This is a genomic window from Streptomyces sp. NPDC002888 (assembly GCF_042888465.1).
In the GTDB taxonomy this organism is placed as follows: domain Bacteria; phylum Actinomycetota; class Actinomycetes; order Streptomycetales; family Streptomycetaceae; genus Streptomyces.
In genome coordinates, this window is the sequence record NZ_JBIAPU010000026.1 from 113,783 (window position 1) to 162,460 (window position 48,678).

Annotated in this window: 37 protein-coding genes and 2 pseudogenes (1 of these 39 running past the window's edge); 15 read left to right on the plus strand and 24 right to left on the minus strand. The window is 72.3% G+C overall.

Features of this window, described 5'->3' with window-relative positions; all coding sequences use genetic code 11:
- The 5 genes from fxsT to ACFYWX_RS34685 all read right to left on the minus strand — a co-directional run.
- Positions 1-3,905, minus strand: partial view of an FxSxx-COOH system tetratricopeptide repeat protein gene (fxsT, locus tag ACFYWX_RS34665; protein ID WP_389428796.1) — the 5' portion only. It extends 682 nt beyond the left edge of the window; only the first 3,905 of its 4,587 coding nucleotides appear in the window; it begins with the start codon at positions 3,903-3,905; its stop codon lies off the left edge, out of view.
- Positions 3,902-4,972 (minus strand): AAA family ATPase, encoded by a 1,071-nt coding sequence (locus ACFYWX_RS34670; protein WP_389428797.1) that lies wholly within the window; start codon positions 4,970-4,972, stop codon positions 3,902-3,904. The genes fxsT and ACFYWX_RS34670 overlap by 4 nt, the downstream gene beginning before the upstream one ends.
- Positions 4,969-6,483: a hypothetical protein gene (locus ACFYWX_RS34675; protein WP_389428798.1), complete on the minus strand. Its 1,515-nt coding sequence runs from the start codon at positions 6,481-6,483 to the stop codon at positions 4,969-4,971. The genes ACFYWX_RS34670 and ACFYWX_RS34675 overlap by 4 nt, the downstream gene beginning before the upstream one ends.
- Positions 6,480-7,442, minus strand: coding sequence for a trypsin-like peptidase domain-containing protein (locus ACFYWX_RS34680; RefSeq protein ID WP_389428799.1), 963 nt, complete (start codon positions 7,440-7,442; stop codon positions 6,480-6,482). The genes ACFYWX_RS34675 and ACFYWX_RS34680 overlap by 4 nt, the downstream gene beginning before the upstream one ends.
- A 492-nt stretch (positions 7,443-7,934) precedes the next feature.
- Positions 7,935-9,380, minus strand: a complete 1,446-nt coding sequence (locus ACFYWX_RS34685) for an amidase (protein ID WP_389428800.1) — start codon at positions 9,378-9,380, stop codon at positions 7,935-7,937.
- 267 nt (positions 9,381-9,647) lie between these two features.
- On the opposite strand from ACFYWX_RS34685, the gene ACFYWX_RS34690 reads away from it, so the two are divergent.
- Positions 9,648-11,036: a glycoside hydrolase family 43 protein gene (locus ACFYWX_RS34690; protein ID WP_389428801.1), complete on the plus strand. Its 1,389-nt coding sequence runs from the start codon at positions 9,648-9,650 to the stop codon at positions 11,034-11,036.
- A 110-nt stretch (positions 11,037-11,146) separates the two neighbouring features.
- On the opposite strand, the gene ACFYWX_RS34695 is transcribed toward ACFYWX_RS34690, so the two are convergent.
- Complete coding sequence (locus tag ACFYWX_RS34695; RefSeq protein ID WP_389428802.1) at positions 11,147-12,391, minus strand: cytochrome P450; 1,245 nt, start codon at positions 12,389-12,391, stop codon at positions 11,147-11,149.
- A 197-nt stretch (positions 12,392-12,588) separates the two neighbouring features.
- Between ACFYWX_RS34695 and ACFYWX_RS34700 the strand changes: the two genes are divergently transcribed.
- Entirely contained in the window at positions 12,589-13,116 is a 528-nt protein-coding gene (locus ACFYWX_RS34700) for a MarR family winged helix-turn-helix transcriptional regulator (RefSeq protein ID WP_389428803.1), read from the plus strand.
- A 1-nt stretch (position 13,117) separates the two neighbouring features.
- Here the strand turns inward: ACFYWX_RS34700 and ACFYWX_RS34705 are convergent, their stop codons facing one another.
- On the minus strand, positions 13,118-14,416 hold the full coding sequence (locus tag ACFYWX_RS34705) for a helix-turn-helix domain-containing protein (protein WP_389428804.1): 1,299 nt from the start codon (positions 14,414-14,416) through the stop codon (positions 13,118-13,120).
- A 203-nt stretch (positions 14,417-14,619) separates the two neighbouring features.
- The gene (locus tag ACFYWX_RS34710) at positions 14,620-15,594 is read right to left on the minus strand and encodes an alpha/beta hydrolase (protein ID WP_389428805.1); all 975 of its coding nucleotides are present in this window, start codon (positions 15,592-15,594) and stop codon (positions 14,620-14,622) included.
- Between the two features lie 258 nt (positions 15,595-15,852).
- Between ACFYWX_RS34710 and ACFYWX_RS34715 the strand changes: the two genes are divergently transcribed.
- Complete coding sequence (locus ACFYWX_RS34715) at positions 15,853-16,830, plus strand: TerC/Alx family metal homeostasis membrane protein (RefSeq protein ID WP_389428806.1); 978 nt, start codon at positions 15,853-15,855, stop codon at positions 16,828-16,830.
- A gap of 15 nt (positions 16,831-16,845) precedes the next feature.
- Here the strand turns inward: ACFYWX_RS34715 and ACFYWX_RS34720 are convergent, their stop codons facing one another.
- Together ACFYWX_RS34720 and ACFYWX_RS34725 are read right to left on the minus strand one after the other, a co-directional pair.
- A complete protein-coding gene (locus ACFYWX_RS34720; protein WP_389428807.1) occupies positions 16,846-17,775 on the minus strand; it encodes an FkbM family methyltransferase in 930 nt (309 codons plus the stop codon).
- 245 nt (positions 17,776-18,020) lie between these two features.
- Entirely contained in the window at positions 18,021-18,584 is a 564-nt protein-coding gene (locus ACFYWX_RS34725; protein WP_389428808.1) for an NAD(P)H-dependent oxidoreductase, read from the minus strand.
- A 120-nt stretch (positions 18,585-18,704) separates the two neighbouring features.
- Between ACFYWX_RS34725 and ACFYWX_RS34730 the strand changes: the two genes are divergently transcribed.
- From ACFYWX_RS34730 to ACFYWX_RS34740, 3 genes are all read left to right on the plus strand, one after another.
- A complete protein-coding gene (locus tag ACFYWX_RS34730) occupies positions 18,705-19,358 on the plus strand; it encodes a TetR/AcrR family transcriptional regulator (protein WP_389428809.1) in 654 nt (217 codons plus the stop codon).
- A gap of 81 nt (positions 19,359-19,439) precedes the next feature.
- On the plus strand, positions 19,440-20,489 hold the full coding sequence (locus tag ACFYWX_RS34735) for a LacI family DNA-binding transcriptional regulator (protein ID WP_389428810.1): 1,050 nt from the start codon (positions 19,440-19,442) through the stop codon (positions 20,487-20,489).
- 104 nt (positions 20,490-20,593) lie between these two features.
- Complete coding sequence (locus tag ACFYWX_RS34740) at positions 20,594-22,030, plus strand: benzaldehyde dehydrogenase (RefSeq protein ID WP_389428811.1); 1,437 nt, start codon at positions 20,594-20,596, stop codon at positions 22,028-22,030.
- A 23-nt stretch (positions 22,031-22,053) separates the two neighbouring features.
- Here the strand turns inward: ACFYWX_RS34740 and trxA are convergent, their stop codons facing one another.
- Positions 22,054-22,434: a thioredoxin gene (gene trxA / locus ACFYWX_RS34745; RefSeq protein ID WP_389428812.1), complete on the minus strand. Its 381-nt coding sequence runs from the start codon at positions 22,432-22,434 to the stop codon at positions 22,054-22,056.
- A gap of 133 nt (positions 22,435-22,567) precedes the next feature.
- Between trxA and ACFYWX_RS34750 the strand changes: the two genes are divergently transcribed.
- Positions 22,568-23,998 (plus strand): dihydrolipoyl dehydrogenase family protein, encoded by a 1,431-nt coding sequence (locus ACFYWX_RS34750; RefSeq protein WP_389428813.1) that lies wholly within the window; start codon positions 22,568-22,570, stop codon positions 23,996-23,998.
- A 318-nt stretch (positions 23,999-24,316) separates the two neighbouring features.
- Here ACFYWX_RS34750 and ACFYWX_RS34755 read toward each other — a convergent pair whose 3' ends face one another.
- Positions 24,317-24,964: a peptide deformylase gene (locus tag ACFYWX_RS34755; RefSeq protein ID WP_389428814.1), complete on the minus strand. Its 648-nt coding sequence runs from the start codon at positions 24,962-24,964 to the stop codon at positions 24,317-24,319.
- Positions 24,965-25,112: 148 nt separating this feature from the next.
- On the opposite strand from ACFYWX_RS34755, the gene ACFYWX_RS34760 reads away from it, so the two are divergent.
- Entirely contained in the window at positions 25,113-26,549 is a 1,437-nt protein-coding gene (locus tag ACFYWX_RS34760) for a PepSY-associated TM helix domain-containing protein (RefSeq protein ID WP_389428815.1), read from the plus strand.
- Between the two features lie 80 nt (positions 26,550-26,629).
- Here ACFYWX_RS34760 and ACFYWX_RS34765 read toward each other — a convergent pair whose 3' ends face one another.
- The 8 genes from ACFYWX_RS34765 to ACFYWX_RS34800 all read right to left on the minus strand — a co-directional run bounded on the left by ACFYWX_RS34765 (position 26,630) and on the right by ACFYWX_RS34800 (position 33,877).
- On the minus strand, positions 26,630-26,977 hold the full coding sequence (locus tag ACFYWX_RS34765) for a tetratricopeptide repeat protein (protein ID WP_389428816.1): 348 nt from the start codon (positions 26,975-26,977) through the stop codon (positions 26,630-26,632).
- A 306-nt stretch (positions 26,978-27,283) separates the two neighbouring features.
- On the minus strand, positions 27,284-28,249 hold the full coding sequence (locus ACFYWX_RS34770; RefSeq protein ID WP_389428817.1) for a pirin family protein: 966 nt from the start codon (positions 28,247-28,249) through the stop codon (positions 27,284-27,286).
- Positions 28,246-28,530 carry a hypothetical protein gene (locus tag ACFYWX_RS34775; RefSeq protein WP_389428818.1) on the minus strand — a complete coding sequence of 95 codons (285 nt, stop codon included), beginning with the start codon at positions 28,528-28,530 and terminating at the stop codon, positions 28,246-28,248. Before ACFYWX_RS34775 ends, ACFYWX_RS34770 begins: the two co-directional genes overlap by 4 nt.
- A complete protein-coding gene (locus tag ACFYWX_RS34780) occupies positions 28,506-29,435 on the minus strand; it encodes an RNA polymerase sigma-70 factor (RefSeq protein ID WP_389428819.1) in 930 nt (309 codons plus the stop codon). The genes ACFYWX_RS34775 and ACFYWX_RS34780 overlap by 25 nt, the downstream gene beginning before the upstream one ends.
- Positions 29,432-29,767 (minus strand): hypothetical protein, encoded by a 336-nt coding sequence (locus tag ACFYWX_RS34785; protein ID WP_389428820.1) that lies wholly within the window; start codon positions 29,765-29,767, stop codon positions 29,432-29,434. The genes ACFYWX_RS34780 and ACFYWX_RS34785 overlap by 4 nt, the downstream gene beginning before the upstream one ends.
- A 205-nt stretch (positions 29,768-29,972) precedes the next feature.
- A complete protein-coding gene (gene rox, locus ACFYWX_RS34790) occupies positions 29,973-31,403 on the minus strand; it encodes a rifampin monooxygenase (protein WP_389428821.1) in 1,431 nt (476 codons plus the stop codon).
- A gap of 711 nt (positions 31,404-32,114) precedes the next feature.
- Positions 32,115-32,492 (minus strand): nuclear transport factor 2 family protein, encoded by a 378-nt coding sequence (locus ACFYWX_RS34795; protein ID WP_389428822.1) that lies wholly within the window; start codon positions 32,490-32,492, stop codon positions 32,115-32,117.
- 266 nt (positions 32,493-32,758) lie between these two features.
- On the minus strand, positions 32,759-33,877 hold the full coding sequence (locus ACFYWX_RS34800; protein WP_389428823.1) for a tetratricopeptide repeat protein: 1,119 nt from the start codon (positions 33,875-33,877) through the stop codon (positions 32,759-32,761).
- Positions 33,878-33,910: 33 nt separating this feature from the next.
- On the opposite strand from ACFYWX_RS34800, the gene ACFYWX_RS34805 reads away from it, so the two are divergent.
- Positions 33,911-34,186, plus strand: a complete 276-nt coding sequence (locus tag ACFYWX_RS34805; RefSeq protein ID WP_389428824.1) for a substrate-binding domain-containing protein — start codon at positions 33,911-33,913, stop codon at positions 34,184-34,186.
- Between the two features lie 43 nt (positions 34,187-34,229).
- Here ACFYWX_RS34805 and ACFYWX_RS34810 read toward each other — a convergent pair.
- Together ACFYWX_RS34810 and ACFYWX_RS34815 are read right to left on the minus strand one after the other, a co-directional pair.
- Positions 34,230-34,482, minus strand: a pseudogene (locus tag ACFYWX_RS34810) (IS110 family transposase); the annotation flags it as partial.
- Between the two features lie 36 nt (positions 34,483-34,518).
- A complete protein-coding gene (locus ACFYWX_RS34815) occupies positions 34,519-36,630 on the minus strand; it encodes an acyltransferase family protein (RefSeq protein WP_389428825.1) in 2,112 nt (703 codons plus the stop codon).
- Positions 36,631-37,064: 434 nt separating this feature from the next.
- Between ACFYWX_RS34815 and ACFYWX_RS34820 the strand changes: the two genes are divergently transcribed.
- The 3 genes and pseudogenes from ACFYWX_RS34820 (at position 37,065) to ACFYWX_RS34830 (ending at position 40,203) form a co-directional block, all read left to right on the plus strand.
- Complete coding sequence (locus ACFYWX_RS34820; RefSeq protein ID WP_389428826.1) at positions 37,065-38,549, plus strand: alpha/beta hydrolase; 1,485 nt, start codon at positions 37,065-37,067, stop codon at positions 38,547-38,549.
- Positions 38,550-38,601: 52 nt separating this feature from the next.
- Positions 38,602-38,754: pseudogene (locus tag ACFYWX_RS34825) on the plus strand (transposase); the annotation flags it as partial.
- Between the two features lie 1,089 nt (positions 38,755-39,843).
- Positions 39,844-40,203, plus strand: coding sequence for a hypothetical protein (locus ACFYWX_RS34830; RefSeq protein WP_389428827.1), 360 nt, complete (start codon positions 39,844-39,846; stop codon positions 40,201-40,203).
- A gap of 83 nt (positions 40,204-40,286) precedes the next feature.
- Here the strand turns inward: ACFYWX_RS34830 and ACFYWX_RS34835 are convergent, their stop codons facing one another.
- Complete coding sequence (locus tag ACFYWX_RS34835) at positions 40,287-40,826, minus strand: helix-turn-helix domain-containing protein (RefSeq protein WP_389428828.1); 540 nt, start codon at positions 40,824-40,826, stop codon at positions 40,287-40,289.
- 160 nt (positions 40,827-40,986) lie between these two features.
- On the opposite strand from ACFYWX_RS34835, the gene ACFYWX_RS34840 reads away from it, so the two are divergent.
- A complete protein-coding gene (locus tag ACFYWX_RS34840) occupies positions 40,987-41,841 on the plus strand; it encodes an alpha/beta fold hydrolase (RefSeq protein ID WP_389428829.1) in 855 nt (284 codons plus the stop codon).
- Between the two features lie 128 nt (positions 41,842-41,969).
- Positions 41,970-44,360, plus strand: a complete 2,391-nt coding sequence (locus ACFYWX_RS34845; protein WP_389428830.1) for a SpoIIE family protein phosphatase — start codon at positions 41,970-41,972, stop codon at positions 44,358-44,360.
- Between the two features lie 50 nt (positions 44,361-44,410).
- Here ACFYWX_RS34845 and ACFYWX_RS34850 read toward each other — a convergent pair whose 3' ends face one another.
- Complete coding sequence (locus tag ACFYWX_RS34850; protein WP_389428836.1) at positions 44,411-45,640, minus strand: PP2C family protein-serine/threonine phosphatase; 1,230 nt, start codon at positions 45,638-45,640, stop codon at positions 44,411-44,413.
- A 661-nt stretch (positions 45,641-46,301) separates the two neighbouring features.
- Here ACFYWX_RS34850 and ACFYWX_RS34855 point away from each other — a divergent pair.
- On the plus strand, positions 46,302-48,530 hold the full coding sequence (locus ACFYWX_RS34855; RefSeq protein ID WP_389428831.1) for a trypsin-like peptidase domain-containing protein: 2,229 nt from the start codon (positions 46,302-46,304) through the stop codon (positions 48,528-48,530).
- Positions 48,531-48,678: the final 148 nt, after the last annotated feature.

Consider the following 48,678-nt stretch of genomic DNA (forward strand, 5'->3'; position numbering starts at 1 on the left):
CGCATGGTGGCCGGATGCCGGTCGCCGTACTTCTCGCGGTACCGGGCCAGGGTGCTGGTCTGCAACACCAGCGCGTCCACGTACCGACCGCACTCGCGCAGGTCGCGGGCCACGTTGTTGATGGAGAAGAGGGTGGAGCGCGCCGAGGGGCCCAGAATGTCCAGGCGGGCCTCGTGGATGCTCTCGTCCATGGCGAGAGCCTCCTCGTACAGGCCGTTGACGCGCAGGCTCACCCCGTAGTTGTGGCCGATGGTCAGCGCCTTCGGGGACCGCGTGCCGTGCAGCCGCACACTGCGTTCGTAGGCGTCGCGGTCGAGGGCCAGCGCCTGAGTGAACCGGCCCGCCGCGCGCAGGTCGGCGGCGGTGGCGCCGGCCACCGTGAGGGTGTACTCGTGGTCGTCGCCCACGGTGGCGCGCAGCCGCCCGAGCACCTCCTCGTTGATCCGCCGGGAGTCGTCGAATTCGGCCAGCTGCCAGTGCGCGCTGGCCTGTTGACGCCGAGCCCACAGGGTCTGGAGGTGGTCGGGGCCCAGCGTGGTGGTCCAGATGTCGGAGACCTGCCGGGCCAGTCTCGCCGCACCGGGGAAGTCGCCGCCGGCGATGACGTAGCCGAGGATGTTCAGCGCGGTGCCGCGCACGCCCTCGTCGCCGCAGCGCAGCAGGCCCGTGGGCTCGAGGTGGGGCAGGATGTCGGTGTAGTTGCGCCAGTTCTCCGGCCGTTGGGAGTCACCGGGGTCGTGCGCGGCGATGATCCGGTGGACCAGGTGGCGCAGTCGGACGCGCTCGTCCTCGGGCACCTCGTCCTGCAACACGCCGGCCAGCAGGCGGTGCACCTGGAGCGTGCCGCTCGCGGCGTTGACGGTCAGCAGCGAGAACTGGTTGATGGCCCGGATCGCCCGCCCGCGGGCGAGCTCGTCGCGGGCCACGGGGGCGAGGGAGTCGGGCAGCTGAAGCAGCCGCGCGTCCCGCAGGAAGGACTGGGCGATCGGCTCGGGGCCGAAGAAGGCCAGCAGCCGCAGAAGTTCGAGTGCCTGCGGGTTGCGCGCGCCCAGCAGGTCCACCGAGGCGCGCCAGGTGGCCGCGACGGGCTGGATACCGGACGCGGAGGGTTCGGCCAGGACCTCCTGACGGCGGTGCTCCAGCAGGTCCAGATAGGCGCCGGTGCGGATGCCGGACTGGGCCTGCGCGGCCACCGAGTGCTCCAGGGCCAGCGGCAGGTCGCCCAGCGACTCGGCGAGCCGCTCCGCCTCCTCCCGGGACGCCCAGGGCGTGCGGTGGCGCAGGAACCCGATGCTCTCCTCCCGGCTGAACACGTCCACGCGCAGCGCGTTGACGCGCTCGGCCCAGCCGGAGTGCCGCGACGTCACCAGCACATGACCGGCGCCGCCCGGCACCCCGAGCAGGGCGGGAATGTAGGGGACGACGTCCTCGGGCGCTCCCGCGTTGTCCATCACCAGCAGCCAGCGCGTGAACGGGGTCCCGGTCGACATCGCCGCGAGCACCCGGTCCACCGGGTCCCCGGACCCTTCGGCGGCAGCCCCGAAGTCCGAGGCGAGCGAGGCGAGTTGCTGCCGGATCACGGCGGGCTGCTCGGCGTCGATCCACCAGATCCGCTCGTACTCGGTGTGGTGGCGGTGCACGTACTCCACGGCCAGCCGGGTCTTGCCGACCCCGCCCAACCCATAGAGGGCGTACGGCAGGACGGCCGCCCGGTCCCCGGAGTTCAGCAGCTCGCGCAGCCGGTCGAGCTCCTCCTCCCGGCCGGTGAAGTACGACGCCTGGGGCAGGGGCATGGTGCGCGGCAGCCGCGCCGGCCTGCGGGGCCGCGCCGGGGCGCCCGGGGCGCTCGGGGCGGACCGGGGCCGCTCGGTGCCGGGGGCCGGGTCCGTCGCTTCCGGTGCATCTGTCGTATCCGGTGTATCCGGCGTATCCGTCGTATCCGTCGTAGGGGAAGGGGCGGGATCCATCGACACGACCTCCGTGGGCTGAGCCGGGTCCGTGGGCCGAGGAGCAGGGGCGGACACGGGGTCCGCGGGGGGTGGGCCCGGCTGACGCCCGCTGTTCTCCCCACCACCGACCGGGCTCAAAGGTGTGTGCTCCCGTGCGCGGGCCAGCGCGCCTCCGTAGGCCGGGCCGAGCGCGGCCAGCGCGGGCACCGCCGCCGACAGCAGCTCCTGCTCCGCGGCGCCGAGCGGGACGTCGTCCAGCTCCGCGGGCGCCGCCACCAGGGTGCCCAGCAGCCCGGCTCTGGCACCCATCGCCCGTCCGGCGACCCCCGCCACCTCCTGGAGCGTGCGCAGGGTCTCGGTGCGCCCGAGGCCGCGCAGCAGCCGGTCGCGTACGCCGTCCAGGAACTCGTAGCGCGGGCCGTCACCGTCCCCGGCCGGATCCGTGCGAACCGACAGCAGGCCGCCGAGGAGGATCTCCGCGAGCGGGAGCGGTCCGGTCGTGCGGTCCAGCGGACGCTGCACCGCGCCGACCACCTCGGGCCGCAGCGGCACCATGGCCAGCCGGGCCGCGAGCCGCCGTGCCTGCGGTGAGGCGTGCCGCAGGAAGAGGCGCACCGCATGGTCGGCGGAGACCGGGCGGGAGCGGTGGTCCGGGGCGAGCGGCGGCAGGCACTGCGGCGCCAGGCCCTGCTCGTCCACCAGGAGGGCCGCCAGGTCGCTGTGCGACGCGGCCTCACCCGTGACCATGCGGGCCCAGCCCGCGAACCAGGCGGCCTCCAGTTCGAGCACCGGCACGGGTGTCACGCCGGGGCGCGCCCAGCGCCCGCCGTGGCGCAGGAGGAGATGTGCGTTCGGCAGTCCGGGCGCGTCGGCTCGCACCCGCACATCGCGGGGCACCGCTTCGCACAGGTCCCACAGCCGGCTGGGCAGCGGCTGGAGGACGGCGACGGGCGCCCGGCGCGCCCAGCGGTGGAGCAGCCGGGGCACGGTGCCGGCCGCCCAGGCGTCGCCCACGCAGTCGCTCATCAGCAGGATCAGCCGTCGGCCCCGCGGGTGGAAGAGCTCCTCCGGGGCGCGCGGGGGACCACTGTGCTCCGGCCGCAGCTGAGCCGCCTTGCCGCCCCGGGTGTCCAGCCGCCAGGTCCGTACGTCGGCGAAGGCGCCCTGTCTGCGCAGAAGTTCGGCGAATTCCGCGGCGACGCCCCGCCACACCGCCATCGACACGCTCTGCTCGACGACGAGCGCGACCTCGAACCACCGGCCCGGCTCGTCCACGAGGACGGGGCTCCACCGGCCGAGCTCCGCCGACCTGGCCGCCGTCTCCTCGTCGTCCAGGACCTGCCGGTGCGGCGAGCGGATCCGCCGGTTGAAGGGGCGCAGGGTGCGGGCGAGCCGGAGGGGGTCGCGCAGGACGCCGGGGCGGGTGTCGGGGTCGATGAGAGGCGGGGAGGGGAGCGGAGCCCGTGCGGCGGGGGCGGGTGTGGGCGTGGGGCGCTCGGGGGTGTCGTCTTCGGACGCGGGTGAGTTCGGGTCGGCCGGGGACACCGGGCCGGGGGACGGTGGGCCGGCCTCGGGATGCCGTCCCCCACCCGACGACGGGCCCTTCTCGCCGAACGGCACCTGCGACCGCGGGACGTTGTCGTCATCCGGCAGCGCCGACCGTGGGCTGTTCCCGTCACCTGTCGACGCGGACCACGGACCGTCGTCGTCGCCCTGCCGTACGGGGGTCGACGCATCGGCCGCGGCCCCGGGCCGCCCCTCGCGTCGGGAACCTGTACCTGTCTCCGGCCGGGCGGCGGACCCGTCCGGCCCCCTGGGCAGCGGTCCCTCGGGCTGCGCCCGCCGCTGCTGCGGGAGGTCCCGTAACGCCTCGTCGGCCGCTCCGATGCGTTCCGCCAGCCAGAGGGCCTCCGCCCACTCCCGCGCGGTCGGCGCCCAGCCCGCCGAGCCGGTCATGGCGAGGCGTCCGTCGCCAGGCTCCGCCAGAGCGCGGCTTTGAGTCGCGTCCAGGACACCTCGTCGACGTCGGCGCCGCCGTTGGTGAGCAAGTGCACGGTGTTCAGGAGCTGGTCGGCGGCGAGGGTGCCCTCCCCGCGCTCCTCCAGGAAGGAACGGATCAGCTCCCTGGCCCGCGGATCCGTCTGCGGACCGAAGTGCGACTCGACCATCGCGGCGAGCCGCGCCTCGTCCGGCGCGGGCAGCTCCACATCGAGGCACCGGCGGCGGAAGGCGGGCGAGAAGGCCCGCTCCCCGTTGCTGGTGATGACGACCACCGGGAACTCGGAGCAGCGCACCCTGCCGTCGCGCACCACCACCGGAGACCCGTGGTCGGCGGTGCCGACGCTCGCCTCGCGCCGTGACCGCCCGAGCCGCTCCAGTTCGCGGACGCGGAACTCGCCCTCCTCGAAGATGTGCAGCAGGTCGTTGGGCAGGTCGACGTCGCTCTTGTCCAGCTCGTCGATGAGCAGCACCCGGGGTCGCTTCCACGGCAGCAGGGCCGTGCCGAGCGGTCCGAGCGTCAGATAGCGGCCGACATCGGGCAGCGGGCCACGCTCGCCGCGTGGGCCCGGGCCCACGGGGGCGTCCTGCAGTCGGCCGATGGCGTCGTAGTCGTACAGGCCGTCGCGCAGTGTGGTGCGGCTGACCACCGGCCACCACAGCACACGGCCCAGGCCCAACTCCGCGGCGATCTGGTGGGCGAGGCTGGACTTTCCGGTGCCGGGCCGGCCGCTGACCAGCAGCGGGCGGCGGAGCTGGATCGCGGCGTTGATCACTTCGACGACCGCGCGGTCCAGGGTGCCCGCCCGGCGCGAGCCCAGCTTGCGCTCGACGTCCGAGACGTCGTCCGGTGCGGGGATGTCGAGCGGCGGGCTGTCGGTGTCGGGCCGAAAGCGCCGCCAGGGCGGCGCGGCGGGCAGTGGGGGCAGCGGGTCGGAGGGTGTGTGATGGGCACCGCTGTCCCGGAACACCCACCAGGAGGGGGGTTGGGGACGTGGTGCCTGGTCAGTCGTCTCCCCGCTCATGGATGGCCACCCCCGGTCCGCGGATGCCCCAACGCGGCCTCCGCCCCCTCCAGTCCGTCTCGGCTGTCCCACACTAGGGTGACGTGACGACGGAGGTCCAGCCTCGCCGAGGGATCATCGCAGTGCGGGACGGTGCCGCCCCGCATTTGTCGTACCCGGTCGGGCAGCGCGTCCAACCGGCCGGCGAGTACTTTCCCCAACTCCGGTCGTGCCCGGTCGTGTCGGCCGTGCCTGCCGCGCAGTGCAACGATGGCGGGGATACCGACCTCCAGCAGGACGTAGACGGGATCTGCCTGCAAGTCGCCCTCGTACTGCGGCGGTTCGAGCAGCACGAAGCAGAACGGCGTTTCCGTTCCCCGGAGTTGACTGAGCAGGTCGTACGGATCCGGTGTGGCGCCGGGGATGACGTACCGCACCGCCGGCACCTCGAAGAGCCTGTCGGGATGCGCCTCCAGCCAGGCGAGGCGGCGATGCAGCGCGGGCCACCAGGGCCGGTGGCCGAACCGGTCGCGGCTGCGTACGAGGACGGTGTGGTCCGCGCCGATCGGGCGGGCCACCGAGCCGGCCGGCCGGACCGGGAACTGGTCGACGTCGAGCCAAAGCAGCGGCCGGGGCAGCAGGAACTCGACGCTCAGCCCGGCGCTCAGTTCGCCGAGGTGGTCCAGGACGCTCTGGTGCAGCCCGGCCACCGTCGCCTCCAGCGCGCGCCGCGAGGACACCCGGCAGTCGGCGAGCAGGGAACGCGGGCCCTCGCCCGGGGCCAGCAGCCAGCCGCGCAGATGGTAGTCGTCGGGGGCGGCCGGGTGCGCCACGATCTCCACGAGCAGCCGGGACGGCTCGAAGGGGCGCCCCAACCGGGCCGCCTCCCGGGCCCGCACGCTCCGCAGCAGGTCCGGCGCGCACCCGAGCCGGTGCGCCACCTTGTCGTTCCAGGCCCGCAACTCACCCTCCAGCGGCCCTGGTTGATGGACGGCGACGGCCTCGACGAAGGACAGCAGCGGATGCGCCTCGTCCGGCAGGACGAGCGCGTCCTCCAGGGCGTCGAGGAGGTCCGCCGTCCTGTCCGTGTCCTCCTGCGCGGGCCGGCCGACGGCGGGCGGCGGCAGGAACGGCAGGAAGCGCAGCGCGATCGGCCCGAGGGGCGGGCCGGGGGGCCGGGACGTCAGCAGCGCGCACAGCGCGTCGCGCTCGCCCGCGGTGAGCAGCCGCTCCGGGTACAACCGCAGGTACATGCGCTCCACGGCCGCCCAGGCCAGGGTGCCGGTGCGGCCGCTGCCGAGCGTGTCGAGGTAGAAACGCAGCCCGTTCGGATACGCGTCGCACTGCCGCAGCGTGGCGTAGAGGTCCTCCTTGAGCATCCCGGAGTGCTCGACCTCCAGCGGGCCGACGTGCTCGGCGAACGCCTCGGCGGCGCGCCGCAGCGGCAGCCGGTGGTCGAGGCCGGGGATGCGCGCGATCAGGCCCGCCAGCTCCCAGAACAGGCCCGTGCGGGGCACACCGGCGCCCGTCACGGCGTCGGCCTCGACACGCCGCGCAGCCGGTCCACGACCCGCTCGAACTCCTGCATGGGCAGGGAGCCCCGCTCGTACCAGCGCAGGGCCTCGACGAGCCGGTCGATGCCGTCCGCGTACTGCAGGCACAGTTCCACGACCCCGCGCACGTCCTCGATCAGCACCGACGACCGCTCGGCCAGGTCGAAGATCTCGTCGCCCGTGTCGCGCAGCACGCTGTCCCGGCGCTGCCGGTCACGCATGCTCGGCACCCGGGCGAGCGCGGTGGCCAGTTCGCGGTCGGCGCCGCGCGGCCAGGCCGGCGGCGGGGTGGGCGAGACGGGCAGGGAGCCGTCGTCCACGGCGTCACCGAGCAGCGGGCAGTGCCGCACCGCGGCCTCGACCGGGATCATCCAGGCGGAGGCGCCCTGGGACCGCAGCGCCGCGACGACCACGCCGATGACGTCACCCCGCTCGTCGACGACGCCCGCTCCGCTGTAGCCGGGACGCACCCGGGAGCCCGCCGCGTCCTGGCAGTCCAGCTGGATCCAGTCCGGGCCCGTCGCGCCGGCCAGCCGGGCGGCGATCCATATGCCGGGCGGAGCGGCCGTGGCCTGGCCGAAGACCCGGACCGTACGGCCACGGGTGGCGCCGCACGGCCGTAACCGGGCCGGCGCGCAGTCCACCGGCGCCGGACCGGTCAGCCGCAGGACCGCCACGTCCCCCCGCTCACCGTCGGGCGGCGCCCAACCACCCGGCAGCACCGAGGCGTACGACGTCCCGCCCGCCCCGGAGCCGGGATGGTCGACCGCGATCCGATGCCCCAGCGGGCTCTCGCCGGTCTTCAACTTCAGTGCGTACTGCACCACATGAGCACACGTCAGCACCCGCCCCCCGCTCACCAGAACACCCGCTCCCACCGGTGTGTTGTCCGCGCCGAGAATCCGTACCCGCCATGAGTCCTCGATCGACTGCGACACCCCGCGCCCCGTTCGCTCCGTCTTGACACGATGTTGGCAGACAATGGCTGCCGGTAACAGCTATGTGCCGCAATCCCAGGGCCACGCTGCCGGCACGGGCGGGCGGGGGCCGGAGCCGGTGGGCGCGCCGGGCTCACGCCAGCGGGGGCGCGCCGGGCTCACGCCAGCGGGCGTGCGTCTGGCTCACGCCTGCGGACGTGCGCCCGACCCACACCCTGTGGGTGTGCGCCGCGTGTACACCGCGGGGGCGCCCCGCTCGGGCCCCCGGAGGCTCGCCGTGCGTGCACGGCTGAGGGTGCCGCGCTCACGCCTGCTCGGCGCGCCGCGTCTACACCGCCGGGGGTTTCACTCAGGCCCCGGAGGCTCGCCGCGCGTGCACGGCTGGGGGTTGCCGCGCTCACGCCTGCGGGGCGCGCTGCGTCTGCACCGCCGGGGGCGACGCGCTCACACAGCCGGAGGTTCGCCCCGCTCACACCGCCGGGGGCGCCCCGCTCACACCGCCGGGGAGGAGTCCGTGAGCGCGGTGTGCGGCGGCCACAGCTCGTGCCAGCGCAGCTCCGCCTCCAGCTGTGCGGCCAGTGACACCAGCAGCGGCTCGCTGTGCGCCGGGCCGAGGAGCTGCGCCCCGACCGGCAGACCGCCGGGCGCGAAGCCCGCGGGGACGTTGACGCCGGGCCAGCCCAGGACGTTCCACGGCCAGGCGTACGGGCAGGCGGCGATCATGGCGCGGTCGGTGGCGAACCCGCTCAGGTTCAGCATGGCCCCGATGCGGGGCGGGGGAGCGGCCGTCGTCGGCGCGAGGACCACGTCGTACGTCTCGAAGAAGGCGCCGATACGGCGGTGCAGCACCGCTTCCGCTCGCCGCGCCGCCCGCAGCGGTGCGCCGCCCAGCAGTCGGCCCAGCCGGGCGGACTCGCGGGTGCGCGGGTCGAGGAGCGCCGGGAAGGGTGCCTCGGCCACCCACTCGGCGATCCCCGCGGTCGCCCGGGGGATGAAGGTCAGCCCGATCTGCCCGTAGGGCGGGTCGGCCTCCTCGACGGTGTGCCCCAACGCGGCCAGTTTCTCCGCGAGTTCGACGACCCGGGCGCGCACCTCGGGGAGCAGGCGGGCGGGTAGCGCGGTGAACGGCGGCTTGAGCGCGAGCGCGACGCGCAGCCGGCCGGGGTCGCGGCCCACCGCGGCCGAGGCGTCGACGGCGGGCGGCCGGTGCGGGTCGTGGTCGTGGTTGCCGCTCGCCGCGTCCAGGAGCAGGGCGCCGTCAGCCACGGTCCGGGTGAGTGTGCCGTTGACCGTGATGCCCTGGAAGGACTCGCCGCGCGGCCAGGTCGAGATGCGGCCGCGCTGCGGCTTGATGCCGATCAGATGGGTCCAGGAGGCCGGGATGCGGACCGAACCCGCCCCGTCGGAGCCGAGGGCGGCCGGCACCAGGCCTGCGGCGACGGCGGCCGCCGAACCGCCCGACGAACCACCCGGGGTGTGTTCGGCGCTCCACGGATTGCGGGTCGCGCCGAACGCCGGCCCCTCGGTGAAGGGCCACTGCCCCAGCTCGCAGGTGTTGGTCTTCCCGACGATCACGGCTCCGGCCGCGCGCAGCCGCCGTACCGCCTCGCCGTCCTCGGCCACCGGCGGGTGCTCGCCCTGACAGCCGAACGCGGTCGGCTCGCCCGCCACGTCCATGTCGTCCTTGACGGCGACGGGGACCCCGAGGAGCGGGCGGCGCGCCCCGCCGGCCAGCTCCCGGTCGGCCGCCTCGGCCTCGGCGAGCGCCGCCTCGGCCCGGACGACGCGGAAGGCGTTGAGGGTGCCCTGCGCCGCCTCGATCCGGGCGAGCGTGCGCTCGACCAGTTCGCGGGCCGACACCTCCCCGTCGGCGAGCGCACGGGCGGTCTCCGCCAGGCCTGCGGCACGGTCGGCAGGTTCGGCAGCGTCGAGCGTCATGCGGGTACCTCCGGGCACTCCGGGACGACCTTGTCCTACCGAACGGTAACGTGTGGCGGCGCGGTCACGGAACGCCACGCGCGGGAGAGGTGGCTCGGCTTACGACCGCCCCTGCCGCCACAGGTTCCCCACAGGGCCGTTTTCGTCCTGCGCAACCCATTGACGCGCCTGGGCCCCACCCCTACCTTTCGATCGATCTTCCGAACCTCGTTCGTGATCTCGAACGATGAGTCCCAGGGAGACTCCTTCAGCCCCAGGGAGCCGCACGTGACCAGACGTCCCCCCACCCCGTCCCGCCGTACCCTGCTGCGCGGGCTGGTTGCCCTGCCTGCCTCGGCGCTCGTGCTGGGCGAGGCGCCCGGCCTGCTCGGCACGGCCCTCGCCGCCGCACCGCCCAGCGGCTCGGCCACCCGCTACACCATCGTCCCGTTCCTCAACAGCAACGACGGCACGGTCAACGTCTACCAGTCCGACGACGCCACCGACTTCCGTCTCGTGAAGTCCTCGGCCTACACCCCGCCCAGCAACCGCATCCGCGACGCCAGCGTCTTCAAGCACACCGACGGCTTCTACTACATCACCTACACCACGCACACCTGGCAGGACGTCAGCACCACCATCGGCTTCGCGCGCAGCAGCGACCGGGTCAACTGGACCTTCCTGTACGACTACACGGTCCCGATCGCGAGCCTCTCCCGGGCCTGGGCGCCGGAGTGGTTCGTCGACAGCGACGGCAGCGTCAACGTGATCGTGTCCTGCTCGACCACCAACGACGAGTGGATCTTCACCCCGTACCTGCTCAAGGCCACCAACTCCGCCCTCACCGCGTGGAGTTCGCCGGTCGCCCTGTCCGGCATCGGCAGCAACCACATCGACACGTTCATCGTGCGGATCGGCTCGATCTACCACGCCTTCACGAAGAACGAGACGACCAAGTACATCGAGTACGCCACCGCCTCGCGCCTCACCGGCCCCTACACGATCTCGAAGACCGGTGACTGGGCCGGCTGGGGCAGCTACCGCGAGGGCCCCGCGCTGGTGCAGCTCGACAACGGCGGCTGGCGGATCTTCTTCGACGGCTACGGCGACGGCAAGTACTACTACAGCGACAGCTACGACACCTTCGCCACCTGGAGCGCGCCCAAGGCACTGCCCGCCGTCTCCGGCACGGCGCGCCACTTCACCGTCATCAAGGAGACGGTGTCCGGCGGGGTGAGCCTCGCGAAGAACGTCACCCGTTCCTTCCAGTCGGCGAACTTCTCCACCCGGTACTGGCAGGAGCAGTCCGCGCTCCTCAACCTCCCCGTGGTGAGCGGCTCCAGCAGCAGCGCGGAGCAGCAGGCGTCCACCTTCACCGTCGTCGCCGGTCTCGCCGACGCGAACGGTTACTCCTTCCGGGACGCAGCGGGCAACTACCTTCGCCACTACGGGTTCCGGGGCCGCTTCGACCCCAACGACGGCACCTCGACGTTCGCCAGGGACGCCACGTTCATCGCCCGGACGGGCACCGCGAGCGGCTCGGTGCGCTGGGAGTCGTACAACTACCCCGGCTACTACCTGCGCCACTACAACTACCAGCTCCGCGTCGACCCCTCGGACGGTACGGACCTGTTCCGGCAGGACAGCTCGTTCGTGCCGGTGACGGCCTGGGCGTAGCGGGGAGGAGGGATCCATGGTGTGGCGGGCTGCACCATGGATCCGGGAGGCATCGACACGATCGACAACAACCTGGAGAAGATCGACAAGAGCACGGGCGCGACTCACCGCTACCAGGTCACCGGCAGCTCGTAGACGCCGTAGACGACGCCGTCGTCCTTGAACGGGATCCTCTCCAGCTCGGCGGCCCGGCGCAGGGTGGGGACGCGGCGGAGAAGGGTGCTGTAGACGACCTGGAGTTCCAGGCGGGCCAGGGGCTGGCCGAGGCACTGGTGGACGCCGAAGCCGAAGGCCATGTGGCGGCGGGCGTTGCGGCGGACGTCGAGCCGGTCCGGCTCGGGGAAGACGTCGGCCTCCCAGTTTCCGGTGGCGCCGGGGATGATGACGCCCTCGCCGGCGCGGATGACCTGCCCGCCGACCTCGACGTCCGCGAGGGCGAGGCGGCGCTGGCCGTTGTGGACGACCGTCAGATAGCGCAGCATCTCCTCCACCGCGCCCGCGACGACGCGCGGATCGTCCGTGTCGCGGACGACGGCGAGCTGGTCGGGGTGCTCCAGGAAAGCCAGGACGCCGAGGGCGATCATGTTGGCGGTGGTCTCGTGCCCGGCGCCGAGCAGCAGCAGGCCCAGCATGGCGGCCTCGTGGCGGGTGAGGTCGCCTGCCCGCATCCGGGCGGCCAGCTCGGAGAGCAGGTCGTCGGCCGGGTGGGCGAGCTTGGCCTGAAGCTGCTCGTCCAGATACGTCAGCAGTGCGCCGGAGGCGGCCCGGGACTCCTGGGGCGAGGCGTCCCGGCGCACGCCCACCTTGCTCTTGCTCTGGAAGAACTCGTGGTCGTCGTACGGGACGCCGAGCAGTTCGCAGATCACCAGCGACGGCAGCGGCAGCGCCAGGGCCTCCACCAGGTCGACGGGCTTGGGACCGGCCAGCATCGCGTCGATGAAGTCGTCGGTCATCCGCTGGACGGCGGGCCGCATGGCCTCGATGCGTTTGATGGCGAAGGGGGCGGTGACCATGCGGCGGATGCGGGCGTGCTCGGGGTCGTCCATGTTCAGGAAGGACGGCGGGTTGCTGGTGAAGGCGTCCTGGAAGGCCGCGCTCGCGTGGGGGAAGCCCGGCAGGGTCGGATCGACGCTGAGGCGGCTGTCGCCGTACAGGGCCTTCTGGTCCGCGTGGCGGGTGACGAGCCAGGGGGTGCTGCCGTCCCACAACCGGACCCTGGAGACCGGCTTCTCGGCGTGCAGCCGCATCATCTCCGGGGGCGGCGCGAACGGACACCCGGTGGCCCGGGGCATCGGGAACGCCGGTACCGCGTCGCCCGTCTCCTCGTTCTCGGCATGCGTCAGCGTGTCGGACACGGCACTCCTCACGGTGGGGGGAAGGGGGCCGGGGCCATGCAATCCGAAGACCCTGACAACTCGCCGCCAAGAAGCTGACACGGAGCGGATGTGGGGCAGATCACAGAGAGTCGAGCAGCCTGAAGTGCCTTGCCGTCAAGGATTGCCGGACGGTCGGATTACTTAAGTCAAGCAAGCTTTTCGGTTATCGTGGTCGTATGTACGAATCCTCGCCCGCGCCGACCGGGGTTCAGGCGGACGTCGCCGAGATAGAGCGCGTCCTCACGCGTGTCACGTATCTGGCAGGCCGCGCCCGGCAGCACGAGCGGCTGATGGCCCTGGCCGGACTGCCGCTCGACCGGGCAGCCGTGACGGTCCTCCGGCACGTCGCCGAGAGCGAGCCCCTGCGCCCCGGCGTACTGGCCGTCCGGCTCTCCGTGGAGGCTTCCCACATCACCCGCCAGCTCAGGCAGCTGGAGCGGGCCGGGTACGCCCTCCGCGTTCCGGACCCCGACGACCGCCGCGCCCAACGCGTGCAGCTCACCGAGTCCGGCCTGGCCGCGGTCGACCGCATTCGCTCGGCCGGTATCCGCGGCATGGAGATGGCCCTCACGGACTGGTCCCCCGAGGACCTCCACCACCTCGCCGCCCTCTTCCGCCGCCTCGTCGACGACTTCGTCACCCACGCGGAGGACCCGTTCGAGGGCGCCGGGCCCCCGGACGGCCTCGGCGCGGCCCACTCCTGACCTACGGCCGTGCCAACCGCCGCATCTCCAGGGCCAGTTGCAGCCTGAGTCGACCCTGTGGGGTGCGCACCGGCCAGCCGAGAAGGTGCTCGGCGTGCGTCAACCGGTCCTGGAGCGTGGAGTGGTGCACGTTCGCCTCGGCGGCGGCCGACCGGAGGCTCGCCGTCGTCGCTACCGCGTGCAGTGTGACCAGCAGCCAGGGCGCGTCCGCGGCCGCCGCGTCCAGGGCCTGCACGTCGGGCGGCGGCTCGGCCCCCGGCGCGACGAGGTCGGCCAGCAGCGCGAGACCACCGAGCTCGTCCGCGTACACGACCCGCGGGCCGGGATCCTGCGCGGTGCCGTCAGCGGTGAACCGCAACGCGGTCCGCGCGGCGGCCCAGGAGCGGGGCAACTCGGTCAGGGGGACGGCAGGCCCGACACCGATCCGTCCGACGGCTGCTTCGGCCGCCCCGGCACGCAGGGAGCCGGGCGGCCCCGAGCGGGGACGGTCGGCGGTTGTTTCGGGTGCCCTGGTGCGCAGGGAGACGGGTGAGCCATGCCCGGGACGGCCGCCTGTCGTTTCGGACGCCCCGGTGCGCACGGAGCCGGGTGGGCCTGAGTGAAGACGGCGTTCGAGAGCTTCGGTCGCTCCGGTGGGCAAGGGGCTGACCGGGCCTGAACCGAGACGGCCGATGGGCGCTTCGGCCGGCGCGGTGGACAGGGAGACGGTGCCGGTGCGCACGACGGGCGTTTCGGTCGGCGTGGCCTGGCCGATCCGGGCGTCCGCAGGGAGGACCCGTGGCCGTCCGCCGAGCGGGGCGAGCGCGCGGGCGGGCGCGCCCGGGTCCAGCCCGAGGCGGCGGGCGGCGTGCAGTCGGGCCGCTTCGGGGGCCGTGGCGTCGAGGACGGTCTCGACCAGGGCGGGGTCGTCGACCGGAACCCGTCCGCGCGTACGGTCGAGGACGAGCCGTACGGCGCCCGCGGCCCGCTCCAGGATCACCGCGTCCACCACACTGGGCGCGGCCCCGGCGCGTTCCAGCCACAGCGCCGGAGTACCGCCCGGCGTCAGCGCGGCGGACGGCCACTCCGGTGCCGGCGGCAGGTCGGTGTCGCGGCGCGTACCGTCCGCCTCGACCCGGATCCGCACCAGCCGGTCCGCGTCGACGAGCCGCGCCGGCACCCCGGCGAGCACGGCGGCGCCCCGCACCAGCGCCTCCATCCCCGCCCGGGACTCGGCCAGTCGATCGAAGTACGCGATCACCTGTACGGCGGCCCCGGCATCCGGGTCCAACGCGCTCAACCGCCCGGCCAGCTCTTTCATAGGCCCATCATGCGCCAAGGCCCCGCCCCCGAACAGCGCCTGTCCCGCGGGGACGGCACGCTGCCGCTCCGGGTCGCGCTCGAGGCACCCCGAATCGGGGCCGGCGCAGGTCGCAGGCCTCGCCCCCGATGTCGGTCGATGTTCGGGCCGGGCCCGGCGTCCGGTGTACGGCCTTAGGGGTCCTTGCGCTATGCAAGGACCCCTTACTCCGCCAGCAGCCTGCGCAGCCAGTTCAGCTGGGCCTCGCGGGCCGAGCGGGAGAGGGCGGCCTGGGGGGCGAAGCCGTCGAAGCCGTGGAAGCCGCCGGGCCAGACGTGGAGCTCGGCGACGCCGCCGGCCTGCCAGATGCGGGAGGCGTAGGTGACGACCTCGTCGCGGAAGGTCTCCGCGGAGCCGACGTCGAGGAAGGCCGGGGGCAGGCCGGAGAGGTCCTCGGCGCGGGCGGGCGCCGCGTAGGGGGAGACCTCGGGGCCGCCGCGCAGCTCGCCGAGCAGCGCCGTCCACCCCGTCTCGTTGGCCGTACGGTCCCATATGCCGAGGCCCGCCATCTGGTGGGCCGACGCCGTGTCGTTGCGGTCGTCCAGCATCGGGCACATCAGCAGCTGACCGATCGGCTGCGGGCCCTCGCGGTCCCGCAGGAGCAGAGTGAGCGCCGCGCCGAGGCCGCCGCCCGCGCTGGCACCGGCGATCACGATCCGCTCCGGGTCGGCGCCCAGCTCCTTGGCGTTCTCCACCGTCCACGTCAGCCCGGCGTACACGTCCTCGATCTGCGCCGGGTACGGGTTCTCCGGCGCGAGCCGGTACTCCACGGACACCACCACGGCGTCCAGCTCCTTCGCCCAGGCGAGCGGCCCGTCCACCCCCGCCCGGTTGTTGCCGAGGATCAGGCCTCCACCGTGGACGTGGTAGATGACGGGGCGCGGCCCGGTGGCGGCCGCGGCCTTGGGACGGCAGATCAGCAGCGAGATGTCGGGCGCGCCCTCGGGGCCCGGAACCTCCCGGTCCTCCGCCTCGAAGACGCCGTCCAACGTGAGGTCCAGATTGGCCAGCAGCTCGATGCCGGGCCCCCGGCGGGCGTCGTCGATCTCCTCCAGGGTGATGCTCGGCGAGATCATGTCCTTGATCAGTTCCAGGGCGGCGGCGAGTTCGGGGTCGAACGGGGGCGGGGTCGAGGTCATGGGTTACTCCTCATGCGGAACGCGGCGGCTCGTGCGGCTCCTGCTGCTCGTGCGGCCATGATGAGCGCACGCCCGGCCCCCGGACCGCCGCCGTCCGGCGGAACCTGCCCGCCGTTCGGCGGGTGGCCGCCCCCGGCTGACCTCTTCCTTACCAGGACATGACCTGTTGTTCACTTCTCGGAGGTGGAAGGGTTTCAGCCAGCCGACAACGATGTTCATTCCCCCACAGGACCCCCGCAGGCCCCAGGAGCACCTCCCGTGAATGTCTCCCTCACTGTCTGGCTGGTGACCGTCGTGGCCTTGTGCGCGCTGGTCGCCGTCGACTTCTTCATAGGCCGCAAGCCCCACGATGTGTCGCTCAGGGAGGCGGGGACCTGGACGATCGTCTGGGTCGTGCTGGCGTGTCTTTTCGGCCTCGGTGTGTTCCTCGTCGGCGGCGGCGGGCCGACCGGCGAGTTCTTCGCCGGCTACATCACCGAGAAGTCGCTGAGCGTCGACAACCTCTTCGTCTTCGTCCTGATCATGGGCAAGTTCGCGGTGCCGACCCAGTACCAGCAGCGGGTGCTGATGGTCGGCGTCATCGTGGCGCTCGTACTGCGCGCCGGGTTCATCGCCGCGGGCGCCGCGATCATCTCCGCCTTCTCCTGGGTGTTCTACCTGTTCGGAGCCTTCCTGATCTGGACCGCGTGGAAGCTGGTCCAGGACGCCCGCAAGGAGGAGCACGAGGAGGAGTATCAGGAGAACAAGCTGCTCAAGGCCGTCGAACGCCGTTTCGGTGTCGCCGACCGCTACCACGGCACCAAGCTGTTCATCACCGAGAACGGCAAGCGGGTCATGACCCCGATGCTGGTCGTGATGCTCGCGATCGGCTCCACCGACGTGCTCTTCGCGCTCGACTCGATCCCCGCGATCTACGGGCTGACCCAGGACCCGTACATCGTGTTCACCGCCAACGCCTTCGCGCTGATGGGCCTCAGGCAGCTGTACTTCCTCATCGGCGGCCTGCTGAAGAAGCTGGTCCACCTGTCGTACGGCCTGTCGATCATCCTGGGCTTCATCGGCGTCAAGCTGGTGCTGCACGCGCTGCACGAGTCCGGGGTCCACGTCCCGGAGATCAGCATCCCGTTCTCGCTCGGCTTCATCGTGCTCGTCCTCGCGGTCACGACGTTCACCAGCCTCAGGGCCTCCAGGAAGCAGGAGCAGCAGGCCGAGGCCGAGGCGAGCGGGACGCTGTAGCGGGGGCGGCCGGGGTCAGTCCGTCGCGGGAGCCGCGTCCGCGCGCATCATCACGCAGTCGAACTCGATCACCCGTCCCGTGTTCGCCTCCCGCGTCACGGGATACATCCCGGTGATCCCGAAGCCGCCCGCCTCGTACGCGGCGATCGCCTCGCTCATGCCCGGGCTGCCCTCGTACAGCCGCAGCACGGCGACCTCCGACTGCAGGCCCACGAACTCCCCGACGCGCTCGCCGGCGCCGGCGAACACCTCCAGGTCGTAGCCCTGGGTGTCCATCTTCAGGAAGGGGCGCGGGTCGGTGATGCCGTCGAGGGCCTTCTCCATCATGCCGTCGAGGCGGCGGATCTGGATCTCCTCCGTCTCGGACTTCGCGAACCGCAGATAGCGGTCCTTGCCGTAGTCGCTGGGTGGCAGGACGGAGTTCATGCTGTTCCAGCCCGTGTGGATGGTGCTCGCCGTGTCCTCGCGGCCGAGGCCGTAGTGGTACACCCACCAGTCCGGATCGTCGGCGGCGGCCTTCTGGAGCTTGGCGAAGGTCCCGGCGGTGGGCTCGAAGGACACGATCCGTCCGGTGTAGCCGTGGCGGCGCAGCCGGCGGGCGTACTGGCCGGCGTTGGCGCCCACGTCGAACACGCAGTTCACGTCGTAGAACTCCAGCATGGCGGCCACGTGCTGGTGACACAGGTACTCGGCCGCCGCCAGCTGCAGCTTGCGTTCGTCCCGCAGGGCAGCGGGGTCGAGCAGGAGCTGCGCCCCGCTGTCGCCGAGCCTGACACTCGTCGCGTCCGTGCCGCTCTGCTCACGTTCCGCGCGGGTCTTTCGGCGCCGTACCACCCAGGTGTCCTCGCCTGCGCCCGCCACCGTCCAGCGGCCGTTGTCCCGCGCCACCACGTCCGCGCCCTGGGCCAGGGGGATTCTGCGGCGCCGGGCACGCCGGGAGACCACAGCCGCTCCTGGGCCGAGGTCGGTCACGTGCATACCAAGTCGAGGCATAAGCGTCAGCAGTCGTCGATAAAGGGTCTGCATCCGCACACCCTTTCAGACACTGAGGGCAGTGGTCGCGGGCTTGAACGATTTTCCAGCACCTTGACCTCGAAAACGCTTGCAGCTTGCTCGACCTTTGACAGGGCGGACCAAGGCATGAAAAGGGGACCGGAAGACTCCGGCCCCCTCCGGGCGTCAGGCGTGGATCACGCGGCGGCGGGCTCGCTCGCGTGGCCGTGCAGGCGCGCGACGACCTCGGTCAGCTGGGCGGCGACCTCGGCGTCGTCGGACGGGTGGGTCTCGGCGAAGCGGGTCAGGGAACCGGGGATGGAGAGCTTGAGGTCCTCGATCACCTTGCCGCCCGCAATGGCCACGGACTTGCGGGTCTCGTCCTGCGCCCACACACCGCCGTACTGACCGAACGCGGTGCCGACCACGGCGACCGGCTTGCCGCCGAAGGCACCGGCACCGTACGGGCGGGACAGCCAGTCGATGGCGTTCTTCAGGACCGCCGGGATGGTGCCGTTGTACTCGGGCGAGAAGAAGAGGAAGGCGTCGGCGGCCTGCGCGGCCTCACGCAGCTTGGCGGCGGCGGCCGGGACGCCGCCCTCGACGTCGAGGTCCTCGTTGTAGAACGGGATCTCCGCCAGGCCCTCGAACAGCTCGACCTCCGCACCCTCGGGAGCGAACTTGACGGCCGCCTCGGCGAGCTGGCGGTTGTGCGAACCGGCGCGAAGGCTGCCGACGAGCGCAAGAATGCGAACGGACATGCGAACTCCCAGACGTGTGAAACAGTGCCGTTACCAATCCGGACCGAGGTCCGTTTTTAGTTTGTATCACCCTAAGCGGACCGCGGTCCAGTTTTGTTCCCGGTGCTTTACGCTGTTTTCATGTCCGCCCCCCTGCCGCCCTTCCCGAAGCCGCAGCAGCCGCTCGCCGAGCCCGAGCTGCTGCAGCTCGGAGCCGTCGAGGACGAGCCGTGCCTGCGGGCCGACGCCGCCCGCAACCGGGCCAGGCTGCTGGAGGCGGCCGCGCGACTGGTGGCGGAGCACGGCGCGGCCGGCGTCACGATGGAGGCGGTGGCCGCCGCGGCCAACGTCGGCAAGGGCACGGTCTTCCGCCGCTTCGGTGACCGCACCGGCCTGCTGACGGCGCTGCTCGACCACTCGGAGAAGCAGTTCCAGGCCGCCTTCCTGACCGGCCCCCCGCCGCTGGGACCCGAAGCGCCGCCCGTGGAGCGACTGCGGGCCTTCGGCTGCGCCCTGCTGCGCCGCTCCGTCGACGAACTCGACCTCCAACTGGCGGCCGAGCCGAGCCCCGAGCGCCGGTTCTCCGTCCCGGTCCGCCGCGTGCACCACCACCATGTAGCCCTGCTGCTGCGGCAGACGGTGCCGGACGCGGACAGCGAGATCCTCGCCCACACGCTCATGAGCTCCCTCAACCCCGTCCTCATCCACCACCTCACCCGCCAGTGCGGGCTGCCGCCCGAGCGCCTGGAGGCGGCGTGGTGCGATCTGGTCGCCCGGGTGACGCGCACCGACTGAACGGGCCCCGGGCGGTGGCGCGTTCGTAGAAACCCGGACGAAGTTCCCCCGCCCGGACCCCGGGGCCGCGCTTCTGCCAAGATGCCGTACGTCATGGTGCAGATACCGAAAACGCCCGCGCCCCTGTCGCCCCCCGCACCGCGCCCGGTACCCACGAGCGCCGATGTGGCCCGCCTGGCCGGCGTCTCGCGCGCGACCGTCTCCTACGTCCTGAACAACACCAGCGCCGTACGGATCAGCGAGCCCACGCGCCGCCGGGTCCGCGAGGCCGCGAAGGAACTCGGGTACGTACCGCACGCGGCGGCCCGCAGCCTGCGCGCCGGACACAGCCGGATGGTGCTGATGCCCGCCCCGCCCGTCCCGGCCGGCCCGCTGTACAGCCGGTTCGTGCACGACTTCCAGCGGGCGCTCAGCCGTCTCGACTACACCGTCGTCCAGTACGGCGTCAGCGGCCTGCGCGGCGACGAGGCCGCCCGCGCCTGGGCCGAGCTGCGGCCGGTCGCCGTGCTGGTGCCGGGACCCGGCATCGGCCCGGACGGGGTGGCCGTCCTCAAGCGGTCCGGAGCCCGGGCCGTGGTGACCCTCGGCGCCGAGCCCGTCGAGGGCGCGCACGCGCTGCTGATGGACCACGCGGGCGTCGGCAAAAGCGCGGCCGAGCACCTTTACGCCCGCGGCCGCCGTCGTATCGGCGTCGTCGTCCCCGAGGAGCGGGGCATGGAGATGTTCTCCCGGCCCCGTCTGGACGGCGCCCGCGCCGCCCTGCGCGGCACCGACGCCACCGTGACCGAGCTGCCGCTCGCCCACACGGAGGAGTCCGCGGCCGCCCTCGCCGCCCGCTGGCGCGACCTGGGCCTGGACGCCGTGTTCACGTACAACGACGAGTACGCGATGCTGCTGATGCGCGCCCTGCAGGACGAGGGAGTGCGCATCCCGGAGGACACGGCCGTGATCGGCGCGGACGACCTCATGCTCGGCCGGCTGCTGCGGCCCCGGCTCAGCACCGTCCGCATCGAACTGCCCTCCGGCCGCGACCTCGCCGGACTCGTCGACCGGGCGGTGCGCAATCCGGGCGGCGAGCCGGAAGTGCGGGAGACGTACGGCGCGACGGTGGTGCACCGCGACTCCAGCTGAACCGCGGGGGCGCAGGGTGCTCACCCGTCACTTGCGCCACTACGCTGTTGAGCGCTCAACAAAGCGTAGGCGTTTGACCACCGCATGCTGATCGGAGAGCCGTCATGCCGTTGCTCGACCCCACGTCCTGGCAGTCCGACCCCCTGTCAGGACCCGAGTACGCCGTCACCGAGCCCGCCACCGGCGACCGGCTCGCCGCGGTCACCCTCGCCGCCGCCGAGGACGTCCGCCCGGCCGTCGAGGCCGCCCGTGCCGCCCAGACCGAATGGGCCCGCGTCCCCCACTTCGTCCGCGCCGGGGTGCTGCGCAAGGCCGGCGACCTGTTCGCGGCGCACGCCGAGGAACTGCGCGAATGGCTCGTGCGGGAGTCCGGTTCGATACCCGGCAAGGCGGACTTCGAACTGCACGTCGCCGCCCAGGAGTGCTACGAGGCCGCCGCCCTCGCCTCCCACCCGGCCGGACAGGTGCTGCCCAGCGAGGCCCCGCGTCTGTCGTACACCCGGCGCGTCCCGGTGGGCGTCACGGGCGTGATCGCGCCGTTCAACGCCCCGCTGATCCTCTCCATCCGCTCCGTCGCCCCCGCCCTCGCGCTGGGCAACGCGGTCGTGCTGAAGCCGGACCCGCGCACCGCGGTATGCGGTGGGCTCTCCCTCGCGGCGGTCTTCGCCGAGGCGGGCCTGCCCGAGGGGCTGCTGCACGTCCTGCCCGGCGGCCCCGACGTGGGTCAGGCACTGGTCGCGGACCCGCAGGTACCGGTGATCTCCTTCACCGGCTCCACCGCGGCCGGACGCGCCGTCGGCGAGGCGGCGGGCCGCCACCTCAAGCGCGCCCACCTCGAACTCGGCGGCAACTCCGCCCTGGTCGTCCTGGAGGACGCCGACCTCGACGCCGTGATCTCCACGGCCGCCTGGGGCTCGTTCTTCCACCAGGGCCAGATCTGCATGACGACCGGCCGCCACCTCGTGCACCGGTCCCTCTACGAGGAGTACGTCGAGCGGCTCGCCGCCAAGGCCGACTCCCTCGCCGTCGGCGACCCGCACCGTGCGCAGGTCCACCTCGGCCCCCTCATCGACGGCACCCAGCTCGCCAAGGTGCACGCACTCGTCGAGGCAAGCACCGGCGGGGGCGCCAAACTGGCCGCGGGCGGCACCCACGACCAGCTCTTCTACCGGCCGACCGTCCTGGCGGGCGTCGACGACCACACCCCCGCCTACGCCGAGGAGGTGTTCGGACCGGTCGCGCCCGTACGGCCCTTCGACACCGCCGACGAGGCGGCGGCCCTGGCCGCGCAGAGCCCGTACGGCCTCTCCCTGGGCATCGTCACCCGCGACACCGCACGCGGACTCGACCTCGCCGAGCGCATCCCCACCGGCATCGTCCACATCAACGACCAGACCGTGAACGACGAGGCCGTGGCACCCTTCGGCGGCATCGCCGCCTCCGGCACCGGCGCCCGCTTCGGCGGCGAGGCCAACCTGGAAGCCTTCACGGAGGTGCGCTGGACGACGGTGCGGGGGGACGTGGCGCCGTACCCGTTCTAGGACCCGGGCGCCCGGGCCGGGGATTACTCGGCCTGGGCGTTGGCCTGCTGCTCGGCGACCGACTTGCGGACCTCGTCCATGTCGAGCTTGCGGGCCTGCCCGATGACGTCCGTCAGTGCGGCCTCGGGCAGGGCGCCCGGCTGCGCGAACACGGCAACCTGGTCACGGACGATCATCAGCGTCGGAATCGACTGGATCCCGAAGGCCGCGGCCAGCTCCGGCTGCGCCTCGGTGTCCACCTTGCCGAACACCAGGTCGGGGTTCTCCTCGGCCGCCTTGTCGTAGACCGGCGCGAACTGACGACACGGCCCGCACCAGGACGCCCAGAAGTCGATCAGGACGAACTCGTTGTCCGTGACCATCTGGTCGAAGTTCTCCTTGGTGAGCTCCACGGTGCTGCTCATGGCGTGAATCCCTCTTCCTGGTGTCGGGGGCGAAGCCGTCGGCACAACACGGCCGGACGACCACCTATTCCGCATGGTGTCCGGCGCGCATACCCGTGTGGCCACGTCGCACACCACCCACCAGACTGACCCCATGACGGAAACGGAAACCATCGCGTACGACGTCGTGGTGCTCGGGGCCGGGCCCGTGGGGGAGAACGTCGCCGACCGCGCCCGCGCGGCCGGCCTCACCACCGCGGTCGTGGAGAACGAGCTCGTCGGCGGCGAGTGTTCGTACTGGGCCTGCATGCCCAGCAAGGCCCTGCTGCGCCCGGTCATCGCCCGCGCGGACGCCCGCCGCGTACCCGGCCTCAGCCAGTCCGTGCAGGGCCCCCTCGACGCGGCCGCGGTCCTCGCACACCGCAACTACTACACCTCCGACTGGAAGGACGACGGCCAGGCCCAGTGGCTGGAGAGCGTCGGCGCCGACCTCCACCGCGGCCGAGGCCGCCTCACCGGAGAGCGCACGGTGACGGTCACCGGCCCCGACGGCGAGCGGCGCGTCCTCACCGCCCGGCACGCCGTCGCGGTCTGCACCGGCAGCCGCGCCCAGCTGCCCGACCTGCCGGGCCTCGCCGACATCAAGCCCTGGACCAGCCGGGAGGCGACGAGCGCGCAGACCGTCCCCGGCCGCCTGGTGGTGGTCGGCGGGGGAGTGGTGGCCACCGAGATGGCCACCGTCTGGCAGGCCCTCGGCTCGAAGGTCACCGTCCTCGTCCGCGGCAAGGGCCTGCTGAACCGCATGGAGCCCTTCGCCGGCGAACTGGTCGCCGAGGCCCTCACCGAGGCCGGTGCGGACGTCCGTACCGGTACGTCGGTGGAGTCGGTGGCCCGCGAGAACGGCGGCGTCGTGGTCGTCACCGACGGCGGCGACCGCATCGAGACCGACGAGATCCTGTTCGCCACCGGCCGCGCCCCGCGCACCGACGACATCGGCCTGGACACGGTCGGCCTGGAGCCGGGCAGCTGGCTCTCGGTCGACGACAGCCTGCGGGTGACCGGCACCGACTGGCTCTACGCGGTCGGCGACGTCAACCACCGGGCGCTGCTCACCCACCAGGGCAAGTACCAGGCCCGCATCGCCGGCGCCGCCATCGCCGCCCGCGCCTCCGGTGCGCCGATCCCCGAGTCGGAGCCGTGGGGCGCCCACGCCGCGACCGCCGACCACGCCGCCGTCCCGCAGGTCGTCTTCACCGACCCGGAAGCAGCTGCCGTGGGCCTCTCCCTCGCGGAGGCCGAGCAGGCCGGCCACCGGGTCCGCGCCGTGGACGTCGACCTCTCCTCCGTGGCCGGCGCCGGCCTCTACGCCGACGGCTACCGCGGGCGGGCCCGCATGGTCGTCGACCTGGAGGCGGAGATCCTGCGCGGCGTCACCTTCGTCGGACCCGGCGTGGGCGAGCTCATCCACTCGGCGACGATCGCCGTCGCCGGCCAGGTACCGATCAGCAGGCTGTGGCACGCGGTGCCGTCGTACCCGACGGTCAGCGAGGTGTGGCTGCGGTTGCTGGAGGCTTACCGGGGGTGAGGCCGGGCGGCCGACGAGCGGGGCGAGGGCGGCCCGGTTTGCCCGGGGCGGTGCGGCACGGCCCCGGCGGTCCGCGCCCCCTGTCCCAGCTCACGCCCCGCGAGGTCGGTCCTGCCGACGCCGGGCGTGATCGGCGGTTTCGCCGTCCGCCTCGGCCCGCGGCGCCGGCTCGCACGGGCGGATCGGGCCCGCGGAGGCCCAGGGGGTGTCGTTTGGACGGTACGCGAGTCATGCTCCGCCTTGCGATGCACCGCACCACGCGCCGCGGCCTGATCCAGGGTGATCCGGGCTGATCCAAACGACACCCCTGGCAGGCCCTCACTCCGGCAGCGTGAACCCCAGGGCCGCCGCTGCCCGTTCCGCTGTCGTCTGCGTCCAGTACTCCGCCGCCGCCTGGTGCGAGGAGAGGGAGCGCAGCTCGGCTCGGTCCAGGTAGAGGACGCCGTCGAGGTGGTCCGTCTCGTGCTGCACGATCCGTGCGGGCCAGCCCGTGAACACCTCGTCCAGCGGGCGCCCGTGCTCGTCCTCGCCGGTCAGCCGCACCTCGGCGTGCCGGGCCACCACCGCCTGGTAGCCCGGCACGCTCAGGCAGCCCTCGAAGAACGCGGCACGGGCGGTGCCGACGGGCTCGTAGGCCGCATTGACCAGCACCCGGAACGGTTGCGGCACCCGGCCCCGGGCCACCGCGATCTCCTCCGGAACCGGCGCCGGGTCCTCGATGACCGCGATCCGCAGCTCCACGCCGACCTGCGGCGCGGCGAGGCCGACGCCCGGCGCCGCGTGCATCGTGAGGCGCAGGGCCTCGACGAAACGGGCGAGGAGCGCGGGGTCCAGCTGGCCGTCGAAGCGCTCGGTGCCACGCCGCAGCACCGGGTCGCCGGCCGCGACGATGGGCAACGGGCCGTCGGTGGCGAGGAGTTCCTCGACCCGCTCGGCAAGGGGCGCGCGGTCAGGGGGAGAAGCCATCGCGCCAGCATGCCACGGCACCCAAGACGACCGGAGCGCCTTGGTGTGACGCAGGCCACTGAATTCGCCGGGAACTCGGCCGCCCCGCGCCCCGACTACTGGAGCGACACGGGCTGAGACAGGCCCCGGACCCCGGAGAATCCCGCCGATGACCACCGCTTCCTCGCCCTCCCCCACTTCCGGCTCCGCTCCAGCGGGGGGACCCCCATCGGACGAGGCTCCGCAGCCGAGCGCTGCCGCGCCTACCCCCGGCAGATGGGCCCCGCTGCGCCCGCTGATCCTGCGACTGCACTTCTACGCCGGCGTGTTCGTGGCGCCCTTCCTGCTCGTCGCCGCCGTCACCGGATTCCTCTACGCCGGCGCCTCCCAGGCCGAGAAGCTCGTGTACACCCACGAGATGACCGTTTCCGTGGGCGAGACGAAGCTGCCCATCTCGGAGCAGGTGGCCGCCGCCCGCAAGGCCCACCCCGAGGGCACGGTCTCGGCCGTACGCCCCTCCCCGGAGGCGGACGCGACCACCAGAGTGCTGCTGTCCGGGGCCCCGGGCGTCGCCCCCGACCACACCCTCGCCGTGTTCGTCGACCCGTACACCGGCGAGGTGCGCGGCGCCCTCGAACAGTACGGCGCCACCGGTGCGCTGCCGTTGCGCACCTGGATCGACGAGCTCCACCGCGATCTGCACCTCGGCGAGAGCGGCCGTCTCTACAGCGAGTTCGCCGCGAGCTGGCTGTGGGTGATCGCGGGCGGCGGCCTGGTGCTGTGGTTCTCCCGGCGCCGCGCCCAGCGCAAGGTGCGGGGGACGAGCGGGCGGCGCCGCACCCTGGGCCTGCACGGCAGCGTCGGCGTGTGGGCCGCCGTCGGGTTCCTCTTCCTCTCGGCGACCGGCCTGACCTGGTCGACGTACGCCGGCGCCAACATCGACGAGCTGCGCACCTCGCTCGGCCACTCCACCCCGTCCGTGTCGGCGACCGCGGGCGGCGACCACTCGGGCCACGGCGCGGCGGCCGGCTCCGGCGGGGACGCGGGGCACGGCGTCGGCCTGGACAAGGTGCTGGCGGCCGCGCGCGCGGAGGGGCTCGGCGACCCGGTCGAGATCGTCCCGCCCGCCGACGCCTCCTCGGCGTACGTCGTCAAGCAGGTGCAGCGCAGCTGGCCCGAGAAGCAGGACTCGGTCGCGATCGACCCGGCCACCGGTGAGGTCACCGACGTCCTGCGGTTCGCCGACTACCCGCTCCTGGCGAAGCTGACCCGCTACGGCATCGACCTGCACACCGGCGTCCTCTTCGGCCTGGTCAACCAGATCGCCCTGATGCTGCTGGCGCTCTCGCTGATCCTGCTGATCGTGTGGGGCTACCGCATGTGGTGGCAGCGCGGCCGCGGTTCCGCCTTCGGCCGCCCGATCCCGCGCGGCGCCTGGCAGCAGGTGCCCCCGCAGATCCTCGTTCCGCTGGCGGCCGCCGTCGCCGTCGTGGGCTACTTCGTGCCGCTGCTGGGCATTCCCCTGGTGGCGTTCGTCGTGGTGGACGTGGCCCTCGGAGAGATCGCGTACCGGCGGGGGCAGCGGACGTACGGGAAGGCGACGTAGCGGCACGTCACCACCGCGCGCCGGGCCCGACTCCGTGGGGGAGCCGGGCCCGGCGCGCGTGAACGGCACGGTCGTCCGGGTCAGAGTCCGCTGAAGTCACCCGCGAGGGCCGAGGCGAGGCGCAGGTGCGGCCCGGCCTCCTTGTGGCGCCCCTGGCGTTCGAGGGTGCGGCCCAGCATCAGCCGTGCGTAGTGCTCCACCGGGTCGCGCTCGACGATGACGCGCAACTCGGCCTCAGCGCGGCGCAGTTGGGCCGAGTGGTAGTAGGCGCGCGCCAGCAGCAGCCGCGGTCCGGTCTGCTCCGGCGCCTCCTCGACCAGCCCGCCCAAAACGCGGGCCGCGGCGGCGTAGTCCTTGGCGTCGAAGAACATCCGCGCGCGCTCCCAGCGCTCCGCCTGCGTTCCGTGGTCGTAGTACGTGATGTCCACTCTGACCTCCTTCGAGGCCGACAACGGAGTAGGTTGGTTCAATATTCCACTACATGGTGGGGTCGGTGCGGGCCTCTTGGAGCCGGTCGAGGAGCGCTGACGCGACGGCTCCCACAGGACTGGGTCGGGCGGCATGAGCAATCTTGTTCGCGAGGCGGTTCCCGCCGTGTGCGGCGGCCCGTCTGCTGCCCAGCCTGGGCCGTCACATGGTCGGCGCCCGGTGCTTCGTCGATCCTTGCTCCGCAGCACACACCGCATGGGAACGCCCCCAGCAGTAACGCGGATGGGGGCGTTCGAACGGTCCGGCTAGCGCACGCGGCCGCGCGGCTTGAGTGGGGTCGTCGGCAGCGTGGGGGCGGTGAGGGGGCTGCCGTCGTACCCCCGCACCTCGCCGAAGCGGGCGCCCGTCATCCAGTCCTCGCGGGCCTGCTCGATCTCCGCCTGCGTCCGGCCGACGAAGTTCCACCACATGATGAGCTCTTCCTCGAACGGCTCGCCCCCGAGCAGCATGAGGCCGGCGTCCGACTCGGCCCGCAGCGCCAGCTCGGTGCGACCACAGCCGAGGTACAGCATGGAGCCGGGCAGCAGGGGCACACCGTCGACGTGCACCTCGCCGGACATGGACAACACGCCGTACTCGAAGTCGGGCACGAGTGGCAGCCGGACATCGGCGCCGCGGGCGAGCGCGAGATCGGCGCCGACGATCGGCGTGTATGTCGTGCCCGGCGACGTCGCGCCGTCGAGCTCGCCGAGAATCACGGTCGCGGCCAGGCCTGGCGCCGAGACCGTCGGCAGCTCGGCGTGATGCTCGAACCTCGCGTCGGTGTGCCGGTGCGCGTCCGGCAGCGCGACCCACAACTGCGCGCCGTGCAGGAAACGGGCGTGCGACTTCGGACTCTCCTCCGAGTGGCTGATCGCCCGGCCCGACGTCATGAGCCCGAGCTCTTTCGGTCTGATGGTCTGCAGGCTGCCGGTCGAGTCGCGGTGCAGCACCTCGCCCTCGTGCAACCAACTGACCGTCTGCAGGCCCATGTGCGGGTGCGGTGGCACCTGCATGCCGGGCTCGTCGGCGATGTCATCCGGGCCGTAGTGGTCGACAAATGCCCATGCGGCGATCATGCGTCGGCCGAGGTTCGGCAGTAGCCGGCGTACCTCGGTTGCCTCGCCGAGCTTCACGTTTCGGGGGCTCAGGAGTTCGCGGACGGGTTCGGCGACGACGAATCCGCGCCCGCCGCACACGCTCGGTACGGGCGCGCGGTCAAGGTTGCTCATGCGGCACAACCTAGCCGTGCGCGCACTTTGGCGCAGAAAGACTCTGGGGTGAGCCGCTCGATCGGCGACCAGCCAGGCGCGCACGGCGGGTCGTGCAGCACGCATTCGTCGGGCATGTCGGTGTCGGGTGGCGCCTCGCGATGGTCGGCCAGGAGGCCCCGTGCCCGCGACCGGCCGTCGACGATGGCCTGACAGCCGGCTGCGGACTGCTCGGCGATGTCGCCCTCGCCGGACGTGAACGCTTTCGGCGTCTCGATCAGCGATCCGCCGAGCTCAGCCACGTGGAACCGCGTTTGACGCTCGCAGTACGCCCGCCGTCCGGCGGCGCACTGTGCATGAGCTTGTCGGGGTTGCTCACCGTGCGGATCGCCTGGATTCGTCCGTCGAGGATGTCGAGTGTCCAGGTGTTGAGGACCTTGCCGTCCCGGTCGCGGAAGATCGCGCCCGGCTGGCCGTTCACCTGGCGTGGCTCCATGCTGCCGCCGATCCGGATGAACGGCGGGAGGAGGGCGGCGAGCACCTGGCACACAGGGCCGGCGCCGTAGAAGCCCCCGGCCCACTGCGGGGCCTTGCCGCCGCCGTCCGCGACCAACGACACGTCGGCGGCGAGCAACTCCCGCAGCCCGTCGACGTGCCCCTCCCGCAAGGCGTCGAAGAACCGCCCGGCGAGCTCCTCGCGCTCCCTCCGGTCGGCCTCGAACCGGGGCCGGCCCGCTTGCATGTGGCGGCGCGCCCGCACAGCGAGCTGACGGCATGCCGCCTCCGACGTGCCCAGTGCCGAGGCGATCTCCGGGAAGCCGAAGGCGAACACCTCCCGCAGCACGAAGACCGCACGCTCCAGCGGGGAGAGCCGCTGCAGCAGCAACAGGGATGCCATCGACAGCGAGTCGGCAAGCTCCGCCGACTGCTCCGGGTCCTCGTAGGGGTCGGTGAGCAGTGGCTCGGGGAACCACGGCCCGACGTACGCCTCCCGCCGGACCCGGGCCGAGCGCAACGCGTCGATGGAGATCCGGGTGACCACGGCCGAGAGGAACGCCTTGGCCGACGCGGGTTGTGCCGGTGAGAGCTCGTAGCGCAGCCAGGTCTCCTGGACCGCGTCCTCCGCCTCACTCACACTGCCCAGGATCCGGTAGGCGATCGAGAACAGCAGCGGCCGCAGATCCTCGAACTCCTCGACCCGGGTCACGCCGGCCCCTTCTCGAAGCCCTGCCGCCACGACGGGCGACGCAACTCCCGGCCCGGCTCCCTCCTGACCTTGGTGTCGGAGAAGCCGCCCCCTTCGGTCATCATCGTCACCACCCCCTCCCTGGCCGGCAGCCGGGCCGGCCACGCGGGGGCCCGCATCAGCCGCTTCGTCCCCGCGCCCGCCATCACCACCGCCTCGGCACCCAGCTGTTCCCCCAGCCCCTTCTTGGCCGCGCTCGTCGGCGTCGCCGTCACCTGGTGCCCCCGCGTCACCAGCTGTGGCACCGGCCGCCGCCCCAGGACCCCGGTCCCGCCCGCCACGAACACCCGCATGGCTGTCACCTTCCTGCTCCCGAAGTTCGTCTTCGAGACCTGAGACGAGACAGCCCCGCCGTCTGTGACATCAGAGCATCGGTGGGACGGGCGGCGATCACCTTCCGCCGGTCCAGCCGCCGCATCGCCGGCACCAGCTCGACGCCGGACTCGCCCAGCAAGGACAAGAAGGAGCGCTCGGTGTCGTGGCGCCGACTGCTCGCGCTCAGCCGGCGGCAGCTCCGAACCACCGTGGCAGTCGGCTGAGCAGATCCCGCTGATCCTCACCGACCCACGCCACGTGGCCGTCCGGCCGCAGCAGTGCCGCGGGCACGTCCAGTTCCTCGCTGACGTCGACGACGTGATCGACCCGGTCCGCCCAGCCCTCCACCGAGAGCCGGCCGGTCTGGTCGAGCAGCAGCCCGCGGCCGCCGTGCATCAGCTCGTAGAGGCGACCCCGCTTCAACTGCACGTCCCGCAGCCGCCGGCCGAGCAGTTCGTGGCCCTCGCCGAAGTCGTAGCGCACCTCGACCGCGGTGATCATCCCGGTCACGTACCGGTTCACCTCCTCGAAGTCCAACAGCTCCGAGAACAACTCCCGCAACGCCTCTGCACGCGGACCGGCCTCCAGCAGCACGCCCAGCGCACGGGCGTTGGCCACCACGCGGGCGCCCACCGGGTGCCGTTCCGCGTGGTAGCTGTCCAACAGGCCCTCCGGCGCCCAGCCGTTGACCTCGGCGGCCAGCTTCCAGCCGAGGTTGAACACGTCCTGCACACCGAGGTTGAGGCCCTGCCCGCCGGCGGGCGGGTGGATGTGCGCCGCGTCACCGGCCAGCAGCACCCGGCCGACGCGGTAGCGCTCGGCCTGCCGGGAGGCGTCGCCGACCCGGGACAGCCAGCGCGGCGAGTGCGCGCCGAAGTCGGAGCCGGTGAGCTCCCGCAGCCGCCGCTTGAACTCCGCAAGGGTCGGCGCAGTCGCACGATCCTCGGCCACCCCGTCGGCGGGCACGATGATGCGGTACGTCCCTTCGTCCCCGACGGGGTCGGCGCCGAACCGTACGTGGGTCTTGCGGACTTCGGCAGTCACGGCGGCCACCGTCGCCGGATCCTCGGTCACCTCCACATCGCCCAACAGCGTCTCGACCGTGGCGGGCTCACCGGGAAAGCCGACACCGAGCAGCTTGCGCACCGTACTGCGGCCGCCGTCGCAACCGACGAGGTAGCGCGAGCGCAGCCGCGTGCCGTCCGCCAGCTCGACGGCCACCCCGTCCTCGTCCTGGCTGAGCCCGACCACTTCGCAGCCGCGCCGGATCTCTGCACCGAGTTCGACGGCGTGCTCGGTCAGCAGGCGCTCGGTGACCGACTGCAGGATGGCGAGGCCGTACGGGTGTGCGGTGTCCAACTGCTCCGGCCATGGCTTGGTGATGACGCCGAAGAGGCCGCCGGCCTTGAACCGTTCGCCGGCCGCGAGGAACCGGTTCAGCAGGCCGCGCTGGTCCATCACCTCGACGCTGCGCACGTGCAGGCCGCGCCCGCGGGACTGCCCGGTCGGCTCGGTCAACTTCTCCAGCACGACCGTCCGCACCCCGGCCAGCCGCAGCTCGCCCGCCAGCATCAACCCGGTCGGTCCACCGCCGGCAACGATCACATCGATCATCACAAACCCTCATGTATTTCCGCAGATTGTCGCTTCGGCCGATGATTCTGCGGCACGCCCCGGGTCTTGCCGCAATCCCCCCGGTGCGCTATACGTTGTGAGTGGCAAGGAGTGGGTAATCTCCTTGCCTTTGCCTTTTGTGGTCCGCTGCGGACGGACAATCTCCTCGCGAAGCGGCGGCGTGCCGCGTACGGCGGATCAGGTCGCAGGTAACGACCTTGGGAGCGTTTGAGATCCGGACGTCCTGGCCCGGCGGGGCGGCTGGTGGGTGATCAGTAGGCGACCCGCCGAGCGAGGGCCACTTCGGTGCTGAACTTGCGGCGGGTCGCCCGCCGGGCAGAGCGGTCGGACACCAGCCCGGCGATAGCGAGGTGGGTCTCGGTGAAGGTCTCGCGGCGGCCGGCAGCCCCAGCCGCAGGTGCGCCAGCGTGACGAGCAGTCGATCGGTGAACACCAGTCGCTGCTTGGGACCGGCTCCGGCGGTCCGCCGGCGGGTTCCACCACGCCTTTCGTGCAGCGCCGACTCTCGCGCGGCCTGCCACTTGGGGGCGAGCTCTACGAGCAACTCGCCGAAGCGTGCACGGGAGATGCCGGACAGGACAGGATGGCAGCAGGCCGCCCGGGCCCAGGTAAGTCTCACAACTCGCCCAACCCGTACAACCCTTGATACGTCACACCTGCCGGAACCTCGCCGCGAGCGGCAGCGCCGCCTCACATGGGCTCAACCAGAGCCGCCCGCCACTCCGGGCGCGGATCAGCCCCCACACTCGTCCAGTACTCTCGGCCGCGCACGATCAGTCCCTGCTGGACGGTCCAGAATGAGGCCACGCGGAACACGCCGAACTCGTCATGAGGCACCTCGACCTCAGAGACCACCTCGCTGCCTTCAGCCACGATGCGCAGCACCCGAATCGACCAACCCCCCGGGTATGCGCTGTTCACCGCGACGAAGTTCTTGCTCCCAACGATGCGCTCCCCGCTGACCGGCCACTCGACCACGACGTCCTCTGCGACCAAGCCGGCGACAGCTGACCAGTCGCGCGCCTCGATCCGATCCCACAACGCCTCAACCACTCCCGAAGACTCCATGGGCGCACCCTGTCACGAGCCACTGACACCCCGGCCCTGGAGCCCAGGGCGACCTGGCACGTCGACCCCAGAGCAGCCGTACCCTCACTGCCGCCAATAGATCCAAAGCTCATAGGCCGCGGCGCCTGATGAGCGCAGGTGAGCGGGCACTCGACGGCGAGGGGCCGTTGGGCCGTCGACTCCAGGCACCTGACGCGGCGCCACCGGCTACGGAGCCGTTGACCAACGAGCGGACAAGGTGACTGTCGCACCGTCAGCCGCTTCTGTCAGAACCTCTCAGCCCCGGGGCTGAGCTCCCGTAGGGCGGCCTGTCCCGCCGCGTGGTGCTCGGCGGCCGCAGCCGGGTCCGTCTCGGCGATCGCGATGCCTTGGTGGGCCAGCGCTTCCTCGTAGCGGTTTCCCAGGGGCGAGGCCAGTTCCAGCGCCTGTCGGTGGAGCCGTAGGGCCTCCTCGGGGAGGCCCGCGAGTCGGCAGGTCTCGGCGTAGCCGTTGAGGAAATGGATCTTCCAGTGTTCCTCGAACAGTTCGTCGAGCAGCGCGAATGCCTCGCGGTGGCCGGCGAGTGCCTCCTCGTAGCGGCCCATCTGCCGCAGCGCGACGCCCAGGCAGTTGAGGCACCACGCCTGGTTGTGAAGGTGGCCGTCGTCGCGGGCCAGCGCCAGCGCCTGATGCAGGTGGTTCGCCGCCTCGTCGGGTTCCTCGTGGGCGATGGCCACGCCGAGCGTGATCCGGGCCGTCAGAGTGGGCGGCCATGCGGGGTCGGCGTGGGGGATGGCCAGCACCTCCCGGGCCCGCTGCGCCGCTTCCTCACGGTGTCCCAGCTGCAGCATCGTCCACGCCTCCGACGCGGCCGCGTGGGCCGCGTCCGTCGGGCAGTCGGTCTTCTCGTACAGCTTCCGTGCCAGCCGGAAGAGTTCGAGCGGCTCCTCGACGTGCCCCGCGTCCCAGCTCAGATAGCCACGACGCATGGCCAGCTCGGCTTCCGCCCGCGCATCGCCCGCCTGGGACACCCGCAGGCCGGCCGCCTCGTACGCGGCGGCGGCCTCCGCCATCCGGCCCGCGTTGTAGCGCGCGAAGCCCAGGTCGCTGTGCGCCTCGGCCAGTTGCAGCGGATCGCCCAGGCGCTCGGCGGCGGCGAGCGCCTGGGCGAAGAGGAAGTTGAGATGCGTCGTGCCGCAGCGCCGCGCGAAGTAGGCCCGCAGGAAGTGCGGCAGCTCGCACAGGTGTACGTCCGCTCCGACGGCTGCCGCCGTCTCGAAGGCGGCGATCAGGTTTCCGTACTCCGTGGCGAGCCAGGAGAAGGCCGCCTTCTTGTCCGAGAACCGCGGCAGCTCGGCCGGCGGGCGGCCCGCGGAGGCGGCCCGGCCGGGCGACAGGAACGGCATCGCGGCGTCGGCGGCGACCTGCCGACCGCGGTCGTGGCCTACAACGACCAGTCGGCCATCGGCCTGCTCGCCGCTCTCCGGCGGGCCGGGGGCACCGTCCCGGGCGCCGTGTCCGTGGCCGGCTACGACGACACGCTGTCCCGGCTGGCGTGTTTCGACCTCACCACGGTCAGCCAGAACGCCGAGGAACAGGCCCGCCACGCCGTGACGGCCCCCGTCGAATGCCTCGACGAGGGCCGCACCGCGTTCTGCGAGATCGTCCTCGCTCCCCAGCTGGTCATCCGGGGGACCACGGCAGCGGTTTCCTGACTGACTGATTCCTCATGCCCTCTGTCAACCCGCGAGAGCGGTGGGCGGTGGTCGGTGCGAGCTCGTAGCAGCGTCCGTCGCGCAGGAGGGCCCAGAGGACGTTGACCCGGCGGCGGGCGAGTGCGAGTACAGCTTGGGTGTGGCGCTTGCCCTCGGCGCGTCTGCGGTCGTGGAACCGGTGGGATTCCTCGCAGTGCCGGATGCTGAACGACGCCGAGGTGCAGAAGACGCGTTGGAGGCGGCGGTTGTATCGCTGTGGGGCGTCGCAGGTTGCCGCTGATCTTCCCGGCGTCGCGTCACTCGGTCACCGTCGCTTTGATCATCCGGTGTGTTCATGGCGCACCCACGAGGCGATCCAGCGATGGCGCCAGAACCGGGGCAAGCGCATCGGCGTACGCCTCCGAGAGGTGGCTGTCGTCGCGGTAGACGGCGGTGTCGGCGACGACCACGGGGCACATGCCGGTGCGGGGGGCGCAGAGCCAGGGGGTGGGGTCGATGACTGTGGTGGCCGTCGTGGATGCGGCGGTGCGGAGGGCGGTACCGCGGGTCGCGTCGCGGGTCGCGTCCGGCAAGTGGTTCGCGCAGACGCGTAGTTGCAGGGAGTTCCTGGCGGCGCAGTCGATCGGGTCGCCCTTGGGCCATGGGGTGTCGAGCAGGGCGGCGACCCGGACGCCGGAGGTACCCAGGTTGCGGAAGGTGTTCTCGAAGCCGGTGGTCCACTGATGGAGGGGGTCGGCGGCGGGGTGGGCCGGGTCTCCGGCGTCCGAGGAGGAGACGACGACCAGGTCGGGGCGCAGGGTCTTGATCCTGGCCATGGCGTTGGAGCGCCAGGTGTCGCATGCGGTGTACGGCTTGTGGCCGCTGACGATGGTCACGTCGGCGACCTTGCAGGAGGCCTTCGTCAGCGAGACCAGCTTCCAGCCGCGTGTGGTCGCGAGCCGTTGCAGGGCCGGGAACCACTGGGCCGCGTGGGAGTCGCCGAAAAGGACGACCGTACGGGAGGAAGTCCGGTCGCCGTAGACGCAGGGCCGGGTGCGGGTGGCGGCGTGGTCGACGTGGCAGCCGTCCCGGTAGACCGCGGAGCGGGAGGACTTCACCTTCGGCAGGGGCGGGGCGAGGTTGCTCGGCAGGGCGGTGGGGGACGACGCCAGGAGTTCGGTGAGACGCGCCTGCGGGGCCGGTGCGTCGGAGAGGGCCTGCGCCAGCGCGGGCGCGGGGTCGCCCACCTCGATTGTCGGCGGGACCGCCGTCGCCGTCAGGGACAGCGCCGAGGCGCCGGCCGACAGCGCGGCCCCGAGAACCAAGGCGCGGCGGGGGCGCCTGCGGAAGGCCCGGTGGAAGCGGACCGGGTTCTCGACGAGGCGCAGGGTCAGCCACGCCAGGCCCAGCGCCGACGCGGACAGCCCGAGCGCGAGCGGCACGTCGGCCGTGCCGTCGGCGCGGCCCAGCACCGCCGGGGCTATGACCAGCAGCGGCCAGTGCCACAGGTACCAGCCGTACGAGAGTCCGCCGAGCCACACCAGCGGGCGCCGCCCCAGCAGCCACCCCGCGCCGTGCGGGGTGGGCGCGCGGCCGCCGGCCAGGACGAGCGCGGTACCGGCGACCGGCAGGAGGGCGTGGTAGCCGGGGAAGGGCGTCTCGTTGTCGTACCAGACCGCTGCCAGCGTGACGCAGGCCAGGCCGAGCCAGGTCAGCGGGGCCGCGAGGGCGGGGGGCAGCCGTTCCAGCCGGCCGGTGCCCAGCGCCAGGAGCGCGCCGACAGCCAGTTCCCAGGCCCGGGTGAGGGAGCCGAAGTACGCCCAGGGCGCCGAGGAGTTCGTCACGAGGACGCCCGCCGCGAACGACCCCAGGCACAGTACGCCGAGCGGCACCGCGACCAGTCGGCGCCGGCCGCGGGCGACCCGCCAGGTGAGCAGCAGGAGCAGCGGCCACACCAGGTAGAACTGCTCCTCCACGGCGAGCGACCAGAAGTGCTGGAACGGCGACGGCGGGCTGTTCTGGGCGAGATAGTCCGTACCGGCCGCCGCCAGCCGGAAGTTGACCGCGTACAGCGCGCTGGCGAGGGCGTCGCCCGCGTACTCGGCGAGCCGCGCCTTCGACAGGAACAGCCACGCCCCGCCCAGCGTGACGGCGATGACCAGGGACGACGCGGGAAGCAGCCGCAGTGCCCGGCGGGCGTAGAAGGAACGGACCGACACCCGGCCGGTGGTGGCGAGTTCGCGCAGCAGCAGCGACGTGATGAGGAAGCCGGACATCACGAAGAAGACGTCGACACCGATGTAACCGCCGCTGACCTGGGACACGCCGGCGTGGGAGAGCACCACCAGCCCGACGGCCACCGCGCGCAGCCCCTGGATGTCGAGGCGCAGGGCGTGGCCCTCGGGCGGTGCGGATCTGGCGCTCGCCGGGACGGTACATGTCTCGGCGGACGTGATGCTCGACATCAGGTGACTCCTCGGGGTGACTGACATGCTTCAGCTAAAAGATCGGTCCCGCCGCCACACGGGGTTCCGCTGTTGTCGCCCCAACTTCGCCTCAGCCGCGAAGGTTCAACCGCGTGAAACCATCGGTTCACCTCCATTCAGCCTGGTGACAAGAGACATCGATCTTGTTGATCAGCCGCTCGACGGTGTTTCCCTCCTTGTAGAGGTCGGCGTCGTGGCTGACAGGCCGATTGAGACTGCGACTCGTCCCTTCCCCTGAGCCGACCCCGACCGTTTTTCGCCCTGCGCCCCGATCGCCCCTGAGCGGTCCCCGACCCGACCCGGAAAAGCCCCTGACAGGGGCACCACATGGGTGACAGTGCACCTAACGTGACGACAGTGCCCCGGCCGGGTCCGCACGCCTGACACAACCGCTCTCTTCACGAGGAGGATCCATGCCGTTCAGGGGCAGATCCGCACTGCGGCGCATCGCCGCGCGGGGCACGGCCAGGGCCGTGGGAGCCGCCATGGCCGTCATCACCGGCCTCGCCGCCGCTCCCGCGGTCCACGCGTCGCCGTCTGCCACCGGGGCCCTGCGGTGGGCACCGTGTGACGACCCGGCGAAGCCGGGAGCCGAGTGCGCCACTCTTTCGGTGCCGGTCGACTGGGCCCACCCGGACGGGCCGAGACTCGACCTGGCCGTGGCCCGCCGTAAGGCCTCCGACCCCGGCGCACGCGTCGGCTCGATGGTGTTCAGCCCCGGCGGGCCGGGCGACTCGGGTGTGGAGATGGTGGTACGCCGTATCAGCCGGTTCAGCCCCGAGGTCCGCCGCAGGTTCGACATCGTCAGCTTCGACCCGCGCGGCGTGGGCGGCAGCAACCCGGTGACCTGCTCCGGCGACCTGCTTGCCGAGCGGCCGTCACCGGAGCTGAAGAGCCAGGCGGACTTCGACGCCACCATGGCGTACAACAGGCGGCTCCGTGCCGACTGCCGGGCCCGTACCGGCCCAGTGTTCGACCACCTTGACACCGCCCAGACGGTCCGGGACGTGGACGCCCTCCGGGCCGCCCTCGGCGAGCGGAAACTGACCTTCCACGGCAGCTCGTACGGCACGCTGCTCGGGGCGCAGTACGCCGAGACCTACCCGCGCCGCGTGCGCGCGATGGTGCTGGAGAGCGTCATGGACCACAGCGTCCCGACCACCCGTGACTTCCTGCAGTCCGAGGCGGCCACGGCAGAGGATTCATTCCAGGAGTTCGTGAAGTGGTGCGACGGTGCCGCGGACTGCGCGCTGCACGGCCGCGACGTGCGCGCCGTCTGGCAGGGCCTGTTGGCCCAGGCCGGGCGCGGTGAGCTGGAGGACCCGGCGAAGCCGGGCACCTCGCTGTCGTCTTCGGACCTGGTCAACAAGATCGCGTTCCGGAAGTTCTACGCGGTCGACTACACGGGCCTGGCCACGGCGATCGCGGGGATGGACGCGAGCACGCCGCTGCCCGCGTCGCCCACCTCGATAGCGCCGCTGCATCCGGCCACCCCGGTCTTCTGCTCGGACTGGCACCTGCCAGTGCGCGACTACCAGGAGTACGCCTCGCTCGTCGCCATGATGAACATGACCGCGCCTGACCTGCCTCATCTGCTGCCGATCCACATGGCAGCGGCGTGTCTGGGCGCGCCGACCGCCAACCCGCAGCAGCGCCTGGACGTACACGGTGCCCCGCCGATCCTGGTGTCCAACGCGCTGCACGACCCCGCCACCGGCTACCCGTGGGCGGTCTCGGTGGCCCGGCAGCTCGGCCGCAGCGGCGTGCTCCTCACCTACGAGGGGCAGGGGCACGGCAGCGTGACCAGCGGCCCGTGCATGGAGGACGCCGTGGACAGCTACCTCACCGACCTGGTAGTCCCACCACGGGGCACCAGCTGCCCCGCCGTGCCGTCCTGACAGCTTGCCGATCCGGATCCGCCTGGAAGGCGGATCCGGTAGGAAGACGATCGTGACGCGCAGGCAACTCACCGACGGGCAGTGGAAGTTGATCGTGCCGCTCCTGCCGATAGGCGAGTACGGCCCGTACCCCGAGCGGCTGCGGGATCAGTTCGAGGGGGTGATCCGGCGGTTCGGGACAGGCGCGCGGTGGCGTGAGATCCCGGGCATCCTCGTCACCCACAACGTGCGCCACGCCATGATGGTCGGCGACCACTTCGCCGTCCTGATCCACGGTCAGAAGGCCGACGACTTCCGCAAGGGCGAACGCACCCGGGAGGAGATCACCGACCTGATGGCCGGTGGCGAGGCCATGGCCCACCTCGAGGCCGGACTGGCCCGGATGCAGCTGGAGATGCAGTCCGAGCAGTCCGAGGGCTGATCCGCCCAGATCGGGGCACCGACCGTGCGGGGGCGCCGACGCGGAGCGCCCCCAGCCGGTCCAGGTGCCGCAGACCGAGCATGTCAGGACGAGGCCATGCGGGATGAACACCCGGACGTCCCCTCGCGCGCGGATGTCCCCTCGCGCGGCTCCACTTCCTACGGCCTCCTCCTGGACCGCACGACTCGGACACCGCTCCACCAGCAACTCGCCGAGCAGCTGAGGCGTGCGATCGAACATGGTGAGCTGGTGCCCGGCACCCTGCTGAGCGGCGAGATCAGGCTGGCGGAGGAGACCGGCCTGTCGCGTGTCACGGTCCGCCACGTCCGGACGGTCGCGCGCTGGCCGTCGCCGACACCGCCTCCGCGCAGGGCGCGCTGCGGCTGCGCTTCATCGTGTGGGACGTCCGGGCGCACCGGGTGCGTACGGTCTTCGACACCTCCGGCGCGGCGGACCGCCCGGCCACCGCCCTCGCCCTGGGACCCGGTGGCCGCACCCTGCTGACCGTCCGCGCCACCGCGGACAACCACTCCACGGAGGTCTGGGACACCCGTGACCACCGACGGTCCCGGGCCCTGGGTCTCTCCGGCCAGGCGCTGACCGTGCGTCCGGACGGAGGCATGCTCGTGAGCTCCGACGGGCAGTACGCCGATCCGGGGTCCGGAAGGGTCACCGGGCGCGCCCTCGCCGACGGGCGCGAGGTCACCGCGCCGGCGCTCAGCCCAGACGGCACCCGGCTCGCCGTCGGCGACTCCACCGGGCACGTGACCCTGTGGGACGGCGACCTGCGTCACCGGACGGGTGCGCTGACAGGCACCTCCGACACCGCCTCCCAGGGCGAGCCGGAGGCGGTGGGCGCGCGCGCCTTCCGACATGGCCTTCACCGCCGACGGCGGATTGCGGGTTTCCTTCGACCGCGGCGAGGTGGGCGCCCCGGCCGCCGGGACCTACATGGTGACCTTTTCCGAGGAGACGATCACCCCCTGGCTCTCCGCGTTCGGGCAGCGTGCCCAGCGGCAGACCGTGACACCCAGCCGTTCGCTCGATCTGGGCGCGACACACACGCCCACGCCGGTCGCCCAGGTCGTCATCGCCAAGGCGAAGCGCAACGGCGTCGTGCTGATGCACGACATCCACCCCACCTCGGTCGCCGCGGTCCCGCGGATCCTGCAGACGCTGACCGCCCGGGGCTTCCACTTCGTCACCGTCAGTCACCTGCGCGCCACGCTCTGAGCGGCCGCACACCAGCTGACCAGCCATCAGATCTCCGGCGCCCAGCCGGTCACCGAAGGAGTACGCGTTGCCTCGGCCGCGTCTCAGGGCGGGGGCGGTTCCTCGGCGGGAAAGAGGATCGGGCTGATGAGATGCCGGGTGCGCTCCGGCGAGGGGGCGTGGCGCACGTGGGGGAGGAGTGCCTCACGCAGGGCGTCGATCATTTCCGCGCGCTCCTGCGGGCTGAGCCAGACGGCGTGTTGGCGGTAGCCCACCAGGTCGGCGGCCGGATCCGCGCCATCCCGGTCGAGATAGGCGTTGAACTCGGCGAGCAGCGAGGCCATGGCCACCGCGAAGGCGCGGCGGTGGTCCGCCGGGCTGAGGGACGCGGCCGTCTCGGCGTCGATCACCGCACGGGCCTGCCGCAGCCGGTAACGGCGCTCCACGGCGCCACGCACCCGTTGCTCGTCCTCGACCTCGAGAAGACCGCCGTCGGCCAGGGTGCCGACGTGCCGGTACACGGTCGCCTTCGATACGTCCGGCAGGAGGCCGCACAACTGGGAGGTCGTCAGGGGCCGCCCGCCGGACATGGCGTGCACGATGCGCAGCCGCACCGGGTGCAGGAGGAGATCCACGGGGTCCATGGACGTACGATCTCACGTCCGATACCTTTCTCAAAGCTGAGAATGATGACATCGAAGGGTCCCCGCCATGCTCAATCCATCACCTCCGCAACGCGCCGCAGCGGTACCCGTCCCCACGCCGCCGTCGGGTCGCCTGTACGAGGTCGCAGGTCGGCGGTTGATGCTGCACCGCACGGGCGAAGGCGGCCCGGCAGTGGTCTTCCTGGCCGGCTCCGGGCTGATGAGCCTGGACTACGTGAACCTCCACGACCGGGTCGCCGAGTCGACCACCAGCGTGCTCTACGACCGCGGGGGCACGGGGTGGAGTGAGCCGACCCAACTGCCCCGCACGGCCGCTGAGGTCACCGACGAACTGCGCGACCTGCTGCGGGTCGCCGCCGTACCCGGGCCCTACCTGCTGGTCGGACATTCCCTGGGCGGGGCGTACGCGCTTCACTACGCGCGGCGGTTCCCCGGTGACGTGGCCGGGCTGCTCCTGCTCGACCCCTTCCACGAGGACATGGCGGCCCGTGCGCCGCAGCAGGTGCGGGACAGGCTCGACGCGATGATGGAGCAGATGCGGGCCCAGGAGACGCTCGAGCTCACGGAGGAGCAGATCCAGCAGTCCCGCGAACAGATGCAGCGTCACTTCGCCGCCTGGCCCCCACCCGTGCGCGGGCCGCTGGTCGAACGCCACCTGGCCACCTGGCGGGTCGGTACCCAGGAGAACGAGAACCTGTACGACGAGGTCGCCGAGGAGCTCCGGCGCGCGCCGGCCACTCCCGACGTACCGACCATCGTGCTGTCGGCCTTGGGGCACGACGCCACCCAGGCCCACCTCTGGCCCGCGGAACTCCTTCGTGAGATCAACGACGCCAAACTCGCGCTGCACGCGGAGTTGGCCGCGGAGAGCCGGCACGGCGAACACCGGGTCCTCCACGACGCCGGACACGGCTGGCTCCATGAGGAGCGTCCGGACGCCGTGCTCCGGGCCGTCGTGGATCTGCTGGGCCGAGGGCGGGTCGACCTGCGCTGACCGGGGGTTTCGGTGACCGTAGGGAAAGAAGGGTGGGTTTGGGTGTGCGCGCGTAAATATTGCTAGTTCTATAATGTATGCCTCGTGTGTCGGCACGGTTCGGTGCTGCGGAGAGCAGGATGGGCGCCATGGCACAAGACGACGGCGAGGCGGCTACGGCCAGGGCCGTCGTCGACGCGCACGGTGTGGTGACGGGGTGGAGTGAGGGCGCGCGGAGGCTGATGGGATACCGGGCGTCGGAGGTCATGGGCCGGTCCGCCGCCGTGCTGCTCGCCGGAGAGCTTCCCCACGTGACGCTTGAGTCCGTCGTGGGCCTGAGCAGGTGGAACGGGGAGGTCGACCTGCGGCACCGGGACGGCCGCCTCGTTCCGGTCAGTCTGCTGGCCCATCGCCGTGAGCATGCCTCCGGTGACGGCGGCGGTCATGAGTGGCTGCTCGTTTCGCCGGTGGCCCGGTCCCGTCCGGATCCCGACGAGGACGGTCTGCTCGGCTGGTCACTGACCCACTCCCCGTGCACCATGGCCCTCTACGACACGGAGCTGCGGCTGCTGCGGGTCAACGCGGACATGGAACGTGTGCTGGGCCTGTCCGAGGCCGAGATGCGCGGGCTGCGGGTGTCGGAGATCGTCCTCGACCCGGTGAGCTACCGCACCGAACTGTTGATGCGGCGGGTTCTGGAGACCGGTGAACGCCAGCACCTGCGGGCAACCCTGCAACTGGCCGGCGATCAACGCGAGACTCTGTGGTCGGTGTCCCTGGCGCCGGTGCAGGATCCCGACGGCACGGTCCAGGGCGTGCTCCTGTCCGCCCACAACATGACCGAGGAACACCTGGCCCGTCAGCGGCTCGCGCTGGTCGCCGAGGCCGGGGTCCGCATCGGCACCAGCCTGGACCTGACCCGCACCGCGCAGGAACTGGCCGACGTGGCCGTCGGGCAGCTCGCGGACTTCGTCACCGTGGACCTGCTCCCCGACATCGAGGACGACCGGGAACTGAGCGCGTTGACGTTGCCCAGCCCCGTCCTGTTGCGCCGCGTGGCCAACCAGTCGGTGCTGCCGGGCTGCCCCGAGGCCGTGGTCCCGCTGGGAACGGTCGCCGTCTACCCGGACCCCTCTCCCGCGGCCGAATGCCTGGCCTCTGGACGGCCCCGGATCCACCAGGTGACCCGGGCCGGGGTGGCCCGATGGGCGACCGAGGCTCCGGACCGCGCGGAACGGATGCGACAGTTCGGCTTCCACTCGGTCCTGGCGGTGCCGATGCGCGCCCGCGGCATCACGCTCGGCGTGGCCACCTTCTCCCGCCACCTGCGTCCGGAACCCTTCGAGGAGGACGACCTCCTCCTCGGACAGGAGATCACCGCCAGGGCCGCCCTCAGCATCGACAACGCCCGCCGCTACACCCGTGAGCGGGACACCGCGCTGACGCTGCAGAGCAGCCTGCTGCCGCAGCGGCTGCCCCGGCAGCCCGCCGTCGAGGTCGCCTCACGCTATCGGCCGGCCAGCGCGCAGGCCGGCGTGGGCGGGGACTGGTTCGACGTCATCCCGCTCTCCGGCGCCCGGGTCGCCCTCGTCGTCGGCGACGTCGTGGGCCACGGGATACAGGCGTCGGCCGCGATGGGAGGACTGCGCACCGCCGTGCGGACGCTGGCCGACGTCGACCTTCCCCCCGACGAGCTCCTCACCCACCTAGACGACCTGGTCGACCGGCTGTCGGCCGAGGCGGACGATACACCCCGCAGCGCCGCCGACATCGGCGCCACCTGCCTGTACGCCGTCTACGACCCGGTCAGTCGCCTGTGCTGCATGGCCCGCGCGGGTCATCCGGCGCCGGTGCTGCACAGCCCCGGCGGTGAGCCGCACATCCTCGACCTGCCCGCGGGCCCCCCACTGGGACTGGGCGGGCTGCCCTTCGAGTCCGCCGAGTTCGAGCTGCCCGAGGGGAGCCTGCTCGCGCTGTACACCGACGGTCTCGTCGAGGCCCGCGGGCACGACATCGACGAAGGCGTCGACGCCCTGTTGGACGTGCTGTCCCGCGCGGGCCCCTCCCTGGAGAGCACCTGCGACGCCGTACTGCACACGCTGCTCCCCGACAGGCCCGCCGACGACGTGGCCCTGCTGCTGGCGCGTACGCACGCCCTGGACGCGGCCCACGTGGCCGCCTGGGACGTACCGCCGGAGCCGTCCGCGGTCGCCGAGCTCCGCGGCAAGGCCGGACAGCAGCTTCTGGAGTGGGGCCTGGAGGAGGCCACGTTCGTCACCGAGCTCGTGGTGAGCGAACTGGTCACCAACGCCATCCGGTACGGCCGGCCGCCCATCGAACTGCGTCTGATCCTCGACCGCAACCTCATCTGCGAGGTGTCCGACGCCAGCAGTACGTCACCGCATCTGCGCCGGGCCCGCGTCTTCGACGAGGGCGGCCGCGGCCTGCTGCTGGTGGCCCAGCTGAGCCGGAACTGGGGTACCCGGCACACGTACCGCGGGAAGACGATCTGGGCCGAGCAGAACCTGCCGGCGGACTGACACGTCAGCCGGGCGGGGCGGTGCCCGCCGGTCCTGGGCGGGAGCGTCGGTCACAGGCGCACGATGACCAGCGCGGTGTCGTCGCGGCCGCCGCCGGCCAGTCCGAGGTGGGCCAGGAGGGTGTCGGCGAGATCTTCGGGATCCAGGTGGGCGTACTGGCCGAGGACTCCGGTCAGCCGGGCGAGGCTGGTGTCGATGTCCTCGCCGCGGCGTTCGATCAGCCCGTCGGTGTAGAGGAGCAGGGTGTCGCCGGGGGTGTAGGTGGCGGTGGCCTGCGGTCGGGGCACGTGCTGGGGCCGCACTCCCAGGGGCGGGTCGGTGGCCTGGTCCACCAGCTCGCAGGTGCCGTCCTGGTGCACCAGGGCAGGCGGCGGGTGGCCGGCGTTGCTGTAGATGATCAGCCGGCTCGTCGGGTCGACCAGCGCCTGGACCGCGGTGGTGTTCAGCGCGCCCTCGACCGAGCGTGCGTACAGGCCCAGGACCTCCAGGGCCTGAGCGGGCCGCTCCAGGGCGCGGATGGCGGCGCTCAGGGCGCTGCGGAGCATGCCCATGACGGCGGCGGCCTCCAGACCGTGGCCGACCACGTCACCGACGGCCACGGCGAAGCGGCCGTCGGGCAGGTCGACCATGTCGTACCAGTCGCCGCACACGTTCAGTGATCCGGTGGCGGGCAGGTAGCGCACGGCGACGTTCTGGTGGTGGGCCAGGTCGGGGGCCTGGAGCATGGCTTCCTGCAGCGCGACGGCCACCTGCCGCTCGCGGGTGTGGGCCTGCCGCAGCTCCTCGTTCAGCCGTTGCAGCTCCCGCGCGCGGGCATACAGCTCGGCCTCCAGGGCCTCGCGCTCGGTCAGCTGCCGGGAGGGCGGCTGGTTGGCGGTGGCGTGGGCCTGGACGAACGCGGAGACGTCCTCCACGCGGTGGATGATCCAGGCCACGGTGCCGTCCTCGGCGAGGACCGGCGTGTTGACGGGGGACCACCACCGCTCCTCGAAGGCCCCCGACCGGCTCGTGACGGGGATGTCGTACTTCTGGAGTGCCATGGTGTCGGGCTGCCGGGACGCCAGTACGCGGTGCAGCGAGGCGTTCAGGTTCCGCACCCCGTCGGCGGAGGGATCGGCGGGATTGTCGGGAAAGGCGTCGAAGACGTGCTGCCCGAGAAGGTCGCGCCGGGTCCGCCCGGTCGCCTCGAGATAGGCCTGGTTGACCTCCATGATCACCAGGTCGGGGCCCAGGACCAGATACGGGCTCGGCGTCGCGGCGAACAATGCCGCGTAGTCCATCTCCGGCACAGCCACCGTCCGTGTCGCTCTTTCCCCCCGCAGGTCCTTCTCACGCTACGGGCGCCCCGGCCGCACCGCCCGCCGGAGGGGGCGGGGCACTCCTGGGCCGGGGAAGGAAACGGCGGGAAAGCAGGGCGTGCGACCTCCCCAGGTGTCACGCCCTGCTTTCCCGCCGACCTCCGGCGCCTACCCGGACTCGCGGGACTTACTCGGCGGACTCGGCGACGCGCGCGCAGCACGGGGCTACAGCCGACCTGGGGCTCCTGGGGTGCCTGGGGCGAATAGTCGCCAAGTTTCCTTTGCGGTCCGTAGGCGGGGATTGCGGCGGAAGGTAGCTGATGTCACACGCGGGGGGAGGGGCGGGCGTCTCTCCGGGTGGCCGATATCTGCGTCGGATCCCCGGAGAACAAAGGGGCGTACGCGAGTCATGAAATCCACTCACCAGGCGCTGAGCGGGGCCGTTCGCACGGCGGCGGCCGCGGAATGCCGAATTCCCCTCATGGCGTGTTCTTTCCGTCCGGGAGTGGCCCCGCGCATAAGTGATCGGCGGATTCGAGGGATTCGCATACGGTTCAGCCGGGCGAACCGCACAAGTATGCGAACAGTGCGGTTCCCTGACGTCACCTGACGGCCTGACCAACCGTGAAAGGTAATCCGAGCTGTGAGAAAGTACGCATTGCGCCCGAGATGGAGATCCGGCGCGCTGGGCCTGGCGACCGCGGCGATCCTGCTGGCCGCCCCCGCGGCGACGGCCCTGCCGACGCCGACCCCGGCGCCGGCCGGCACCGCTGCCCCCACGCAGTCCCCGACACCGACCGGAGCCGGCACCTCCACGCCGTCCTCGGCGCCGGCCGGTACCGGCGCCCCCACGCCGTCCCCGGAGCCGACCGGTACCGGTCCCTCGGGATCCGTGGAACCGACGAGCGAGGCTCCCTCGCCCTCGGGACAGGCCTCGGTGACCGAGCCGACGGACGTTCCGTCGCCGCCGGGGCAGGAACTGAAGGCCACGCCCGAGGAGATCGCCGAGGCCAGAGCCGCGGAGGCCTACTGGACACCCGAGCGCATCGCCGACGCCGTACCGGTGGAGCCGGGCAAGGGGGAGACCGGCGACGGCGCGGAGGGGGACGCCGGGGGCGCTCCGTCGCTCGGCGAGAGGCTGCGCGCGGGCTCCGCGTTCGACAAGCGGGGCGTGGCGACGGCCGGTGTCTTCCTCATCAACGACGATGACGACCCGCAGTCGGACCCCGGAAGCCGGGACCAGTTCTGCTCCGCGTCCTCCGTCGCCTCTCCGACGAAGTCGCTCATCATCACCGCGGCCCACTGCCTCAACGACAACGACCGCTTCAAGTCCCTCGCCTTCGCCCCCGGCTGGAAGCCGGACCCGGCGCACCAGGGCCGCGGCATCGCCCCGTACGGAATCTTCCCCATCAAGAAGGGGAAGGTCTGGATCGACGGACGCTATCTGGCCCAAGGGCCGGCCAAGGCCGACGACCTCGACTTCGCCATCCTGAGGGCCGGCCCGAACTCCAAGGGGGAATTCCTGGAGAACGCGACCGGCATGGGCAACGAGCTCACCACCCTGCATTCCGCGCAGCTCGCCCAGCGCAATGTCACCCTCATCGGATTCCCCGGCGGATCGAAGGCGCCCCTCGTCTGTCCTTCGACCACCACCAAGGGATTCGACGACCGATTCCTCGAGATCGCCTGCGACGGTTTCGCTCCGGGCGTCTCCGGCGGCCCCTTCCTGCGCAACTTCGACGGCAAGCGGGGCGACATCATCGGTGTCATCGGCGGCTACAAGACCGGCGGGACCCGGGACGACATCTCGTACTCCTCCCAGTTCGACGCCGACGTGGTCCGCCTCTACAACCAGGCGGTCAACGACTACGCGCCCGACACCCCGAAGGGCGCCGACGGCTTGGGAGACGCCAAGCTGTGGCGGCACGCCATGGCCGCGACCTCCGGCACGTTCCACACCGAGTCGCAGAAGTACGGCGACTCCGACCTGGTCGTCAAGTGGAGCGACGGCGAGGTGACCCTCTATCCGGGAGACCAGAACCAGGGCTTCTACACCGGATGCAAGGCCGGGCAGCCCTGCGAGGTGCAGCTGGCCAAGCCCAACGACCTGTGGAGCCAGTACGCCGACGTCGTCACCGCGGGCGACTTCACCGGATCCAACGCCTACGACCTGTTGGTGAAGTGGACGGACGGTGAGGTGACGATCTACAAGGACATCGACCAGAACACCAAGCTCCCCACGTCGTCGGACCAGCACCCGGCGAACGAGATCAAGATCGCGCAGGCCGGGTCCGTCTGGAAGCATGCCAAGGGCATCGCGACAGGGAAGTACGGCGGCAACAAGTGGCCCGACGACCTCGTCGTCCGCTGGGTCGACGGCGAGGTCACCAAGTACACCAACGTCGACGGCACCGGCCTCCACGCGGAGACACAGCTGCTCGCCAAGAACAGCCTGTGGGCCGACCACGCCGACCTCATCACCGGAGGCGACTTCGACGGCGACACCAGCGACACCAACCCCAACCACGACCTGTTCGTGAAGTGGTCCGACGGCGAACTGACCATCTATCAGGACGTCGGCACCCGGGGCCTGGGCGGTGAGTCCAAGGTGCTCGCCGCGAACAGCACCTGGACCCATGCCCGCGTCGTCGCGGCGGGCGAGTTCGGCGCGAACAACTGGGAGGACGACCTCTTCGTACGCTGGTCGGACGGCGAGGTGTCCATGTACGGCAACACTCAGGCCGACGCGCTCGGCCGCGAGTACCAGCTCGTTCCGCCACCGACCGGTTTCGCCGCCCCCGGTGTGGCACGGTCGGACGATCCGTGCGCCCGGGTCTGCGGCCCCGAGCTGTACCGCCGCGGCATCCGATAGCACCGCCCAGCGCGTGGGGGGGGGGGGGGGGGGGGGGGGGGGGGCCGGCCCCCGCCCCCCCCCGCCCCCCCGCCCGGCCCCCCCCCCCCCCCGCCCCCCCCCCCCCCCCCCCCCCCCCCGCCCCCCCCCCCCCCCCCCCCCCCCCCCC

Bases quoted from the DNA above. Each gene is read 5' to 3' on its own strand.
- ACFYWX_RS34670 (WP_389428797.1), bottom strand. From the start codon at position 4,972: ATGAGCGGGGAGACGACTGACCAGGCACCACGTCCCCAACCCCCCTCC.
- ACFYWX_RS34685 (WP_389428800.1), bottom strand. From the start codon at position 9,380: ATGACGCTCGACGCTGCCGAACCTGCCGACCGTGCCGCAGGCCTGGCG.
- ACFYWX_RS34700 (WP_389428803.1), top strand. From the start codon at position 12,589: ATGTACGAATCCTCGCCCGCGCCGACCGGGGTTCAGGCGGACGTCGCC.
- ACFYWX_RS34705 (WP_389428804.1), bottom strand. From the start codon at position 14,416: ATGAAAGAGCTGGCCGGGCGGTTGAGCGCGTTGGACCCGGATGCCGGG.
- ACFYWX_RS34710 (WP_389428805.1), bottom strand. From the start codon at position 15,594: ATGACCTCGACCCCGCCCCCGTTCGACCCCGAACTCGCCGCCGCCCTG.
- ACFYWX_RS34725 (WP_389428808.1), bottom strand. From the start codon at position 18,584: ATGTCCGTTCGCATTCTTGCGCTCGTCGGCAGCCTTCGCGCCGGTTCG.
- ACFYWX_RS34730 (WP_389428809.1), top strand. From the start codon at position 18,705: ATGTCCGCCCCCCTGCCGCCCTTCCCGAAGCCGCAGCAGCCGCTCGCC.
- ACFYWX_RS34735 (WP_389428810.1), top strand. From the start codon at position 19,440: ATGCCGTACGTCATGGTGCAGATACCGAAAACGCCCGCGCCCCTGTCG.
- ACFYWX_RS34740 (WP_389428811.1), top strand. From the start codon at position 20,594: ATGCCGTTGCTCGACCCCACGTCCTGGCAGTCCGACCCCCTGTCAGGA.
- trxA (WP_389428812.1), bottom strand. From the start codon at position 22,434: ATGAGCAGCACCGTGGAGCTCACCAAGGAGAACTTCGACCAGATGGTC.
- ACFYWX_RS34750 (WP_389428813.1), top strand. From the start codon at position 22,568: ATGACGGAAACGGAAACCATCGCGTACGACGTCGTGGTGCTCGGGGCC.
- ACFYWX_RS34755 (WP_389428814.1), bottom strand. From the start codon at position 24,964: ATGGCTTCTCCCCCTGACCGCGCGCCCCTTGCCGAGCGGGTCGAGGAA.
- ACFYWX_RS34760 (WP_389428815.1), top strand. From the start codon at position 25,113: ATGACCACCGCTTCCTCGCCCTCCCCCACTTCCGGCTCCGCTCCAGCG.
- ACFYWX_RS34770 (WP_389428817.1), bottom strand. From the start codon at position 28,249: ATGAGCAACCTTGACCGCGCGCCCGTACCGAGCGTGTGCGGCGGGCGC.
- ACFYWX_RS34785 (WP_389428820.1), bottom strand. From the start codon at position 29,767: ATGCGGGTGTTCGTGGCGGGCGGGACCGGGGTCCTGGGGCGGCGGCCG.
- rox (WP_389428821.1), bottom strand. From the start codon at position 31,403: ATGATCGATGTGATCGTTGCCGGCGGTGGACCGACCGGGTTGATGCTG.
- ACFYWX_RS34795 (WP_389428822.1), bottom strand. From the start codon at position 32,492: ATGGAGTCTTCGGGAGTGGTTGAGGCGTTGTGGGATCGGATCGAGGCG.
- ACFYWX_RS34800 (WP_389428823.1), bottom strand. From the start codon at position 33,877: ATGCCGTTCCTGTCGCCCGGCCGGGCCGCCTCCGCGGGCCGCCCGCCG.
- ACFYWX_RS34815 (WP_389428825.1), bottom strand. From the start codon at position 36,630: ATGTCGAGCATCACGTCCGCCGAGACATGTACCGTCCCGGCGAGCGCC.
- ACFYWX_RS34820 (WP_389428826.1), top strand. From the start codon at position 37,065: ATGCCGTTCAGGGGCAGATCCGCACTGCGGCGCATCGCCGCGCGGGGC.
- ACFYWX_RS34830 (WP_389428827.1), top strand. From the start codon at position 39,844: ATGGCCTTCACCGCCGACGGCGGATTGCGGGTTTCCTTCGACCGCGGC.
- ACFYWX_RS34835 (WP_389428828.1), bottom strand. From the start codon at position 40,826: ATGGACCCCGTGGATCTCCTCCTGCACCCGGTGCGGCTGCGCATCGTG.
- ACFYWX_RS34840 (WP_389428829.1), top strand. From the start codon at position 40,987: ATGCTGCACCGCACGGGCGAAGGCGGCCCGGCAGTGGTCTTCCTGGCC.
- ACFYWX_RS34845 (WP_389428830.1), top strand. From the start codon at position 41,970: ATGGCACAAGACGACGGCGAGGCGGCTACGGCCAGGGCCGTCGTCGAC.
- ACFYWX_RS34850 (WP_389428836.1), bottom strand. From the start codon at position 45,640: ATGGACTACGCGGCATTGTTCGCCGCGACGCCGAGCCCGTATCTGGTC.